The organism is Massilia sp. NBRC 108631 (genome assembly GCF_059704565.1).
Map to the genome: position 1 here is coordinate 1 of NZ_BAAKJE010000281.1, position 57671 is coordinate 57671.

The 57671-nt window shown below is 66.8% G+C and carries 38 protein-coding genes (1 of these 38 running past the window's edge); 7 read left to right on the forward strand and 31 right to left on the reverse strand.

The window, feature by feature from the left end; all coding sequences use genetic code 11:
• Positions 1-956 (forward strand): ABC transporter substrate-binding protein (locus AC6H42_RS30730; RefSeq protein WP_497549704.1); only part of this gene is annotated, 956 nt, incomplete at its 5' end.
• A gap of 81 nt (positions 957-1037) precedes the next feature.
• On the opposite strand, the gene AC6H42_RS30735 is transcribed toward AC6H42_RS30730, so the two are convergent.
• From AC6H42_RS30735 to AC6H42_RS30760, 6 genes are all read right to left on the reverse strand, one after another.
• A complete protein-coding gene (locus AC6H42_RS30735; RefSeq protein WP_497549705.1) occupies positions 1038-2228 on the reverse strand; it encodes a XylR family transcriptional regulator in 1191 nt (396 codons plus the stop codon).
• A gap of 35 nt (positions 2229-2263) precedes the next feature.
• A complete protein-coding gene (locus AC6H42_RS30740) occupies positions 2264-4483 on the reverse strand; it encodes a beta propeller repeat protein (protein WP_057153792.1) in 2220 nt (739 codons plus the stop codon).
• A 224-nt stretch (positions 4484-4707) separates the two neighbouring features.
• Positions 4708-5922, reverse strand: a complete 1215-nt coding sequence (locus AC6H42_RS30745; RefSeq protein ID WP_497549706.1) for an AraC family transcriptional regulator — start codon at positions 5920-5922, stop codon at positions 4708-4710.
• Positions 5923-6026: 104 nt separating this feature from the next.
• A complete protein-coding gene (locus tag AC6H42_RS30750; protein ID WP_057153791.1) occupies positions 6027-7235 on the reverse strand; it encodes a cation:proton antiporter in 1209 nt (402 codons plus the stop codon).
• A gap of 22 nt (positions 7236-7257) precedes the next feature.
• Positions 7258-9501, reverse strand: coding sequence for a glycoside hydrolase family 3 C-terminal domain-containing protein (locus AC6H42_RS30755; RefSeq protein ID WP_497549707.1), 2244 nt, complete (start codon positions 9499-9501; stop codon positions 7258-7260).
• Between the two features lie 134 nt (positions 9502-9635).
• Positions 9636-11048, reverse strand: coding sequence for a glycoside hydrolase family 5 protein (locus tag AC6H42_RS30760; RefSeq protein WP_497549708.1), 1413 nt, complete (start codon positions 11046-11048; stop codon positions 9636-9638).
• Positions 11049-11310: 262 nt separating this feature from the next.
• On the opposite strand from AC6H42_RS30760, the gene AC6H42_RS30765 reads away from it, so the two are divergent.
• A complete protein-coding gene (locus AC6H42_RS30765) occupies positions 11311-13446 on the forward strand; it encodes a beta-galactosidase (RefSeq protein WP_497549709.1) in 2136 nt (711 codons plus the stop codon).
• 62 nt (positions 13447-13508) lie between these two features.
• On the opposite strand, the gene AC6H42_RS30770 is transcribed toward AC6H42_RS30765, so the two are convergent.
• The 5 genes from AC6H42_RS30770 to AC6H42_RS30790 form a co-directional block, all read right to left on the reverse strand.
• Complete coding sequence (locus AC6H42_RS30770; RefSeq protein WP_497549710.1) at positions 13509-14915, reverse strand: alpha-L-fucosidase; 1407 nt, start codon at positions 14913-14915, stop codon at positions 13509-13511.
• Positions 14912-16897, reverse strand: coding sequence for a glycoside hydrolase family 97 protein (locus AC6H42_RS30775; protein WP_497549711.1), 1986 nt, complete (start codon positions 16895-16897; stop codon positions 14912-14914). Before AC6H42_RS30775 ends, AC6H42_RS30770 begins: the two co-directional genes overlap by 4 nt.
• The gene (locus AC6H42_RS30780) at positions 16888-17511 is read right to left on the reverse strand and encodes a PEP-CTERM sorting domain-containing protein (RefSeq protein ID WP_082551579.1); all 624 of its coding nucleotides are present in this window, start codon (positions 17509-17511) and stop codon (positions 16888-16890) included. Before AC6H42_RS30780 ends, AC6H42_RS30775 begins: the two co-directional genes overlap by 10 nt.
• A 51-nt stretch (positions 17512-17562) precedes the next feature.
• Positions 17563-20049 carry a cellulose binding domain-containing protein gene (locus AC6H42_RS30785; protein ID WP_497549712.1) on the reverse strand — a complete coding sequence of 829 codons (2487 nt, stop codon included), beginning with the start codon at positions 20047-20049 and terminating at the stop codon, positions 17563-17565.
• Positions 20050-20283: 234 nt separating this feature from the next.
• Entirely contained in the window at positions 20284-20613 is a 330-nt protein-coding gene (locus AC6H42_RS30790; protein WP_497549713.1) for an L-rhamnose mutarotase, read from the reverse strand.
• Between the two features lie 379 nt (positions 20614-20992).
• Here AC6H42_RS30790 and AC6H42_RS30795 point away from each other — a divergent pair, with 379 nt between their 5' ends.
• A complete protein-coding gene (locus AC6H42_RS30795) occupies positions 20993-23506 on the forward strand; it encodes a glycoside hydrolase family 95 protein (protein WP_497549714.1) in 2514 nt (837 codons plus the stop codon).
• On the opposite strand, the gene AC6H42_RS30800 is transcribed toward AC6H42_RS30795, so the two are convergent.
• Both AC6H42_RS30800 and AC6H42_RS30805 read right to left on the reverse strand, forming a co-directional pair.
• The gene (locus tag AC6H42_RS30800) at positions 23485-23856 is read right to left on the reverse strand and encodes a DsrE family protein (protein WP_057153782.1); all 372 of its coding nucleotides are present in this window, start codon (positions 23854-23856) and stop codon (positions 23485-23487) included. The two genes, AC6H42_RS30795 and AC6H42_RS30800, sit on opposite strands and share 22 nt — an antisense overlap.
• Positions 23857-23955: 99 nt before the next feature.
• Complete coding sequence (locus AC6H42_RS30805; protein WP_057153781.1) at positions 23956-24891, reverse strand: LysR family transcriptional regulator; 936 nt, start codon at positions 24889-24891, stop codon at positions 23956-23958.
• 105 nt (positions 24892-24996) lie between these two features.
• Here AC6H42_RS30805 and AC6H42_RS30810 point away from each other — a divergent pair, with 105 nt between their 5' ends.
• Complete coding sequence (locus AC6H42_RS30810; protein ID WP_057153780.1) at positions 24997-25926, forward strand: pyridoxamine 5'-phosphate oxidase family protein; 930 nt, start codon at positions 24997-24999, stop codon at positions 25924-25926.
• A 10-nt stretch (positions 25927-25936) separates the two neighbouring features.
• Entirely contained in the window at positions 25937-26887 is a 951-nt protein-coding gene (locus tag AC6H42_RS30815; RefSeq protein ID WP_497549715.1) for a PDR/VanB family oxidoreductase, read from the forward strand.
• Positions 26888-26916: 29 nt separating this feature from the next.
• Here the strand turns inward: AC6H42_RS30815 and AC6H42_RS30820 are convergent, their stop codons facing one another.
• The 15 genes from AC6H42_RS30820 to AC6H42_RS30890 all read right to left on the reverse strand — a co-directional run bounded on the left by AC6H42_RS30820 (position 26917) and on the right by AC6H42_RS30890 (position 49737).
• Entirely contained in the window at positions 26917-28341 is a 1425-nt protein-coding gene (locus AC6H42_RS30820; RefSeq protein WP_057153778.1) for a glycoside hydrolase family 88/105 protein, read from the reverse strand.
• Positions 28342-28470: 129 nt separating this feature from the next.
• On the reverse strand, positions 28471-29631 hold the full coding sequence (locus tag AC6H42_RS30825; RefSeq protein ID WP_497549716.1) for a helix-turn-helix domain-containing protein: 1161 nt from the start codon (positions 29629-29631) through the stop codon (positions 28471-28473).
• Positions 29632-29713: 82 nt separating this feature from the next.
• Positions 29714-32536, reverse strand: a complete 2823-nt coding sequence (locus tag AC6H42_RS30830; protein ID WP_497549717.1) for a GDSL-type esterase/lipase family protein — start codon at positions 32534-32536, stop codon at positions 29714-29716.
• Between the two features lie 180 nt (positions 32537-32716).
• Positions 32717-33796, reverse strand: coding sequence for a redoxin family protein (locus AC6H42_RS30835; RefSeq protein WP_082551577.1), 1080 nt, complete (start codon positions 33794-33796; stop codon positions 32717-32719).
• Positions 33797-33932: 136 nt separating this feature from the next.
• Entirely contained in the window at positions 33933-34505 is a 573-nt protein-coding gene (locus tag AC6H42_RS30840) for a PEP-CTERM sorting domain-containing protein (RefSeq protein ID WP_082551576.1), read from the reverse strand.
• Between the two features lie 16 nt (positions 34506-34521).
• Positions 34522-36870: a family 43 glycosylhydrolase gene (locus AC6H42_RS30845; protein WP_082551575.1), complete on the reverse strand. Its 2349-nt coding sequence runs from the start codon at positions 36868-36870 to the stop codon at positions 34522-34524.
• 142 nt (positions 36871-37012) lie between these two features.
• Positions 37013-38485 (reverse strand): leucyl aminopeptidase, encoded by a 1473-nt coding sequence (locus AC6H42_RS30850; RefSeq protein WP_497549718.1) that lies wholly within the window; start codon positions 38483-38485, stop codon positions 37013-37015.
• A 20-nt stretch (positions 38486-38505) separates the two neighbouring features.
• The gene (gene kynA, locus AC6H42_RS30855) at positions 38506-39345 is read right to left on the reverse strand and encodes a tryptophan 2,3-dioxygenase (protein ID WP_497549719.1); all 840 of its coding nucleotides are present in this window, start codon (positions 39343-39345) and stop codon (positions 38506-38508) included.
• Complete coding sequence (kynU, locus tag AC6H42_RS30860) at positions 39342-40610, reverse strand: kynureninase (protein WP_497549720.1); 1269 nt, start codon at positions 40608-40610, stop codon at positions 39342-39344. Before kynU ends, kynA begins: the two co-directional genes overlap by 4 nt.
• Positions 40607-41593 carry an N-acetyl-D-Glu racemase DgcA gene (gene dgcA / locus AC6H42_RS30865; RefSeq protein WP_057153772.1) on the reverse strand — a complete coding sequence of 329 codons (987 nt, stop codon included), beginning with the start codon at positions 41591-41593 and terminating at the stop codon, positions 40607-40609. The genes kynU and dgcA overlap by 4 nt, the downstream gene beginning before the upstream one ends.
• On the reverse strand, positions 41583-42611 hold the full coding sequence (locus tag AC6H42_RS30870) for an N-acetyltransferase DgcN family protein (protein WP_057153771.1): 1029 nt from the start codon (positions 42609-42611) through the stop codon (positions 41583-41585). The genes dgcA and AC6H42_RS30870 overlap by 11 nt, the downstream gene beginning before the upstream one ends.
• Before the next feature lie 26 nt (positions 42612-42637).
• Positions 42638-44134, reverse strand: coding sequence for a M81 family metallopeptidase (locus AC6H42_RS30875; RefSeq protein ID WP_497549721.1), 1497 nt, complete (start codon positions 44132-44134; stop codon positions 42638-42640).
• 11 nt (positions 44135-44145) lie between these two features.
• Positions 44146-45807, reverse strand: a complete 1662-nt coding sequence (locus tag AC6H42_RS30880) for a serine hydrolase domain-containing protein (RefSeq protein ID WP_057153769.1) — start codon at positions 45805-45807, stop codon at positions 44146-44148.
• Between the two features lie 19 nt (positions 45808-45826).
• Positions 45827-47191, reverse strand: a complete 1365-nt coding sequence (locus AC6H42_RS30885) for an MFS transporter (protein ID WP_497549722.1) — start codon at positions 47189-47191, stop codon at positions 45827-45829.
• Positions 47192-47295: 104 nt separating this feature from the next.
• A complete protein-coding gene (locus tag AC6H42_RS30890) occupies positions 47296-49737 on the reverse strand; it encodes a TonB-dependent receptor (protein WP_497549723.1) in 2442 nt (813 codons plus the stop codon).
• Positions 49738-49942: 205 nt separating this feature from the next.
• Here AC6H42_RS30890 and AC6H42_RS30895 point away from each other — a divergent pair, with 205 nt between their 5' ends.
• Both AC6H42_RS30895 and AC6H42_RS30900 read left to right on the forward strand, forming a co-directional pair.
• Positions 49943-50518 carry an RNA polymerase sigma factor gene (locus tag AC6H42_RS30895; RefSeq protein WP_057153767.1) on the forward strand — a complete coding sequence of 192 codons (576 nt, stop codon included), beginning with the start codon at positions 49943-49945 and terminating at the stop codon, positions 50516-50518.
• A complete protein-coding gene (locus tag AC6H42_RS30900; protein WP_057153766.1) occupies positions 50515-51522 on the forward strand; it encodes a FecR family protein in 1008 nt (335 codons plus the stop codon). The genes AC6H42_RS30895 and AC6H42_RS30900 overlap by 4 nt, the downstream gene beginning before the upstream one ends.
• A gap of 24 nt (positions 51523-51546) precedes the next feature.
• Here AC6H42_RS30900 and AC6H42_RS30905 read toward each other — a convergent pair whose 3' ends face one another.
• The 3 genes from AC6H42_RS30905 to acnB form a co-directional block, all read right to left on the reverse strand.
• Positions 51547-54699: a glycoside hydrolase family 2 protein gene (locus tag AC6H42_RS30905; protein ID WP_497549724.1), complete on the reverse strand. Its 3153-nt coding sequence runs from the start codon at positions 54697-54699 to the stop codon at positions 51547-51549.
• Positions 54700-54707: 8 nt separating this feature from the next.
• A complete protein-coding gene (locus AC6H42_RS30910; protein WP_497549725.1) occupies positions 54708-56435 on the reverse strand; it encodes a PQQ-dependent sugar dehydrogenase in 1728 nt (575 codons plus the stop codon).
• A 128-nt stretch (positions 56436-56563) separates the two neighbouring features.
• On the reverse strand, positions 56564-57671 hold the 3' portion of the coding sequence (acnB, locus tag AC6H42_RS30915) for a bifunctional aconitate hydratase 2/2-methylisocitrate dehydratase (protein ID WP_057153763.1). 1478 nt of this gene lie beyond the right edge of the window; only the last 1108 of its 2586 coding nucleotides appear in the window; the start codon falls outside the window, past its right edge — the gene reads right to left on this strand; the stop codon is at positions 56564-56566.

Sequence of the window (57671 nt, forward strand, 5' to 3'; positions counted from 1 at the left end):
TCTGGGGGGCGCCCAGCGGCCCGGCCGCTGCCGCCGCGGCAGCCAAGGCTGCGGTTGCGGCCGCATCAGCCGCACCGCTGGTGATCGGCTTCTCCCAGGCGGGAAACGACAGCGCATGGCGCAACGCCAACAGCGCGTCCATCAAGACCGCCGCCGCCCTGGAAGGCATTACCCTCAAGTTCGCCGACGCCGGGGATAGCCGGGAAAGCCAGATCGCGGCGATGCGCTCCTTCATTGCTCAAAAAGTCGACCTGATCGCCTTCTCGCCGGTGGCGGAATCGGGCTGGGACATGGTGCTGCGCGAAGCGCAAGCGGCCGGCATCCCGGTGCTGGTGGCCGGCCAGGCCGTGGAAGCGGGCGGCCTGGGCCTGTACGCAGCCTTCATCGGCTCGGACTTTGCCGAACAGGGCCGGCGCGCAGGACGCTGGCTGGCCGCGCGCGCAGCCGCCGCGCCGGACGCCGCCTTCAACATCGTGGAACTGCAGGGCGCTCCGGGTTCGCCCGCCACCCTCGCCCGCAGCAAAGGCTTCGCGCAGGCGATTGCCGCCCGGCCCAGACTCAAGCTGCTGCATGCGCAGGGCGGCGCAGCGTCGCGCGCGCAAGGCCGGCAGGCCATGGCGGCCTGGCTGAAAGCCGAAGGCAGGAATATCCATGTGGTGTATGCGCATAGCGACCAGTTGGCGATGGGCGCCATCGACGCCATCGGAGAAGCAGGCCTGAAGCCGGGGCGCGACGTGCTGGTGATGGCCATAGGCGGCTCGCGGGCGGCGTTCGAGGCCATGGTGGCCGGCAAGCTCAATGTGGCGGTCGAATGCAGTCCGCTGATCGGCCCCCAGCTGATGCAGCTGGCCCGCGACGTGCTTGCCGGCAGGCGCGTGCCCAGGTGGGTGACCACGGCCGAGTCGGTGTTCCCTGCGGATGCGGCAGCCGGCGAGCTGGCGCGGCGCCGGTATTGAAGCCGGGCCGGCGGCGGCGCCGGCGCGGACACCGGTACCGGCGTCAGGCCTCGCGCCGCGCCGGCGCGGATCCCGGTACCTTCAAGCCGCCGCTGCGCTCTCGCCCAATGCGCGGTCGCGGTAGGCGCGCGGAGTGCAGCCCAGTTCGCGCTTGAACACCAGGTGCATATACTGGGTGGACGTGAAACCGCAGCCCAGGGCCACGTCGGCAATACTGCGTTCGCCTTCTTCCAGGCCCGCCTTGGCCGCGTCCAGCTTGAAGCGCAAAATCACGTCGTGCACACTGCAGCCCAGCTCCTGGCGGAAGTAAGCCTCCAGCGACGACCGCGACACGCCCACATATTCGGCCACCTGGTGCGTCTTGATGCCCTGGCAGGCGTACTGGCGAATGAAATGGCGCGCCCGCATCACGTGCGGATGCTTGACCGGCTGGTGCTGGCTGGAGGCGAATACGTTGATGCCGGCCGGCGGTACCTGGATGCGGGTGTCGGCCAGGCGCACGCCGTGCAGCATCTGGTCCAGCAGGTGGGCCGCCGTGCGGCCCATTTCCTGCGCGCCCTGGATCACGGAGCTGAGCGGGATACGGGTCAGCATGCGCACCAGCGGATCGTTGTCGATGCCGATCAGCGCCACCTGCTCCGGCACCTCGATGCCGGCGATGGTGCAAGCCTGCAGCAGCTGGCGTGCGCGCGCGTCGGTCACACCGATGATGCCGATAGGCTTGGGCAGGCTGCGCAGCCAGGCGATCTGGCCCTGCACCGCCTCGTCCCACGACGAGGCGCTGGTTTCGCAGCCGCGGAAGATCTCCGCTTCCATCTGGTCTTCCTGCATCAGGCTGAGAAAGGCGTTCTCGCGCTCCTGCGCCCAGCGGTTTTCCTTGGCCTTGGGCAGGCTGAACATGGCGAAGCGGTGCAAGCCGACATCGATCAGGTGGTCGCGCGCCAGCTTGATGAGCTTGAAGTTATCGGTCGCCACGTAGGGCACGCCGCACGGGTAGTCGGCCTGCTCGGCATAGGAGCCGCCCACCGCCACCACCGGCACGCGGCAGCGCGACAGGGCCACCGCCACCGCCGGATCGTCGAAGTCGGCGATGATGCCGTCGCCCTGCCAGGACTCGATCCCCGCCAGGCGCAGGCGGAAGTCCTCTTCCAGAAACAGGTCCCAGGTTGCGCGCGTGCTGCCCAGGTAAGCGGCGATGCCGGCGGTGACTTCACGGTCGAAACTCTTGTTTGCGTTGAACAGCAGAGCAATGCGGTGCGCTTTCGTTTTCATGGTCTTTGTCTCCGGTCTGAATTGCTATTCTTTTTTTATAAAGCTGAACCCGTCCCTGTTGCGGTGACGGGCACGTCCCCGGCCGTGCCGGCTGTCCTGCCGTACACAATGCCCCGGCCCGCCGTCGTCATGTAGACGGTGCCGTAGGTGTTCATGTCGCCGGCCACCAGCTGGCCGTTGCCGGGGCCGCCGTACTGGTGGGCGTCGTCGTTGATCCGCACCCAGCTGGCGCCCTTGTCGGTCGAGCGCAGCATGCCGCGCACGCCGCCCACCGTGCCCCACATATAGAGCGTGGGATAGCTGGCTCCCGGCGCGGCCTTGCCCACGCCGACCGCCCCGCACGCGCTCACGCCGGCGATCTTGCGGAAGCGCGCACCGCTGTCGGTGGTGTGCGCCAGTCCGGCGCCGGCCAGGCAGGCCCAGACGTCGCCCTCGACGCCGGGCGTGGCGGCGAGGATTTTCGAGCCCCCGGCAGCCAGGCGGGCCTGCGGTGCGAAGGAGGCGCCGCCGTCCCTGCTCACCAGCAGGCGGCCGCTGGCGCTGTCGTAGGCGTAGAATTTTTGCGGGTTGACCGCGTCCGCCACCGGGCGCGCTTCGCGCACGTCCAGCCCAGCCACCGCGCTCCAGCCGGCGCCCGCTCCGCCCGCGCGGCTGATCGCGCCGACCGTGGCGCGGAATGTGGCGGAGGCGTGCGACGGGCTATGCAGCAGCACGCTGCCGTCGGCCGACAGGGCCAGCTGGCCGAAGCCGCCGCTGATGGCGTGGGCCAGCGCCGGCGCCTTGGACCAGGTGGCGCCGCCATCATTGGAGGAGTAGATGGCCTTGCCGGCACGCGCCAAGGCGCGGCCGTCCGCGCTGGCAACCAGGCTGGTGGTAGTGCCCATCTCCGGGCTGTGGCGGGCGCCGTAATGCGCCGGGCTGCGGTGCACAAAGCCATCGTAGTCGCCAATCGCCGTGGCCAACCGGCCGCCGGGCAGGCCGATCACCGAGAATGGCACCGTTTCCTCCATGCCGGCGGTTTCAAACCGCCAGGTGGCCGTGGCCGCATCGATGCCGGTGGTGCGGAATATGCCGTTGCCGGACACGACCCAGGCGGCCTGGCTGTCAAAGGGATCGAACTGCACGTCGCCGGTCCAGTGGATGGAGCTGCCGGCGATCCAGTTCCTGCCGCGCGCGTCCAGGGCAAAGCCGCGTCCCACCACGTCGGTCCAGCTGCGGCCGGCGTCGCGCGTGGTGTAGATGCGGTCGCCCTGCGCGCTGGCCCTGCCCTTGCCTTGCGGCTGCCAGACATTGATGGTGGCCAGTACCAGGCGCCGGGGATCGGCCTGGTCGATGCTGATGCCGCCGAACGGGCCCTTGCTGCCGGCCGGCGTGATGTCGGTCCACCTGCCGGTCCCGCCACCGGCGGCGCTGTCGTACTCCCACACCTGGCCGCGGTCCATGGCTTCGGCGCCGGACGGATGCGGGCCGGCGCCGTTGGCGTAGGTGATATACAGCTTGCCGTCCGGCGCCAGCGCTGCGCGCTGCGGCAGCAGGCCGGCGGGACCGCCCTTGACCGGTTCGAAACTGGCGCCGCCGTCGCGGCTGGCGTACAGGTTGGGACCGGCCGATTCGGCGCGCGAGACGGCAACGAACAGCCGCCTGCCCGGGGCGGCGAGCACGAAATTGACACCGTTGCCATTCGGCGTGGCGGTGACCGGCAGCGCGTCCAGGCGCTTCCAGGTCGCACCGGCGTCGGCGCTCTTGAACAGGCCATCGGCGCGCGTGCCGGCGTACAGCACCTTGCTGTCGTCCGCGTCAACCTGCAGCCGTTCGCCGTTCTGGCGCCCGATGCCATTGCCGTGCGCCTTGAAATGTCTGGTGACATCGGTGATGTCGAAAGTCTTGCCGTAATTGCGGGACCGCAGGATGGCGGATTTTCCGCCATTTAAATAGGCTGTGCCCACCATGAGATACACGTTGGCGGCGTTTTTCGGATCCACCGCCACCGATTCAACGCCCAGATAACCGACATTTTCTTCCGCCACCCAATCCAGCAGCGGCACCCAGCGTTCGGCGCGCGCATCCCAGCGATAGGCGCCGCCGACATCGGTGCGCGCATAAACAATGCCGCGCTCAATTTTGCTTGGAATTACCCCTGAAACAAAGCCGCCGCCGCCCATGGCGACCGAATTCCATTGATAGGTCTCCGCATGCGCAGAAAAAAACGGCAATAATACGGCGGACAGCAGCCCGCACAGCGCTTTCAGATACAAAGGTCTCCTCCTCTATTGCTTTTTATAACCCAGGCAATAACAGGCCCGCTGCCGGGCGCTTTATGGCAGCGCCTCGGTCAGTAAGGTGGCGAACGCCAAACTACAGCCCAAGCATATTGACTGGGCTGCAGCAGCAATAACGCCTGCAGAAGGATTTCTATCACCGTGCAGAAATTGCGATTAGTTCTGCAGGGAGTGCAAGGAGTGAAAAACGCGCTGGAGCGCTAGTGTGGCGCGTCCGCCGCAGGGGCGGAAGGCAAGGCCGCGCATGCGGCAGGTTGGTCTTGCTGAGTAGCAATGGAGCGGAAGGCTTTCGGCGTGCAGCCGTATTCTTCCTTGAACAATTTATTAAAATACGACACGTTGGCGTAACCGACAGAATAAGCGATTTCGGCCACCGCCGCACTGCTTTTCTCGGCCAGCAGCCTGGCCGCTTCCGTCAATCTCAATTTATTCAGGTAACTGGTGAAGGTCATGCCCAGTTCCGTTCTCAGCACCTCGTTGACCTTATTGCGGTTGGCGCCCGTTCCGATAACAACGCATTCCAGGTCCAACTCGGTATTGGTGTAATTGGTGGCGATAAAACGCAATACCGAAGCTTTTTCCTTATCCTTGTAAGGTTCCAGAGTCAATTGCCGGTACGCCATCAGCGGCAAATCTTTTTTCAGCCGGGAGTCCAGGCTGGCAATCAGCGCGCGCGCATGGGCGCGGAAAAACCAGATACCGAACGCGCTCCATCCAGCCAGCAGAATCGCCGCCAGCGCGGCGATATAGCGATAATCCCGCCCCCGCAGCGTCAATTCAGTGATTTCCACGTGGGATACAATGTCGCGAGGACTGTTGACGCTGCTGCCGAACACCAGCCTGCCCACCTTGTCCAAGGCATACCCCTGGTGCGTCAGGTCGAGCTTCATGGTGTAGAACCACCAGTCGGGAATGGTCAGCCGGGTCATGTCGACGGACACCGGCACGCCATGCCGGTTGCAGGAAAAGTAGGTTGCCGGCGAGCGGTAGGTCAGGAATTCACCCTTGGTGGACACCTTCTCGTCGAACGTTGACAGGGCGAACACCATCGAGTTGGAGGGCGTGCATTTCGCCAGGAAGGTGATGGTGGAATACTTCGACCAGTCCACCAACGCCGGCTGCCCCTTGCCGTTGTCCAGCACAAGGCTGGCCGACGAAAAAGGATAGGTCGCGACGCCGGTCACCTTGAGGTCGAACCGCAGTGCGCCGTCCCTGGCCTCGTCTATGCGGACGGTCGATGTGCCGCCCTGCGCGTCATCCGAGTGGCCGACATATTTCCAGTGCAGGCCGCCTGGCTGCGGCGCCAGCACGGTCACGGTCAGGTAGCTCTGATAGATGAAAAATGCCGCAAGCAGCGCGTCCGCAAGCAACAGGAGAATCAGCGCCTGCAGCGCCTTCTTATAGAACTCTTGCATGATGGTGCAGTGTGTTGAGATGTCTCAATGCCACACCTCTAGCGGGTGGGCTTGCCTGCATCATAGCAGCACAACCGGGCACCGGTGCGTTCTATCGGCAGGCGCTAGGAACTGGCTTGCTGCAGCAGGCCGGAGCCGGCCGCGCGGTGCAGCTTGGGATGAACCATGGGCACCGTCAGCATGGTGCTGGCGCAGGCCATCAGCAGCAGCGCGGTGAAGGTTTCGCCGCTGATGATCTGCTTGTCCAGCAGGATATTGGCGAAGATGATCTCGATCAGCCCCTTGGTCTGCAGCAGCCAGCCGATAATCGAGGCCTCGCCCTGCTTCCAGCCCAGCATCTTCCCGGCCAGGCGGGCGCCCGCCAGCTTGCCGCCCACGGAGGCCAGCAGCATCAGCCCGGCCGCGAAGAACACCGGATAACTGCCGATGTCCCACTGGGTGCGCAAGCCGGTGCTGAGGAAGAACACCGGCATCAGCGCCAGCAGGATGTGCTTGAACAGCATGTCCAGCTTGCGCTGTTCGAACCAGTGCGCGTCCATCACCACGCCGGCCAGGAAAGCGCCCACCATGTAGTGCAGGCCGGCCCAGTCGGCGCCGAAGCCGCAGGCGGCCAGCCAGATCAGCGACACATACCAGCGGTCGCTCTCCTCCAGCTTGACCATCAGGCGGCGGAACAGCACGGTGAGCACGGCGAAAGCGAGCAGGAAGCCGGCCTGGCGCCCTACCCGCTCCCAATCCAGCATGATCACCGCCAGCACGCCCCAGATCGCCACGTCGTCCAGGCTGGCGTAGCGCAGGATGCGCTGGCCCATGGGCTGGCGCAGCATCTCCAGTTTTTCCATCAGCAGCACCAGCACCGGCAGCGCGGTGACCGCGCACGCCATGCCGATGCCAAGCATGAACTGCCAGTCCTTGCCCTTCGGGCCGATCCAGCCCTGGTAGCCGAGCAGCAGCAGCGCGGCGCCGCAGCCGAACAGCAGCGGCACGCCGAGCGCGAAGGCGGCGGTGGCGCCACTCTCGCGGCGGTATTGCCAGACCTTCTTCAAGTCCAGCTCCATGCCGGCCAGCATCACGAACAGCATGACCGCCCACCACGCGATGCCGTTCAGCGATTGCATGACGGCGGGAGTGAACACGAACCGGTGATATTCCGGGAAGGCCGCCCCCAGCACGCCCGGGCCGAGCAGCACGCCGCCAATAATCTGCACCACCGCCAGCGGGGCGACATAGTCGGTTTTGCCGAGCCGCCACACCAGGTAAGGCACGCTGAAGATCAGCAGCATGGCCAGCAAGAATATTTCTGTCGTGTTCATTGCGCGCTCCCAGGGGTTGTGGCTATTTCAGCGGCTTGCCGTTCACGTCGTAGACGGCGGCTTCCAGGTGCACCACCTTGCTGACGGCCTTGCTGTCGGCGGCTGCGGCGGCGTCTGCCGCGAGGATGACCTTGTAGTCGCCCTTGGCCACTTTCCAGGTCCTGCTGGCCGAGTCGAACATGGCCAGCAGGCGCGGATCGACGCTGACGGCGCCCTGCACGCTGGCGCCCGGCTTGACATCGACCTTCTGGAAGCCGGCCAGGCGCCTGGGCGCTTCCCAGCGCGTGTTGAGCGGCGCCACGTAGACCTGGGCCACTTCCTTGCCGGCCAGCTTGCCGGTGTTCTTCACGGTGAACGACGCGTGCAGCACGCCGTTCTTGACACCGGCCTCCAGGCCGGACATGGCAAACTCGGTATAGGACAGGCCGTGGCCAAACGGGAACAGCGGCTTCAGGCCCTTCAGGTCGAACCACTTGTAGCCGACCGCCGCGCCTTCGTGATAGTTAACCTCGAAGCGCTTGTCGGCCACTTCGGGATAGCCGTCCAGCGCCGGCCGGGGCAGCTGCGACTCGGACGCCGGGAAGGTGGCGGGCAAATGGCCGGACGGATTGGCTTCGCCGAACAGCACGCCGGCAATCGCCTCGCCGCCGTTGCTGCCCGGATACCACGCTTCCAGCACCGAGGACACCTTGGGCAGCCACGGCATGGTCACGGGGCCGCCGGTTTCCAGCACCACCACCGTTTTGGCGTTGGCCGCCGCCACCGCGGCAATCAGCTCGTCCTGCTTGTTGGGCAGCGACAGGTTGGGCATGTCGAAGCCTTCGCCGGTCCACTGGGTGGCGAACACCAGCACCACGTCGCTTTCCCGCGCCAGCCTGGCCGCCGCTGCGGGATCGGTGCCGTCGCTGTAGGCCACCACCGCCTTGGGCAGGCGCGCCTGGATGGCTTTCAGCGGCGAGGACGGGTAGATCATCACCGGGCCCGGCCAGGTCTTGGGCGTGAGCTCAGGCGCGGCGTTGCCGCCGGCCGGATACACCAGCGAGGAACCGCCGCCCGCCATCACGCCCCGGTCCGCATAGCCGCCGATCACGGCGACCCGCTTGACGGCCGGGTTCAGCGGCAGCAGGTTGGCGCCGTTCTTCAGCAGCACCATGCCCTCCTGCGCGTCCTTCAGCGACACGGCGGCGTTGGCCTTGAAGTCGATGCCGTCCAGGGCCGGCTTCACCGGGTGGTCCACTACGCCGTGTTCGAACATGGCGTGCAGGATGCGGCGCACCATGTCGTCCAGGCGCGCTTGCGGCACCCAGCCGTTGAGCACAGCTTCCTTGAGCGGCGGGCCGAAGTAGTCGGCCAGGTCGAACGGCATGCCGGACTGCTGGTCCAGCCCGGCATTGGCGGCCGGTATGGTGCTGTGCACCGCACCCCAGTCCGACATCACCCAGCCCTTGAAGCCCCAGTCCTTCTTCAGCACCTCGTTCAGCAGGTAGTTGTTCTCGCAGCCGTACTCGCCATTGATGCGGTTGTAGGCGCACATGACCGAACCGGGATTGCCGTCCTCGTAGGCGATCTGCAAGGCCAGCAGGTCCGACATGCGGTTGGCCTGGTCGTCGATCTTCACGTTGAGCGTGGTGCGTCCGGTTTCCTGGTCGTTCAGCGCGAAATGCTTCAGCGTGGACACCACGCGCCTGGACTGGATGCCCTTGATCTGCGCGCCCACCATCTTGCCGGCCAGCAGAGGGTCCTCGCCGCCGTACTCGAAATTGCGGCCGTTGCGTGGATCGCGCATCAGGTTCACGCCGCCGGCCAGCAGCACGTTGAAGCCGTAGGCGCGCGCCTCCGCGCCTATCATGGCGCCGCCCTCGTAGGCGGTTTTCATGTCCCAGGTGGCGGCCGTGTTCAGGCCGGACGGCAGCGCCGTCGCGGTGCGCACATTCGGTCCGCCCTGGCTGGCCACGCCCAGGCCGGCGTCGGTTTCGCGCAGGTGCGGAATGCCGAGACGCGGCACGCCGTAGATGAAGCCGGCCGATTGGATGTGCGCCTCCTCGGGACGCTTGGTCTTCTTGTTCTCCATATCGTTGCCGAGGTAGCCGTAGACCAGCTTCAGCTTCTCGTCCAGGCTCATGGCGCCCACCGCCAGGGTGGCGCGCTGCGCCGGGTCCAGGCGCGCGTTCATCCACGGCTGGCCGCCTGCGTCCGCAGCCAGCGCGCAGCCGTAGCACATGGCCACTGCGGCCGCCAAGATACTGATCTGCTTCTTGAATCTCATGTTTGCTTCCATTGATGTGAATATCGGGTAAAAAAGCGGGCGGCCGAAGCCGCCCTAAAACTGCTGTTTAGGCAGTCGGACACAACGGACTACGAAAAAAAACCTGTGCAGCGGCGCCCTGGCGCCGCCCTGCCTCACCTGGCCGCGTTGACGATGGCCGCCGTCACGTCCGGGAATGCCTGCGTGCCGGCCGCGCGGTTGAACAGGCCGGACTGATGGTTGGCGGTGTAGCCGTTATCCCAGTACATCGGCACCACGCCGCGCGTGAAGGCGGCCCGCGTGATGTACTGGTCCCAGTACTTGCGGTAGGCGCCGGCCGGGTCGTATTCGGTGCGCAGGATGGCCGAGTACTCGCCCAGGATCACCGGCACGCCCCTGTCGATGAAGGCGGTCTTGATCTTCTGGAACTGGGCGTCGGTATAGGACTCGTTGGCCCAGCCCGAGGGATTGGCAGCCTGGCCCCACTTCCAGGAAGTGCTGTTGGCGTCCAGCGCGAAGTCGAACGGGTCGTAATAGTGCACTTCCATCATCATGCGGTTGGCCACCCAGTCGCTCGGCATCGCGGCATTGCAATTGACCGCATGGTCGATGTTGGTGTTGTAGGCCTGCACCACCAGGTGGCGGCTGGCGTTGTTGCCGCCGGTGGCGCGCACGGCCGTGATGAAAGCCTGGTTGAAGCCCTTCTGCACCGAGCAGTACTCGGCCGTCGGCGGATTGTAGTTCCCGTCGACCATCACCTCGTTGGTGCCGGCGAACAGCAGGGTGTCGTCGTGGTTCTTGAAGTTGTTGGCGATCTGGGTCCAGAACTTGGCCAGCCTGGCGTTGGCCGCGCCCTGCTGGGCGTAGGTCGGCTGCATCCAGCCGCCGTCCCAGTGGATGTTGATCATGGCGGCCAGGCCGGCGTTGTGGGCGTAGTTCACCACCTCCGTGACGCGGTCCATCCACTGCGGGCTGATGTTGTCGTTCGCGTCCGCATATTGCTTCCACGACACCGGGATGCGCACGCTCCTGAAGCCGGCGGCCTTGATGCCGTCGAACAGCGCCTGGTTCGCCGCCGGATTGCCCCAGTAGGTTTCGTTGAAACTGGTGCTGCCCCAGACGTAAGCGCCGCCGATCGCCTCCAGCGAATTGCCCAGGTTCCAGCCCGGCGACATCTGCCCGGACAGCTGCATGCTGGTCAGGTTGCGCATCACGCCTACGCGCACGGCCTTGGCGGCGCCGGAGTTGTAGCTGCCGCCGCCGGCGCTGAACTTGACCCAATACCAGTAGGCGGTGCCGGGGGCCGCGCTGTTGTCGGTATAGCTGGTCGCACTCTTGTTCAGGACTGCGACGCGGCTGCGGCCGTTGGCGCCGGTGTCGGTATCGCGGTAGATCTGCACGCCGCTGACCGCGCCGCCCACGGTCCAGTTCAACTGGACGCCGCTGCCGGTGCCGGCCGCCGTCAGGCACACCGTCGCACCGCCGCCGCTGCCGCAGTTCTGCGCCTGCGCAAACGGCGCCGCGCAGACCGCAACGGCAATCAAGGCCTTGGATAACACAGCGTTCATCTCTTCCACCTCTGGTAGGGGTTAGGCGCGGCGGGTTGGATGCCGCGTCTCCTGCGGCCCCGGCAGCTACCGGTGCAACTATTGTGGAAGCAGCGCCCATGCGCCGCAATTGCAAAATTCGTCAACGGCCAATATGAAATTGCGCAGACGCGGCCGGCGACAAATCATACGCAGCACTGGACATTTTCATAATTGCGCGGACCCGCCGCGCGTGGCCACAATAGGCTGGCCCTTACCACGTCAACCATCAGAAAGAAATCGAATGCTGAAACGAACAGTACTGTCGTGCGCCTTGTCGTTTGCGCTGGCCGCCGCGGCGTGCGCGCCGGCAGCGGCGCAAACCGCAACCGCCGCGCCGCCGGAATTCCCCACCATCCTGTACGGCGCAGCCTACTACCACGAGTACATGCCCTACGAGCGGCTGGACAAGGACGTGGCGATGATGAAGGCGGCCGGCTTCAACGTGGTGCGCCTGGGGGAGTCCACCTGGAGCTTGTGGGAACCGGAGGACGGCCGCTTCGAATACGCGTGGATGGACCGCGTGATCGACGCCATGGGCAAGGCCGGCATCAAGGTCATCATGGGCACGCCGACCTACTCGATCCCAGCCTGGATGGCCAGGCAAAACCCGGAAATCCTGGCCCGCAAGTTCAACGGCGTACAGAACACCTACGGCATGCGCCAGAACATGAACACCGATTCGGCCGCCTACCGCTTCTACGCCGAACGCCTGATACGCAAGATCGCCGCCCGCTACAAGGACAACCCCTACGTCATCGGCTGGCAGGTGGACAATGAAACCGGCACCTACGGCGCCGCCAACGACGACGTGTTCATCCGCTTCCAGCACTATCTCGAGAAAAAATTCGGCACGCCGGAAAACCTCAGCAAGGCCTGGTTCCTGAACTACTGGGGCCAGAACCTGCACAGCTGGGGGGACCTGCCGCGCCCGGACGGCGCCCAGAGCACCGGCTACAAGCTGGAATGGTCGCGCTGGGGGCAGATGCGGGTGACCGACTTCCTGAGCTGGCAGGCGCAGCTGATACGCGAATCGGCGTCGCCACGCCAGTTCGTCACGCACGATTTCGCAGGCTCCATGCATGCCGACGTGAACGAAGTGGCCGTCACGCGCGCACTGGACATGCCGTCCGTGAACGTCTACCACTGGGGCCAGCGCGAGTACTACAGCGGCGCCGGCCAGACGCTCGACGCCGACTTCACGCGCTCGCTCAAGCGCGGCAACTTCCTGGTCACCGAAACCAATGCGCAGAGCACCGACTGGAGCTCCTCGTTCCAGTATCCGCCCTACGACGGCCAGTTCCGCCAGGACGTCTACACCCACCTGGCCAACGGCGCCAACATGGTCGAATACTGGCACTGGGCCTCGGTGCACGCCAACCAGGAGACCTACTGGAAAGGCGTACTGTCGCACGACCTGGAGCCGAACCGGGCGTACGCCGAAATGAGCCGCACCGGCCGCGAGCTGCAGAAGATCGGCCCGCGCCTGGTGAACCTGAAGATCCGCAACGACGTGGCCATCCTGTGGAGCCGCGATTCGCTCAACGCCCTCAACGACATGCCGTTCGCGAAGGAATCCCAATGGGGCGGCTCGGGCACCAAGGCGGACTACGGCTCGCAGGTGCGCCAGATCCACCGCCAGCTGTACGACATGAACGTGGGCACCGACTTCGTGTTCGACGACACGCAGGACTTCTCTTCCTACAAGCTGCTGGTGGTGCCATCGCTGTACGTGGCGGACGAGGCGCTGCTGCGGCGCATCACCGAATACGTGCGCCAGGGCGGCCACGTGGTGATGACCTTCAAGAGCGGCTTCGCCAACGAGAACGCGGCCGTGCGCTGGACCATGGCGCCGGGACCGCTGAGGGAAGCGCTGGGCTTCCACTACCAGGAATTCTCCAACCTGGCGCAGCCGCTGGCCCTGAAGGGCGATCCATTCCAGGCCGGCGCGGACAACAAGGTGCAGCACTGGGCCGAGTTCCTGGAACTGGACACGGCCAGGGCGCTGGCCTGGTATGACCACCCCTTCTTCGGCCGCTGGCCGGCCATCACGTCTAACCAGTTCGGCGCGGGCAAGGTGGTGTATGAGGGCACTTATCTGTCGGACAAGCTGCAGCGGGCGGTGCTGCGGTCCTCGCTGCAGGAGCTGGGCGTGGCGGGACCGGACCAGCAGCTGCCGGCCAGCGTGAAGACGCGCACCGGCACCAACGGTTACCAGCGCGCGGTGCACTACTATTTCAACTACTCCGGTGCGGAAGTGAGCTTCAACTATGCGCGCAAGCCCGGCGCCAGCCTGTTGGGCGGCGGCCGCGTGGCCGCCGGGGAAAAGCTGACGCTGGCGCCGTGGGACGTCGCCATCATCGAAGAGGACGCCAAGTAAGCCGCTCCTCCACGCCCGCGCACCCGCAGGACGCCGCAAGGCGCCGGCCGGTGCGCAAGCATTCAGTCGGCCACGCGCACCGGAACGATGGCTTCGGCCGGCGAGTCCAGCTCGAGGGCGATGACGGTGTCGATGTCGCTGCGCGCCGCAGGCGGCACAGACAGCTCGATGCCGCGCCCGGTTTGGGTCAACACCGCCTTGCCGCCCCCCAGAACCGAGGCGCCAACGATCTTCGCCGGAATCGGCGGCAAGGCCAGCTTGTCCTTCGGCCAGCTCAGCACATGCACATACACCGTCTTGCCGCGGTGCGTGGAGGCGCCGTATTCCCCCGGCAGGAACGGGCCGCCGCGGGTTTCGTAGATGCTCTCGCCATGCTTGCCGAGCCAGGCGCCGATTTCCCGCAGGCGCTGCACCTGCGGCGGATCGATGCGGCCGTCGGCGCGCGGGCCGACGTTCAGCAGCAGGTTGCCGTCGCGCCCCGCCACCTTGGCCAGCAGCTGGATGTAGTGCTTGAGCGGCTTTACTTGCGCGTCGCTCTGGTAGCCCCACGCGCCGGCGATGGTGGTGCACAGCTCCCATGGACGCTGGTTGTCGAAATCGCCCAGCGCGCCGTCGCCCTCACGGGAAGCGAAATCCTCCGGCATGTCGGCGCGTCCGTTCATCAGCACTTGCGGCTGCAGGCGGCGTATTGTCGAATACACCTTGTCGTGCTGCCAGCTGAAGCCGCCCTTGTACTGCTGGCCGCGCGGACGCGCCACCCACTTGGGATGGGCGCCGGCATCCTTCCAGTCGGCGCCGAAGTTCAGCCAGTTGGCCTCGCCCCCGTCAAACCACAGCACGTCGATCTTGCCGTAGCCGGCCATCAGCTTCTCGACCTGGCGGTGATACTGCTCGCGCATGGCTTCCGCACTGTCGCGCTGCAGGTCGGGGAAAAAATAGCCCGGAAAGCGCCAGTCCATCGGCGAGTAGTACAGGCCAACGCCCAGCCCCGCCTTGCGCACCGCCTTCACGTAGTCGGCCACCAGATCGCGGCGCGCGCCGGTGCTGACGCTGGTGAACGGGTTGGCGCCGTCGTCGAACAGGGCGAAACCGTCATGGTGACGCGCCGTCAACACCACGTATTTCATGCCGGCGGCCTTGGCGGTTTCGGCCCAGGTATCGAAATTCACGTCGCCGGGTTTGAACTGGTCGGCCAGCCTGGCATACTCCCCGACAGGAATCTGTTCGTTCCACTGCACCCATTCGCCACGGCCGGGAACGGAATACAAGCCCCAGTGGATGAACATGCCGAAGCGCGCCCCGCGCCACCACTTGACGCGCGCCGCAGGGTCTTCGCCCTCGAGCCGCTGTATGGGCCGTTCGGGCGCATACCAGGCCTGTGCCGGCGCATCGCCGGCTGGCAGCGACAGTGCGGCAGCCAGCAGCGCACCCGATACCGTGGCGCTCTTGAAGAAATGCAAGGCCGTCATGGCAGGCGCTCCAGCACCACGGCAGCGCCCCCGGCAAGCGCCAGATGCAGCGTGAGCGTGTCGCCAGCCGTGACGCCGAGTTCGCGGCGCCGCAGCTCGTTGGGCGTGCCGCCATCCTCCCATACCGTGGCGCGGTAACGCCCGGCAGGCAGGAAGCGCAAGGGCACGCTGCCGGTTTTGCGCCCCTCGCCGTCGCCGGCCGCCGTCATCGCGCCGACGTACCAGGTGCTCCCCTGGCGCCGCGCCAGCACGATGTCACGCCCCGGCTCGCCCGCCAGGAAGCGCGTCTCGTCCCAGGCGGTCGGCACGCGCCGGATGAAATCGAAGCCGGCGGCGTCGCGGTACGTTTCCGGATCGTCGGACACCATCTGCAGCGGGCTGTCGTACACCACATACATCGCCAGCGCCTGGGCACGGGTACTCTGCGTCATCGGCATCACCTCGCGCACCTGGAAGCCGGCCGGCGTTGCGTTGCGGAAGCCGCCCGGCGTGTAGTCCATCGGACCGGCCAGCATGCGCGTGTACGGCAGCGTCAGGTTGTGCTGCGGCGTGATGCGGGCATCCATCTTGTTCCACTCGGCGCCCAGCACGCCTTCCTGCGTGATGAAGTTGGGCCAGGTGCGCTGCAAGCCGGCCGGGACGTAGGCGCCATGCAGATTGAGCAGCAGGCGGCGCCTGGCGGCGGCTTCCGCAATGCGGTGGTAGAAGCCGACCATATCCTGGTCGTCGCGGTTCATGAAGTCGACCTTCACGCCCTTGATTCCCCAGCGTGCGTAGGTGTCGAACACTTCGTCCATGCGCGGGGCCACGTGTTCCCAGTGCGCCCACAACAGCAGCCCCACGCCCTTCTCCGCCGCGTAGCGCGCCAGCGCCGGCATGTCGATGCCGTCTTCGGCGCGGGTGATGTCCGTGGCGGGCAGCGCCTCCCAGCAGTTGGGTCCCGAGCCCTTGGCCCAGCCGGCGTCGATCAGGTAGTAGGGAAAGCCGGATGCGGCGGCGAAATCGATGAAACGGCGATAGGCCGCCATGTCCGGCTTCATGCCGGCCAACGGCCCGGACCACCAGTCCCATGCCGCCTTGCCGGGTTTGACCCAGCTGAAGTCGCCCGTCGGCGCGGGGTTCAGGTTGCCGATCAGGTTGGAGGCGATCATGTCGCCGGACCGGTCGCCCAGCATGACCACGCGCCAGGCCGTCTGCAGCCCGGCCGCTGACTGGAATGCCGGCGCGGGCCGCTGCGGCACGGCTGACAGCCGCACCCGCAGGGCGTCGCCCTCGCGCCACAGCGACGAGCCGGTGTAGCCGTCCAGGTAAGCTTGCGTAATCGCGTACGAGGTCCGGCCCGATGGCGTGGCGCAGACCACCGGCACATCGTAGGCGACGCCGTTGCTCAGCTGCGAGATCTGCTTGCGCTCGAACGGCAGCTCGTGCGCGCCCTCCAGCAGCGTGACCAGGCAGGCGGGATCGCCGGCCGGCACGAAAGCGGTGCGCTCGCCGCGCAGGCGCACCGGATTGGCATCGGCGATGCGGTAGCGGAATGCCACGCCGTCGTCGTAGGCGCGCACGTCGATGAGCAGCCGGCGCCCGGCCGGTGCGCTTTCGCGGAACACCAGGGTGGCGCCGTTGTAGTGGTCGCGTGCGGCGGCAGCCTTGGTGGCCACCAGGGGGATGGTGCGATCGACCGCTGTTCTATCCTGCTTTTCCAGCGCCAGCGGGCCGAGGTCCGCAGCGCCGTCGAAGTCGAGGCCCAGCGGAGAAGGCGCGATCACGGCTTCTCCGCCGCGCGAGACCGAGAACCGGCCGGCGTCGCGCGCGATCGCGATGGCGGTGCGGCCGTCCGGCGAAGTGACCACCACCGGCGCGGCCCCCACCGGCGCTGCGGCAGCAGGTGCGGTAGCCGATCCAGCCACAAATATCGCAGCGAATGCCGCCACGCCCCGCAGTGCCACGCCGCTTGCCGCCAGCATGCCCTTATTCAGGCGCATGGTCCGCCCCCGCGCCGCGCCGCCACGTTCTCGCGGCGCCGCGCGGCCCATCCCATGGCCGCCGCGCCAAGGCCCAGCAGCGCCATGCTGCCCGGTTCGGGCACCGTTGCAGCGCGGCTGAAGGCAAGGTCGTCCATGACGAACCAGCCCTTGTCGCGCGCGATGTCGAGCCGCGCGACGTTGCCGAAATTAGCCGCGACCATTGCGTAAGTGGAGGAAATGGCGATGTTGCCGGTGCTGCCGATCAGCTGGTTGGCGCTATCGTATGCGGTGATGTTGACCCAGCTGGCCTTGGCGCCATTGGTGTTCGGCGTGGCGAACCAGGCGCCGGCAAACGCGAACGGCGTCGCGCTGCTGATGCTGAGATGGTTCGTGCCGAAGCCGTTCAAAACGAATTCCGTACCGGAGTGCGCGCCGTTGTCGTAACCCGCCACGGCGGTGTCGCCCAGATACCAGCTGGCGCTCCACACCAAGCCGGCGTACGGATTGTTTTTCGACAGGCTGGCCAGTTTCCCGCCCGCGTCCAGATCGTCGAAGTCAATCACGGCGGCGTGGGCCGTGGAAGCCAGCAGCAGGCCGGCGCCGGCCATCAGGCCGGGTATCAAGCTTTTCATGGTGTCCTCTTGTGTGTTGTGAGGAAGCGCCAGCAGCGCCTCCGGCCGGTATCAGTTGCAGCCGTCGCCGCTTACAGTTGGCACCGTCGCAGCGTTGTAATTGCCGACGACCATGCCGACGCTGGCTGTCGCACCGGGCGCGATGACGGTGTTCCAGCTTTCCGAGGACGCGGCCGTGAAGCTCGGCGAGGTGCCCGAGACGGCGCCGTTCCACCATGAATCCACCGTCGAGTTCTCGCTGTAGGTCCAGTTGACCGACCAGCCGTTGACGGACACGGAGCGGTTGTTGGTAATGCGCACATCGGCGATATGACCGCCCTGCCAGGATGCGGTGATCACGTACTCGCATTTGTTGGGCGGCTGCTGCGGCCCGCTGTTCGGGTCGGTCGGCGTGACCACGACGTCGCCGTCCGCCGCCACCACGCCATAGGCCACGCCGCGCCCCATCGCGTTCATGTACACGGCGCCGTAATTGTTCATATCGCCGGCAATCACCGGGGCCGCGCCGATTCCGCCAAACTGGTGCGCGTCGTCGTTCACGCGCACCCAGGTCGCGCCCCGGTCTGTGGAACGCAGCATGCCGCGCGTGCCGCCCACGGTACCCCACACGTAGAGCGCGGGATAGCCGGCGCCCGGCGCAGCCTTGCCCACGCCGGCCGTGGCGCAGTTGCTGACGGCGGCGATCTTGCTGAAGGTTGCGCCGCCGTCGGTGGTGTGCGCCAGCCCGCCGGGCAGGCATACCCACAGGTCGCCCTCGATCCCCGGCGTGGCCGTGATGAACTTCGAACCACCCAGCCCCGGACTGCCCTGCGGCGCAAAGGAAGCGCCGCCGTCGGTGCTCGCCAGCATGCGCCCGGTGCCGCTGTCATAGGCGTAGAACCTGAGCGGGTTGACCGTGTCCGCGACGGGGCGCGCGCCGGCCAGGTTCAGGCCGGCCACCGTAGTCCAGCTGGCGCCATAGTTGGCGGAGCGGTAGGTGGTGGATGAACCGTCGGGATTGTGCAGCACCACCTGGCCGTCGGCAGACAGCGCAAGCTGGCCGGCGCTGCCATTGCTGGCGGACGCCTTGGTCCAGCTGGCGCCGGTATCGGTGGAGTAGTAGAGCTGGTTGCCGGTCCGCGCCAGCACGCGGCCGTCGGCGCTGGCGGCCAGGCTGGTGGTGGTGCCCATCGCCGGGTTGTGGCGCGCGCCGTATTGCGACGGGTCGCTATGGATAAAGCCGTCGTAGTCGCCGATTGCGGTCGCCAGTTGCCCGTTCGGCAGGCTGATCACCGAGAACGCGCCGCTCTCCTCCACGCCTGCCACGGCGAAATGCCAGGTGGTGGCCGGCGCGTCGATATCGGTGGTGCGGAACACGCCGTTGCCGGAGACGACCCAGGCTGTCCTGGTGTCGAAGGGATCGAACACCACGTCGGAAGCCCAGTGGATGGAGCTGCCCGTAATCCAGGCAGCGCCTTTCGGGTCGATGGTAAACGGGCGCGCCATTACATTGGACCAGGTACGCCCCGCATCGCGGGAGGTGTAAATCTGGTCGCCATAGCCGCTGCCTTGCGGATACCAGACGTTGGTGGTGGACACCACCAGGTGCAGCGGGTCGGCCGGATCCATGCTGATGCCGCCGAATGGGCCAGTCATGCCGGCCGGCGTGATGTTGCTCCAGTTGCCGCCTGCCGCGTCGTATTCCCACACCTGGCCCTGGTTCATGGCCTCCAGCGCGGTGGGATGGGGGCCGGCGCCGTTCGCGTAAGTGATATACAGCTTGCCTTCGGGTGAGATGACGGCACGCTGCGGCATCAAGCCAGCGGGACCGCCTTCCACCGGCTCGAAGCTTGCGCCGCCGTCATAGCTGAAATACAGGTTGGGCCGGTTCGGCTCCAGGCGAGACACGCCGATGAAGATGCGCTGCGCAGGACCGCCGTCGGCGCTGGCCGGATCCAGCAGCACGAAGCCGATGCCGTTGTCGTTCGGCGTGGAGGTGACCGGCAACGACGCCACACGGTTCCAGGTCGTGCCCGCGTCGCTACTCCTGAACAGGCCGTTGCGGCGGGTGCCCGCATACAGCACGTTGCTGTCGCCCGGGTCGACTTGCAGCCGCTCGCCGTTGCCCCGTCCCATGCCGTTGCCATGCACCTTGAACTGCGGCGTGGTGTCGAGCACCTCGAAGTTGCGGCCATAGTCGCGCGAACGCAGGATGGCGCTCTTGCCGCCGTTGAGGTAATCCGTGCCGGCCATCAGGTAGACATTGGCGGCATTCCTGGGATCGACCGCCACCGATTCCACGCCCATCAAGCCGGAGCGTTCCTCGCCTATCCAGTCCTGCAGCGCGGTCCAGCGCTCGCGCTGCGGATCCCAGCGGTAGGCGCCGCCCACGTCGGTGCGCATATAGACAACGCCGCGCTCGGATTTACTCGGAATCACGCCGGTGACATAGCCGGCCCCGCCCATGGCGACGGCGTCCCATTTATACGTTTCCGCCCGGGCGGACAGCGACATCAGCAGTGCTGCCGACAGCAGCGCACCGATCGGTTTCAAAAGCATGCTCCCTCTCCTTTTTTTATACTGCCGAACGGCAGGCCGCTTCGCTGGCGCGCCGCCTTCCGGGCGCAGGCCGGCGGGAACGCCGCTGTAACGAATCGTATGCTTGGGTCACCGGCGGGATTCGCTAAAGTGGACTCTCCCGATTGTGCGGGGGGCGCACAGGCAGCGCAATTACGAAAACGGCCAATCGCCGGAACGAAATTTCCGTTGGCCGATCCCGGAATACCCGCTGCTTCAGTCCATGTGGAACACGGGACGCATCATGGCCCAGTGTTCGCCTTCGGCGCGGCTGGCCAGCGGCGCCTGGCACGGTGCGCAGAAGGTCCACCAGCGCCGGGTGTCGGGGTCGGCCGCCACGCTGCGCATGTCGGCGTCGAAATCGCTGCCGTGGTACTCCCAGTAGCCGAACAGCAAATTCTCCGGCTCGCGCAGGAAGATCGTGTAGTTGCGCACGTTCGCCGCCGCCAGCGTGGCCAGTACCTGTGGCCACACTGCGGCATGCAAGGCCCGGTATTCATCGATTCTGGCGGGATCTATTCCGATCACCATGCCCATGCGTTCCATGATCCATCCTCGTTCCAAGTGATAAAAAAGATGCCGCCGCATGATCGGCCAGGTCGTCCGGGGTGGCCACTCCCCGGCGGCCCGGATCCGCCGGCGCCGCTGCCGGCCGGTACTTGAACCATTACCGGGCGAACGGAGAAAAAGTTTGAGTGCACTTAATATATACAATACAATCACGCTTAGTCAAGCAAGCTGCCAACCGCACGGCGGCGCTTTTCCGCCCACACTTAGGACGAAACAATGAGTTGGAATTCACCGCCGCGATTTGGCGCTGCCCACCCCCGCCCCTTCCGCCACAGCCGGCTGATGCCACCGCAGGCCTGGCCGGCACGCAGTAGCAGTCCACGGCGGAGCCACTGACATGTACAGGACTGTTGCGATGATCTCCATACGCACCGCGTTGGCGCTGGCCGCCATCCTGGCCGCCAGCGCCAGCGCCAACTCCCTATCCACCGCCCCGGACGCGCTGACCCTGCACTACGACAAACCGGCGGCCGTATGGACCGACGCCCTCCCCGTCGGCAACGGCAGGCTGGGCGCCATGGTGTTCGGCCGCCCCGAGCAGGAGCTGCTGCAGCTGAACGAAGCGACGCTGTGGAGCGGCGGGCCGGTGGGCAGCAACGTCAATCCGGGGGCGTTCGAAGCGCTGGGCCAGGTGCGCCAGGCGCTGGCCGGCGGCGACTACGCCGCCGCCTATGCGCTGACGCACAAGATACAGGGCCGCTACACGGAAAGCTATATGCCGCTGGGCGACCTGCTGATCCAGCAAGACCTGAAGGGCGCCACCGCCGCCGGCTACAGGCGTGACCTGAACATCCGCGACGGCATCGCCACCACCAGCTTCACCGCCAACGGCGTTCGCTATCGGCGCGAAGTGTTCGCCTCCGCCCCGGACCAGGTGATCGTGGTGCGCATCTCGGCCGACCGGCCGCGCGCGCTCAACCTCGCATTGGAAACCCGCAGCCAGCTGCGCGCCGAGGCCACTGCTGCGGACAATATGCTGACGCTGCGCGGCAAGGCGCCAGCCCGCGTCGACCCCAGCTACATCAATTACAACGCGGAACCCGTGGCGCAGGACGATCCGTCCGGCTGCAAGGGCATGCGCTATGAACTGATGGTCAAGCCGGTCGCCACCGACGGCACACTGGCCACGCAAGGCAAGCGCCTGCAGGTGGGCGACGCGTCGGAAGTGGTGCTGCTGCTGTCGGCCGCGACCAGCTTCGCCGGCTTCGACCGGTGTCCGGACAGCGCCGGCAAGGACCAGCACGCGCTGGCCGCCGGCCACCTGGAGCGCGCCGCGCAGCGCGGCTACGCGGCCTTGCGCGCAGCGCACATCGCCGACTTCCACAGTTACTTCGACCGCGTGTCGCTGACGCTGGGCCAGTACCGGGGCAAGGACCAGGGCAAGGGCCAAGCCGCAGCCGACCGCAGCGCCATCCCCACCGACCGCCGCCTGGCCGAGCACACTGCCGGACAGTCCGATCCCGCCCTGGAGGCGCTGTACGTGCAATTCGGCCGCTACCTGCTGATCTCCTCCTCCCGCACCAAGGACGCCCCCGCCAACCTGCAGGGCATCTGGAACCAGCACGTGCGTCCGCCATGGAGCAGCAACTACACCACCAACATCAACGTGCAGATGAACTACTGGCCTGTGGAAAGCGCCAACCTGAGCGAACTGTTCTCGCCCATGAATGACCTGATCCGCAACCTGTCCGTCACCGGCAGCGAAACGGCGGCGTCGTTCTACCACGCCCCGGGCTGGGTGGTGCACCACAATTCGGACATCTGGGCCGCCAGCAACCCGGTTGGCGATTTCGGCAAAGGCGATCCCAAATGGGCAAACTGGTCGATGGGCAGCGCGTGGCTGACGCGCCATCTGTGGGAACACTACCAGTTCACCGGCGACCGCGAGTTCCTGAAGCAATCCTATCCGGTGATGAAGGACGCGGCCCGCTTCCTGCTGGCCTGGCTGCAGCCCGATGCGCAAGGCCGCCTGGTGACGGCGCCATCGACCTCCCCGGAAAACGCGTTCCGCTACGGCGACGGGAAAACCGGCATCGTCAGCGTGGCCTCCACCATGGACATGTCGATCGCCCGCGACCTGTTTGCCAACCTGGATGCGGCCGGGAAGGTGCTGAACACCGACCACGCGTTCCGCAAGGAAGTGAAGACGGCCGGGCAAAAGCTGTTCCCGTTCCAGATAGGCGCGAAGGGCCAGCTGCTCGAGTGGTACCAGGACTTCGACGAGGTGGAGCCGCATCACCGCCATGTGTCGCACCTGTACGCGCTGCACCCGGCGCGCATCATTTCGCCGCTGGCCACGCCGGAGCTGGCCAAGGCCGCGCGCCGCGCGCTGGAACTGCGCGGCGATGAAGGCACCGGCTGGAGCCTGGCGTGGAAGGTCAACTTCTGGGCCCGCCTGCTGGACGGCGACCGCTCCTACAAGCTGTTCCGCGACCTGCTGCGGCTGACCAGGGAGGGCGATTCGCATGGCGGCGCCTACGCCAACATGTTCGACGCCCATCCTCCGTTCCAGATCGACGGCAACTTCGCCGGCACGGCCGGGGCCATCGAGATGCTGCTGCAAAGCCAGAACGACGAACTGCACCTGCTGCCCGCGCTGCCGGCGGCCTGGCGGGACGGCGAAGTCAAAGGGCTGGTCGGGCGCGGCAACTTCGTGGTGGACCTGGGCTGGAAAGACGGCAGCCTGCAGGAGGCCCGCATCGAGGCCCGCCGGGGCGGCCGCTGCGTGATCCGCACGGCGGCGCCGGTGACCGTGGATGGCGTCAAGGCGCGCAGCCGGCGCAGCGCAATCGGCTACACGCTGGCGTTCGACGCGGCCAAGGGAAAATCCTACCGCGTGCGCCCTGCTCAGAAAGTGAAGACGGTGTAGCCGTCCGCCGCGATCTGCGCGATGCTGGGCAGGCCGGACGTGCCGGGCACGCTGTTGTCGGTGATCAGGTCGAAGCCCGCCTTCTCCACTTCCTCGCGGGCGCCGAACACGTCGGCGCAGCCGCAGGAAATGCCGACCACCTTGTCTTCCACTGCCTTGTAGAGCGCGTGGATCGGGTGGCTTTCCGCCGCCAGCACGCCAGGCCAGCGGGTGCCGGTGCCCTGGAAGTAGATGCCGACGTCACTGCCCTTGTGCTTGAAATCGTAGGCGGCGGCCAGGCCGTTGAACATGCGTCCCAGAGCCTCTTCGCCGGCTTTGGGATCGGACAGGATGATGATGGCTGCTTTCATGGTGGTTCCCCTCGTTGGTTGGTCAGACTGGCCCGCCGCACAGTGCAGCGGATGAGGCCATTCTAGGCACTTGGAACAGCGAGAGAAACAGCGCCGGAGTCAATTGATTATTTCGCCAGAGGGAACAGTAGCTGGCGTGTTCAAATGCGGATGCGCCCGCAAGTGGGCCGCCAGCAGGTCGATGAAGTTGCGCACTTTCGACGAGCCGAACTTGCTTTCCCGGTGCAGCACGTGCACCGGCCACGGCGCCTCTTCATACTCGGCCAGGATGATTTTCAGGCGCCCGTCCTGCAGCTCGCCGGCGATCTGGTAGGACAGCAGGCGGCAGATGCCCAGCCCACCCACGGCGGCGTCGATGGCTGAATCGTTGCTTGTCACCATCAGGCGCGGCTTCATGCGCACCATGGTGGGATCGTCCACCGCGCCGAATTTCCACTCCACCCGCGGCGAAATGCCGCTGGCGGCAATAATGGTATGGCGCAGCAGGTCGGCCGGATGCTGGGGCACGCCGTTTTTGGCCAGGTATTCGGGCGCCGCGCACAGCACGCGCCGCACCTGCCCTACCCGCAGCGCCTTCAGGCTCGAATCCGGCAGGTGGCCGATGCGCACCGCGACATCGATGCCCTCGTCAACCAGATTGACCACCCGGTCCAGGAAATAAGCCGACACCTCCACCTCCGGGTAGCGTTCCAGGAAATGGACGATGCAGGGCATGATGAAAGACTTGCCGAACAGCACCGACGCCGTCACCGACAGATTGCCCTTGGGCGCCGAATTGACGCCGGCGGCGGCCTCGTTGGCCTCGGCGATGCTGGCCAGGATGTTGCGGCTGTCGTCCATATAGCGCCGCCCCGCTTCCGTCATCCTGACGTTGCGCGTGGTGCGCAGCAGCAGCTTGACGCCCAGTTGCTCCTCCAGGGCCGACACGGCGCGGGTAATCGCCGCCGGCGACAGGTCCAGGCGCCGCGCGGCGGCCGCGAAGCTCTCCTCCTCCCCCACGGCGACAAACACATTCATCAAGTGGACTTGATCCATTCATTACTCCAGGCGAAATGGTGATTTGCGTACGGCGCCCATTCTTGTTTGCCGAATTATTTCGCACAATAGCATCAACAGCAATCATACCGATGGGAGAGCGTCATGAACGAGCACAATTTCTTTCACGCCGGCGAACGCGCGGTGCAGCAAAGCGCAGGCGAGACCGCCATCGCCGACCGCAATATCGCGGTGCTGACGGACACCGTCATCGGCGGCGCCCGTCCCTTCATCGCCAAGCAGTTCATGGCGGTGCTGGCCAGCGTCGGCGCGGACGGCAAGGTATGGTCCTCGCTGGTGTTCGGCAAGCCGGGCTTCCTGCACACCGACAGCGGCCGCGCCATCGTGATCGACGTGGCGGAGAAGGAGCGCGACCAGGCCGACCCGCTGTGGGCCAACCTGGCAACCGGTTCCGACCTCGGCATGCTGTTCATCGAACTCGGTTCGCGGCGCCGCTACCGCGTCAACGGCACGGTGCAGCACCTCGATGCGCACGGCGCCGAAGTGGCGATCCGCGAGGCCTATCCGAACTGTCCCAAGTACATCCAGCGCCGCCACCTGCGCCAGGCCGGCGAGCCGGCGCTGCCGGTACAGGCGGCGCATGGCACGGTGCTGCGCGGCACGGTGGCGGACATCGTCCAGCAGGCCGACACCGTCTTCGTGGCCAGCCATAACACGGCCAGCGGGGCCGACGCCTCGCACCGCGGCGGCACGCCCGGCTTCGTGAAGGTGGTGGACGACACCACGCTGCGCATCCCGGACTACCACGGCAACAGCCTGTTCAACACGCTGGGCAACATCACTGCCGATCCGCGCGCCGGCCTGTGCATCCCGGACTTCGTGCACGGCCAGCTGCTGCAGCTGACCGGCACGGCCACGGTGCAATGGGACCAGGACGATCCGCACAACGAAACCGGCGGCACCCGCCGCTACTGGGAATTCAAAGTGGGGCAATGGATACTGCGCGACACGCCACAGCCGCTGGAATGGGAGTATCTGGACGCCTCCCCGTTCAACCCGCCGGCGCATGCCTGAGGCCTGGGTCATGAGCCATGTCATCGCCAGCGTGGCCGCCCTCGGCGCGGCCGTCAAGGAGTTCCATATCCGGCGCCAGGACGGCGCGCCGCTGCCGGACTGGCAGCCCGGCGCGCACATCGTGCTGCGCTTCGCCGCTGCCGACGGCACCGTTTTCGAGAACCACTATTCGCTGGTCGGCGTAGCGGGACCGGCCGATACTTACCGCATCGCCGTGCAGCGCGAAGCGCACGGCAAGGGCGGTTCGCGCTGCCTGCACGACGAATTCGGCGCCGGCAGCACGCTCGAAGTGAGCGGCCCGTTCAACAGTTTTCCACTGAGCGCTGCGCAGGAGAGTGCGCGCGTGGTGCTGATCGCCGGCGGCATCGGCATCACGCCCCTGGTATCGATGGCGCATGCGCTGGGCATGCCGTTCGAACTGCACTATCTGGCGCGCAGCGCGGACCGGCTGGTCCTGATGGAGGAGCTGCGCGCCATCCCGCACGCCGCCATCGTTCCGCACCTGTCGCAGGAAGACGGCCGCGCCGACCTTGCAGCCCTGCTCGGCCCCTACCGCGCGGGCGGCACATTCTACGCCTGCGGCCCGGTGGCGCTGCTGCAAAGCCTTGCCGAAACGGGCTCGCAGCTCGGATGGCCGGCCGGCGCGATGCGCTTCGAGAGCTTCGGCCCCCGTGCGCAGACGGAGGACGCCCCGCTCACGGTGGAACTGGCGCTGTCGCAGATGACGGTGGAAGTGCAGCCAGGCACGTCAATATTGGACGCGCTGATTGCGGCGGATGTATTCGTTTCCTACGAATGCAAGCGCGGCGAGTGCGGCAGCTGCTACGCCCCTGTCCTGCAGGGCCGGCCGCAGCACCGCGACGTGTGCCTGACACCGGCCATGCGAAGCGCAGGCATGTGCACCTGCGTCTCATGGGCCGGCCAGCCCGGCCAATCCAGCAGGCTGGTGCTGGAACTGTGACCGGCCGCTACGGACTGCGGCCGCCCGCCCTACTGACGCGCCCCCTGGTACATCAAGCCGCTGTCATTGAGGCCGAACTTGAACTTCTTGTTCATCTCGATGATCTCGGCGCCGGCCAGCAGTGCCGGGCCGTAGCCGTGCGCCGCCTTCACGCTGGTGGGCCGGTAAGCGTAGAACGCCGGGTCGAACGCCATGCCGGTGCCGACGCAGATGCCTTCGATCTGGCCGTTGGCGGTGACCTTGCTGGCCACCGCGTTCCAGGCCAGGTTGGCCATCGGGCCATACATTTGCGCATCCACATAGCCGCGGTTCACGGCGCGCGCAATGGCATAAGTGTAGATGGCGGTGGCAGAGGTTTCCTGGTAGGTGTCCGGGCGGTCGATCAGCTGGTGCCAGAACCCGTCCCGGGTCTGGTACGACGCCAGGCCCTTGATGTGGGCGCGCAGCTGCTCGAGCACCGCCTTGTAGTGCTTGTGGTTCTTCGGCAGCACTTCCAGGATCTCCACCATGGACATTACCGCCCAGCCGTTGGCGCGCGCCCAGTGCATCTCTGGATGGTCGCGCAGGCCTTCCACATAGCCGTGCATATAGATGCCCAGCTGCGGATTGAACATGCGCTTGGAGAACTGCAGCACCTGCTTGCCGGCGTCGTCGAAGTGCTTGCGGTCGCCGGAGACGGCACCCAGGTAGGCCATGGTCGGCACGCCCATGAACATGTCGTCCAGCCACAGCGTGTCCGGCAGCGGGCGCATTTTCACGCCGCCCTTGCCGTCCGGGCCGCCGCGCGCCAGGGTGCCGTCCTTCAGGCGGTATTCCTGCTTGGTGACGAAGTCGCCGCAGATGCCTATCATCTGGCCGTAATCGACCGGCGAGCCGCCCAGCTTGGCCTTCATGAAGCTGTGGCACAGCGCGCCCGCGTCGTCCAGCGCGTGCGGATTGAGGAAGCTCTTGATCGGCGCGTGCGCGTTCTTCGGGTCGGCTTTCACCGCCGGGTAGTAGGCCTTGGTCAGCTGCGACAGCAGCTGGTGGCGCTTGACGGTGTAGTCGGTGTAGCGCTGGTCGCCGGTGGCTGCGCCGGCGGCCAGCATGCCCAGGTAGGTCACGCCCCACTCGTAGCTGGTCAGGCGGAAGTCGCCCGGCTTGAGCACCGTATCAGGGTCGGCGCGCGACAGGTCGGTGACCGCCGCGCCGCTGCTCTTGCTGATCAGTTCAGCGGGCGTCGTGCTGTCCAGGTAGGCGAACACGCGGTCCAGCACCGCCTTCACTTCGGCGGTTTCCATGGCGCGGTAAGGAGTCGGGTAGGTCACCGCCAGCGCATGCAGCATGGCGTCGGCCGGGGCCGGACCTTTTTCCTGGGCCACGGGCGCTTCCTGGGCCGATACGTTGAGCGCCACCGGGAACAGGCCGGCGGCCAGCGCACCGGTCACACAGCGGCGCAGCGTCGAAGCATTCATCTGATACGTCTCCTTGTCGAATAATAAGTGCCTTGCATGGGCACTAGGATATTCGACAAAGAATGATCGCAGCGATCAATATCGTGACTAAAAGGCCGGCCGACCGCTCAGGCGCCTGCAGCGGCTCGGCTAGGCCGCGGGCGTGGCGAGGGAGCGGAAGGCTTTCGGCGTGCAGCCGTATTCTTCCTTGAACAGCTTGTTGAAATAGGACACGTTGGCGTAGCCGACCGAATAGGCGATCTCCGCCACCGCCGCGCCGTTCTTCTCGGCCAGCAGCCGCGCCGCTTCCGTCAACCGCAGCTTGTTCAGGTAGCTCGTAAATGTCATGCCGAGTTCCGCTTTCAGCACTTCATTGACCTTGTTGCGGTTGGCGCCGGTTTCATTTGCCACGCGCTCGAGATCCAGTGCGGTATCGGTATAGTTGGTGGCAATGAAGCGCAATACGGACGCCTTCTCCTTGTCCCTGTAAGGTTCCAGCGTCAACTGGCGGTATGCCACCAGCGGCAGGTCCTTTTTCATCTTGTGATCCAGGCTGGCGACCAGCGCGCGCGCATGCCCCCGGACAAACCACAGGCCGAATCCCAGCCAGCTTGCAAGGATGATGGCGGCCAGCGCCGCCAGATAGCGGTAATCGCGGCCGCGCAAGGTCAGGCCGCTGATTTCAAGATAGGAATCGACGTTGCGCGCGCTGTGGGCGCTGGTGCCGAAAACGATTTTCGCCACCTTGTCCAGCGTGTAACCCTGGTGCGACAGGTCGAGCTTCATCTGCTCGAACCACCAGTCCGGCAGCGTCAGCCGCGCCAGGTCCAGCGACACCGGCACGCCCCGCTCGTTGCAGGGGAAATAGGTGCCCGGCGAGCGGTAGGTCTCGAACTTGCCGGGCCGCGAGATTGCCTCGTCAAAGGTGGAAATAACCAGCGTCATCGAGCCGGCCGGCGCGCACTTGGCCAGGAAGGTGATGGTGCTGTATGCCGACCAGTCCGCGTGGGCCTGCCGGCCCTGCCTGTCGTCCAGCACAAGCTCGGTTGAAACGTAGGGATAGGGAGCGGCGTCGGTCAGCCGGAAGTTAAAGCGCAGGCGCTCGCGCGTCGAACTGTGGAGCCGCACGCTCGATGTGCCATGCGTGGACACGTCGGAATAGGTCCGGTAATGCCAGCTGGGGCCGCTCCCCTGCGCCGGCAGCAGGGAATACGAGGGGTAGCTCCGGTACACGAACAGGCACGCCAGCAGCATATCCGCCACCACCAGCAGAAGGAGCGCCAGCAACGCCTTCTTGTAGAAATCTTGCATTTCAACACTAAAAAGTTACATTCTCCCTTGCATCATAACAGCCGGCAGCAGCCGCTTGGGGCGAATCCGGCCGCGCGCAGGCTCAACGCGCCGGACGGAAAATCAGCCGGGCAAAGTGATGCAGGTTTTCGGCCCAGCTGTCCCGGTCATGTCCAAAACCGTCCACATTCCAGACATGCGGCACGCCGTGCTCGCGCAGGTAGCGGCGGACTTGCTGCGACACGCCGATCAACCCGTCCTGGCTGCCGCACGACAGATACAGCAGTTGCAGCTGGCGGCGCGCAGCGGCCGGGTCGGGCAGCAAGACCGCTGCGGGGCGCGTGTTGGGCGCGGAGGAAAAGCCGCCCACCCAGGCAAACGTGTCCAGATGGCCGAGGCCGAAGTTCAGCGCCTGGCCGCCGCCCATCGACAGCCCGGCGATGGCGCGCTGGCCGCGCCCGGCCAGGGTCGGGTAGGCCTTGTCGATGGCCGGTATCAGCGATTCCAGCAAGTCGCGCTCGAATGCCGCAAACGCCGCCACGTGTCCGGGCGAGAAGGTGCGTTCGGCCGGCGGCGGCCGGTCGTCGGCCAGCGCCCGGCCGTTGGGCATGACGACGATCATCGGCACGGCCTCGCCGCCGGCGATCAGCCGGTCGAGCACCGCGTTGGCGCGCACGTAGCCGCGCCATTCATCCTGGCTGCCGCCTATGCCGTGCAACAGGTACAGCACCGGGTAGCGGCGCTGGGCCGAGTAACCGGCTGGCAGGTAGACGCTGGCCTTGCGCTGCGTACCCGTCACCACCGACTGGTAGGCAAATTCCTGCAACGTTCCTTGCGCGGCGCCGGGCTGCGGATCGGCGAAGCCGGGCGGCGGCGGCGGCAAGGCCCGCACGTCGTCCGGCGCGGACAAGGCGGCGCCTGCGGCCGGCTCAGCCTTCAACAAGCGCTCGATATCGGGCCGGATCGCGCTGGCAAAGACCTGGTAACCCTGTTCCGACATGTGCAGGAAATCCGGCTGGAGCTGCGCCGACAGCTTGCCGTCTGCGCCGAAGAAGCGCGCGCCGTAGTCGTGGAAGAATACGTTCTTGCCGTCGTCCAGTGTCTTGACCATCTGGTTGAGCGCCGCCACGTGGCGGCGTTCGGGCGCGTCCGGCAGTGCGCCTTCCGGCAGCACTGCATTGAGCAGGATGCGCGCGCCCGGATACTGCTGGCGCAGCCGCGCCACCACGGCCTGGATGCCGGTGAACACCTGCTCCGGCCGTTCGCCGCACAGATTGATGTTGTTCACGCCTATCATCAACACCACCAGCCGGGGCGTGAGCGCGGCAATGGCCGGGTTCCGCAGGCGCCACAGGAGGTTGCCCGTGTGGTCGCCGCCGATGCCGAAGTTGGCGGCCTTGAGGCGTCCGAAGTTCGCGTCCCACTGCGCTTTTGGCCACATCTCGGTAAGCGAGTCGCCGACGAACATCACCTCGATATCGCCCTGCGCGGCGCGCGCGGCCTGTTCCTCGTGCATCCGGCGCCAGCGTGCCATCGACATCCATGGATAGTCGACGGTGCGCGGCGCGGCATTGGTGGCGCATGCGACAGCCTCCCTGGCCGCTTCGGGTGCGTCCGCCAGCAGTTTTTCCAGGTGCGGACCCAGCTCCCTTGCCCAGATTTCGTAGCCCTTCTCGCCGGGATGCAGCATGTCGGGCATCAGCTCGCGCGGCAGCGAGCCGTCCGGGTTCAGCATCGCGGCGTTGAGGTTGGCAAAGAAAACCTGCCGTCCGTCGGCATAGCCGGCAATGAGTTTGTTCACCCGCTCGTTGAGGCGGCGCAGCGATCCCGATGGCTGCTCGTCGCGCGGGAAAATGGCCAGCAGCAGCACCTTGGTGTCCGGCAGGCGGCGGCGCAGCTCGTCAACGATGGCCTTGATGCCGGCGGCGGTGGCCTCGGGTTCGTCCTGCCGGTCGCCCGCGTTGTTGGTGCCGATCATGAGCACCGCAACCTTGGGCGCTATGCCGTCGATTTCGCCGTGCCGCAGGCGCCACAGCACGTTTTCCGTGTGGTCGCCGCCGAAGCCCAGCGCCAGCGCGTTGTATTGCTCATAGTAGCGCTTCCACACCGGCAGCCCGGCCTTTTCCCAGCCCTCGGTGATGGAGTCGCCAATGAAGACGATGCCGGGATTCTTGCCTGCTTCCTTGAGCTTGCGCAGCTCGGCCAGTTTCTGCTCATGGCGCGCCTCCCATTTGCCCAGCGCCCAGGCGTGGGTCAGCGGCGCGGGCGTGACGGCGACGGTGCGGTAGTCCGGGCATTCGGCATTGGGCTTGCCCTTCCGAACCAGCTTGACATTGGCCACGGCCACTTCGCCGGCGCCGTTGCCTTCCAGCGCGAACGGCATCGGCACCTGGCTGAAGTCGTCCTTTTCGCGGGCAAAGCAGGACAGCGAGAACGACAGGCGCTGCCAGCCCTTGCCCTGCAGCGCGCGGCCCGGCAGGACGTAGGGCACCTTGCGGTTGCATTCCGGGCCGCAGCGCATGGCGACGTACATGCCGCCATTGGACAGCTCGCGCACATTGATATCGAATTCCAGCGTGCCGGCGGCCAGGTAGGGGCGCAGGTCGAGCGGCGCGCCGCCATCCAGGCGCAGGCTGGCAAACCAGGCGTCCTTCCAGCGCAAGGTCAGTGCGCCTCGCTTCCCTGCGGCTGGCCCGGCGCTGGCGCCCACCATGCCGTTGGGGGCGTAGGAGTCTGCGGGCTTGGCCAGGGTCAGCGAGCCGCCCCGCAGTACCTGCTCGGGGCTTTCGAAGCCGGCCACGGTTACCTGCCACGACGGCACAGGCTTGCCCGCGTAAAGGGAAATGGCCGGTGCGCCGGCGGCCTGCGAGCAAAGTGCCCACGCCGCCAGCAAGACGGCCGGGATGAATTGTGCGCCTGGGTTCATCAACGCCATTCGTGAGAAAAAGTGAACCCGATTGTGCCGGCGGCCAGCTTGCGGCGCAATTACAAAATCGCCCAAGCGGAGGAATAAAATTCCACACCACGGTTTCGTTCCCGCCTTTGAGCAATTTCACCATGGCAGCCGGTAAACCGCCGATCTGGGCGCGTGTCGAATTAAAGCTGCTTAGCCGAAGGTGAAGGCGTAAGCTTCGGCGCCCTTGTCGAGGAAGCGGATCTCGAAGCGGCGCTGGCGCACCTTGCCGGACTGGCGCACCAGCTGGTACAGGCGGGTGGCATTGATCACGCCGTTGCCTTCCGCGTCGATATCGGCGCCGTGGTCCGCACCCGGCGGCTGGCCGTCCAGCGTCACCTTGATGCGCACGCTGCCGCCGGCCTTGCCTGGCCCGAGCACCAGGTGCAGGTCGCGCGCGCTGAAGCGGTGCGCCACGCCCGCATCCGGCTGGCCGGCCATCGCGCTCTCGGCGCCCACCGTCCACTGCCCGGACAAGCCCCATTCATTCAGGCGCAGCGCGCCCACGGTGTACTGCTGCGGACGGTCCTCCCGCAGGCGTTCGGGCGAACTGAAATTGGCCGCCTGACGGTAGCCGATATAGGCTTCGCCGGAACGGATGTTGCCGAGATCGGGCGCCGCCTGCTCGGCAGTGGCGGGGGGATTCACCAGGCCCATATCGACCGCGCTGCCGCGTGCTTCGGCCAGCAGCGACTGGATGGCGCGTTCCATTTTGTCGAAATCGCCTTCGCCGAACTGCTTGTAGCGGATCTTGCCGCTGGCGTCGACCAGGTAATAGGCCGGCCAGTAGCGATTGCCCCATGCCTGCCAGATGGCCTGGTTGCTGTCCACGGCGATCGGGAAATCGATCTGGAAGCGGCCCACGGCGGCGTTCACATTGGTCAGGTCCTGCTCGAACTTGAATTCCGGCGTGTGCACGCCCACCACCGCCAGCCCGTGCTCGCGGTATTTGCTGGCCCAGGCGCGCACGTAGGGCACGGTACGGATGCAGTTAATGCAGGAGTAGGTCCAGAAATCGACCAGCACCACTTTGCCGCGCAGCTGCCTGGAAGTAAGCGGAGCCGAATTGAGCCAGGTGACCGCGCCGTCGAAGCCGGGCGCCGTGCCTTCCACCGGCAGGTTGCTGCGGAATGGAGCGGAAGCTGCGGCCGGTGCGGCCGAGGCGCCGCCCACCGCTGCTGCCATCACGATGCCGGCCAAGCTGCCGGCCAGCGCCAAAGAAATGCGTTTCATCTGTCTGCCTCGTCTGAAGTGATTGTCGATGCAGACATTACACCTTGCAGCTGTATCGTGCAGATGTCCAGCGCATGTCAAAACGCGCTCCCAGCGTATCCAGGCGCGGGCCGGATACACTGGGATACAAAGCGCTCTACTGCCGGCGGGAGCGGCGGCGCGCCAGCACCAGCCCCATCGCGGCCGCGCCGAACAGCGCCAGCGACGGCGGCTCGGGCACGGCCATGTCGTCCATGGCCCACTGGGTGCCGCTGCTGTTGTAGATGACCAGCGTATCGATCCCGCCCCAGTTCAGCTGCACCCACAAGGGCGTGACAGTGTCGATGACGAAGGACGTTGCCGTCGCGTGCAGCAGCTGGCCATTCAGGTAGCCCTCGAATGCGAGTTCCTGCTCGAACCAGGCGGACGTGAAGAAGGCGCCGGCGAAGTCGAACGTGCCCGCCCCCGCCTTCGAAATCGCCACCGTGCCGCCATCGCGGTTGTAGGCCGCGTTGGCCTGCGAAACCGTACCCGCTTCGTAGCCGCTGCCGGGAAACGCATCCGAACGGATCGCGCCCATGTTCTCCCAGACCAGGCCCTGGTAGCCGGCTGCAATCGCTTCCGTGAAGTCGCCGGACAGATCGTCGAAGCTGATTACGCCGGCGGAAGCCGTGGCACACGTTGTTCCGAACAGCAAGGACAGCAGCATCTTTTTCAGCATGTCAGTCATGTTGTTTCTCCCTGGTTCAGCGCGCGAGGCTGGAAATTTCGGCGTCGGTCAATGCCGAGCCGTAGATGCGCAGATCGTCCATCGCGCCTTTGTACGGCACGTCCCACCAGTTCACGCCCAGCGCGAATACGCCGCTGGTGGTGGTGAACACGTTCGGGAAATTCACGCCGCCGAAACGCTTGGCGCCATTGACGTACACGCTGACGGCGCCGTTGTTGACGGTGAGCGCCACATGCGACCACTGCCCCGTTGGGATAGTCATGCCCAGGCCGGCGTCGTACCACGCCGTGCCGGACCACAGCATGGTCGCGCCGCCGACACCGTCATGCCCCCTAGGCAAGAGGCTGATCCACGAATCGCCGTTGCGGGCGCCGAAGAAGGTGGTGGTGAAGGCGGTCAACTGCGCCGGCTTGAGCCACATGGCCACCGTGTAGCTGTTGGTCGAGATCAGGCCATTGGGCAGGCGCACGCCGCTGGCGCCGTTGAAGACGGCCGCGCTGCCCTTCATGCCGGCCTCGTAAGCCATGCTGCCGCCTGCGGCGTCGATCTTGCTGCCGATGACACTGCCGGCGCCGAACGTGCCGGTCGAATCGGCAAGGCTGCCGTCGAAAGCATAGTGGGCCAGCATGCCGCCGATCTTGCGGACCGTGACAGTGAAGGTCTTGACGACAGTCGAGGTGCCCTTGGTGATGGTGGCCGTCAGCGTGAGTGTGACGTCGCTGGCCGGGCTGGTGACCACGCCCGTATTGCTCAATACGGCCGGATTCGACGATGTCCAGCGGATAACCGCGTCGCGCGCGGCAAGCGTCGGCAGGGTCAGGTTGCCGGTTACCGCGCTGGTGTTGCCGAGACTAAGTTCGTTGTAGACGGCCGCGGTCACCTGCGCATCGGTGCGGGGAATCAGGCGGCTGCCCATGATGGAAACGCCTTCGCGCGAGGTGGCGGAGAACGTCATCACATAGCTCTTCGAGGTTTCGTCCCACTGGCTGAGGAACACGCCTTTGAACGGCGACGAGCCCGGCAGGTTGATCTCGATGCGGTTGGTGCCCGTCAGGGTCCAGGTGCCGGAAGCGGCGCCGCTGACGGTGCCGTTCGTATTCAGGGTGATCAGCCGCGACTTCTTGATGGTGGCGGAAATGTCCTTGGCGTGATTGACGAACATATAGTCGCCAAGCACGAATTCGCGGCGCACCGCCGTGAGGGTTTCGTTGGTGTTGCGGTACGGCGCCACCACCGGCCAGCCATCGGCGTTCATGAACATCTGGTGCACGCGGATCTCGTGCTGTTCGCCGCGTTCGGGGAAGCGGCTGTGGAAGATCAGGAAATGCTTGCCGGTGGCCGCGTCGTAATAAGCCGAATTGTGGCCGGCCGAGACATAGCCGGTGCCGATGCCTGTGCCGGCGTCGCCTATCCTGCGCTCGAACAGGAAGTTGCCCATGATTTTCACGCCGTAGGGAGCAATCGAGGCGTCGTCGAACAACGGCCTGGCGGGATCGGACTTGACGCTGGCCATGCTGACGCCCTGGGCGTCGACGTACGGGCCGTCCGGCGAGGCGGAGCGCGCCACGCGCATATTGTAGCCGCCGCCGGCATCCAGTCCGCCGAATGAAGTGAACAGGTAGTAGTACTGCGTGGCGGGGCTGTACATCACGTACGCGCCTTCGATGCGGGCGTGGTTGCCGCCTATCAGGCGCTTGCCGTAGCCCTGGTTCGGCAGCGGCATGCCGTTGGCTGGATTCATCTGCATGATGAAGATGCCGCCGGAGTAGGAACCATAGGTCATCCAGAGCCGGCCGCCGTTATCGAAGAACACGTTCGGATCGACCGTGTTGGGGTGCTTCAGCGCGTCGTAAATGGTGCCGTCATGGCTGGCCTGGCCCCACATGCCGGACTTCAGGATCACGCCCTTGTTCACGTACGGACCTTCGATATTGTCCGCGACGGCAATGCCCAGGGCCGAGCGCGGGGAATCGCCTTTGCAGGCGTTGTAGTACATGTAGTACTTGCCGTCGGCCAGGCGGATAACGTCCGGCGCCCACAGCGTGCTGGTCTGCGCCCAGCTGAATGTCTCGGCCAGTTCGGTGTACACGTTGCTGGCGCCGTTCAGGAACAGCTTGTTGGTGGCGCTGACGGAATCGGTGATCTGCTGCCAGCGCATCAGATCGGTGGATTTGGCCGACGCCAGGTGGGAGCCGAACACATAGTAGGTGCCGCCGGACTTGATCACCGAAGGATCATGGACGGCGGCGTTCTGGAACGTGACGGGCGGGGGCGCTGCCTGCGCGGCGGCGTTGGTCGCGTGGGTGGACAGCAAGGAAGTGGCCATCAGGGCGCACGCGCCCCATAGCGATAAGGTCTTGGTCAATTTTTGTCTCCGATATTTTTATCGTTTTTTTAAGCCGTGTTCGGCCGATTGCACGATATCGCAGACAAAAATTCGCGTCCAATGACGTTTTCAGCCGCCTTGATATCCAAACGGATATCAAGGCCGCCTGTTGGCCCGCCCTTCAGCCGCGCGCACGCGCCAGCAGGAATGCCACCAGCAACGGCACCGGGCGGCCGCTGGCGCCTTTGGTCCCGCTCCCGCCCCAGGCGCTTCCGGCGATATCGAGATGCGCCCAGCTATAGGCGCGCGTGAAATTCTCCAGGAAGCAGGCCGCCGTGATGCTGCCCGCGCCGGGGCTGCCGAGGTTGGCCAGGTCGGCGTACTCGGACTTGATCTGCTCCTGGTAGGCCTCGCCCAGCGGCATGCGCCAGGCCAGGTCGCCGCTGGCGCGCCCGGCCGACAGCAGCTCGCCGGCCAGCGCGTCGTGCGCCGCGTCGTGCCGGGTGAACAGGCCGGAATGGTGGTGGCCCAGCGCCGACACGCAAGCGCCCGTCAGCGTGGCGATATCGACCACGGCGGCAGGCTTGAAGCGCTCCGCGTAGGCAAGCGCGTCGCACAGCACCATGCGCCCTTCCGCGTCGGTGTTCTGCACTTCCACGGTCAGGCCGCTCATCGAGGCGACGATGTCGCCGGGTTTGACGGCACGCCCGGAAGGCATGTTCTCGCACGCCGCCACCAGGCCGATCACGTTCAAGGGCAGGCCCATTTCTGCGATGGCGCGAAAGGCGCCCAGCACTGCGGCGCCGCCGCACATGTCGTACTTCATCTCCTCCATGCCGGCGCCGGGCTTGATCGAAATGCCGCCCGAGTCGAAGGTGATGCCCTTGCCCACCAGGACCACCGGCGCCTGCCGGGGCTTGCCGCCCATGTGCTTCAGGATAATGAAGCGCGGCGGCACGTCGCTGCCGTCGGCCACCGCCAGCAGGCAGCGCATGTCCAGCTGTTCGATCTGCTTGCGGTCGAGCACCTGCACGCCGGTGCCCCACTCGCGGCCCAGCTTGCGGGCTGCTTCGGCCAGGTAGGCTGGCGTGCAGATGTTAGCTGGCAGGTTGCCCAGTTCCTTGCACAGATCGACGCCGTTGGCGGTGGCCAGCGCCTCGGCCAGCGCGGCCTTGGCCTCGCCATCCGGCCGCGCGGCCAGCACGATGCGCTTCACCCCGGCGGACGTGGCTTGCTTGCGGCTCTTTAGCCCATCGCGGCGGAACACGCTGTCGCGCGCGGCAGCCACCACGCAGCCGATGGCCCACGCCTGGCCGCGCCCCGCCACCTCATCGAGCGGCAGCGCAACCGTTGCCTGCGCCGCCCCCAGCGGCGCGAACGCCGCCAGCATGGCCCGCACCGCCGCGCCGAAAGCGCCTTCCGTTAACGCGCCCTGCGCGCCCAATCCGACCAGCAGCACGCGCGCCACGCCGCCCACGCCACGCAGCAGCAGCGTGGAACCGGGCTTGCCGCTGATGTCGCCCGAGCGCATCGCTTGCGTGATAGCGCCCTCGCCGTCCAGCTGCTTCGCTTGCGCCGACAGGCGGCCCTGCTCGAAGACGCCCACCGCGATGCAGCCGCTGCGCGTGTCCTGCTCCTTGATTCTGAATTCCATGCCTTCTTTCGTCTTCATTTTCATAGTTGGGTGCGCAGCGCGAACAGTTCCGGGAACAGCACCGTGTCCAGCATCTTGCGCAGGTAGCTGGCGCCCGCCGTACCGCCGGTGCCGGCCTTGAAACCGATAATGCGTTCCACCGTGTTCACGTGGCGGAAGCGCCAGAGCCGGAACGCGGTCTCGAGGTCGACCAGCTTTTCAGCCAACTCGTACAGTGCCCAGTGCCGCGACGGCTCGCGGTATACCTCCAGCCACGCCGCTCGCACCGAGCTGTCTGCCTCGGTGGCCCGGGACCAGCGGCCATCCAGCCGCTGCGGTGCAATGGAAAAGCCGCTGCGCGCCAGCAGATGAACCGCTTCGTCGTACAGCGAGGGGGCGTTCAGCTCTTCCTCCAGCCGCGCGTGGCGGTCCGGCACGCTGGCATGCACCGCCAGCATGGCTGCATTCTTGTTCCCGAGGATGAACTCGATCTCGCGGTACTGGAACGACTGGAAGCCCGACGACGCGCCGAGATAAGGGCGCAGCGCCGTGTACTCCGGCGGCGTCATGGTGGCCAGCACGTCCCAGGCGTGCACCAGCTGGTCCATGATGCGCGCCACCCGCGCCAGCATCTTGCAAGCGGGCGCCACTGCGCCCTGCCGCACCGCGGCACGGACGGCGTGCAGTTCATGTAGCATCAGCTTCATCCAAAGTTCGCTGGCCTGGTGCTGGACGATGAAGAGCATCTCGTCGTGCGCGGGCGACAGCGGGTGCTGCGCCGTGAGGATGCTGTCCAGCGCGAGGTAGTCGCCGTAGCTCATCGACTTGCTGAAATCCATGCGCGCCCCGTGCCACTGCTCATTGCCGCTCCGCGCCGTCATGTCACCGCTCCGCGTTCGGCCGCGACATCGTAGTCCTGCCGCGCCAGGATCTGGCGCAGGATCTCCACCGCGTCCCACACATCGGCAAAGCCGGTGTACAAGGGCGCAAAGCCGAAGCGCATGATGGCGGGCTCCCGGTAGTCGCCGATCACGCCGCACGCAATCAACGCGGCCATCACCGCGTAGCCGTGCGGGTGCGTGAAACTGACATGGCTGCCGCGTCGCGCATGCTCGCGCGGCGTGACCAGCTCCAGCCCGCGGCCGGCGCAGCGCGTTTCCACCAGGCCGATGAACAGATCCGTCAGCGCCAGCGACTTGGCGCGCAGCGCCTCCATGGTGGTGAGCGCGAACACGTCCAGCCCGCACTCGACCAGCGCCAGCGACACCATGGGCTGCGTGCCGCACAGCGCGCGGCCGATGCCTGCGGCGGGCGCAAAATCGGGCGCCATGTCGAACGGCGCGGCGTGTCCCCACCAGCCCGACAGCGGCTGCATGAAACCGGCCTGGTGGCGCCGGGGCACCCAGATGAATGCCGGCGCACCCGGACCGCCGTTGAGGTACTTGTAGCCGCAGCCGACCGCGAAATCGGCGCCGTCCGCCGCCACCGCCAGCGGCACGGCGCCGGCCGAATGCGCCAGATCCCAGATGATCAGCGCGCCCCGCGCATGGGCCTGCGCACTGACGGCGGCCATGTCGTGCTGGTAGCCGGTGCGGTAGTTCACGTGGGTCAGCATCACCACCGCCGTGTCGGCATCGATTGCGGCTGGCAGCTCGGCGGCCGAATCGACCAGCCTCACCGTGTAGCCGCGCGCCAGCCAGGACGACAGGCCCTGGGCGATATAGATGTCGGTCGGGAAGTTGCCGCGTTCAGTGACGATGACGCGCCGCCCGCCGTGCGACGGGTGATGGGCCTGCAAATGCAGCGCGGCGGCCAGCGCCTTGAACAAGTTGATGGAGGTGGTGTCGGTCACCGCCACTTCGCCGCCTGCGGCACCGATCAGCGGCGCGATCCGGTCGCCCAGGCGCTTCGGCAGTGCGAACCAGCCGGCCGTGTTCCAGCTGCGTATCAGCCCCTGCCCCCATTCCTGGGCGATCACTTGCCGCGCGCGCGCCATGGCTGCGGCGGGCGCCGCCCCCAGCGAGTTGCCGTCGAGGTAAATCACGCCTTCGGGCAGCTCGAAATGCGCGCGCAAGGGGGCGAGCGCATCCTGCGCATCGAGCGCGATGCAGTCCTTGCGGGTCATGCCTGCGCTGTCAAATGTCATCCCCACAGGTCCGGCTCCGCAGCGCTCAGCAACGCAGCCTGGTAGCGCATGGCTGCGGCCCGGTCTTCCCGCAGCAGCAGCGGTCCATCCAGGTCGACGTAGGTGCATTCCTGTGCCACCAGGTGGGCAGGCGCCATGGCCAGCGAAGTGCCCCCCATATTGCCCACCATGAGCTCGAAGCCCAGTTCCCTGGCGCGGCGCGCCAGCGCCAGCGCCTCGGTCAGGCCACCGCACTTGTCGAGCTTGATGTTGACGTACTGATAGCGGCCGACCAGGGCGTCCAGCGAGCCGCGGTCGGTGCAGGACTCGTCCGCCGCCAGCGGGATAGGCGACTGCAGTCCATCGAGCTGCGCGTCGCTGCCGCGCGGCACCGGCTGTTCGATCAATTCCACGCCGCGGGCCTGCAATTCAGGCAGGATCTGCTCCAGCAGCTGGCGGTTCCAGGCCTGGTTGGCGTCGATCACCAGCCGGGCGTGCGGATGCTCCTCGCGCGCGAAGCGCACCATGTCGATGTGGCGGGTGGCGTCGGCCTTCAGCTTCAGCAAGGGGAAGTGGCGCGCGGCGCGGATCTTGCGGCGCACATCCGCTTCCGTTCCGAGTCCAATCGTGTAGGCGGTCAGCACGGGCGCCGCATGAACGCGTCCGGCCAGCTGCCAGGCCCGCTGGCCCGCCTGCCGCGCGCGCAGGTCCCACAACGCGCAGTCGAGCGCGTTGCGCGCGCCGCCGGCCGGCAGCCATTGCGCCAGCTCCGCATGCGACACGTCGGCCCGCAGCAGCGGCGCCACCGCACCGATCTGCGCGGCGATCGACTGCGGCGTCTCGCCGTCGTAGGGCACTCCGGCGGCCTCGCCCCGGCCGACGGTGCCATGCGCGTCGCGCAGGCTCACCACCAGCACGTCGATGGCCGTCATCGTCTCACGGGAGATTTCAAACGGTTCCTGCAAGGGCCAGCTTTCCAGCGTGATGGTGCATTCAATTGTCATGGCAAGTCTCCTGTTGATGTGTGATGGCGGCGGCGAGCGCTTCGACGCCGCCTCGGATGGGGTCGACCACGGGCAGGCCCAGCTCGGCCTCGATGCGGTCCCGGTAGGCGCGCCAGGCGGCCTCGCCCAGCGACGAGGAATTGACGCTGATGCCGATGCAGCGGACGGCGGGATTGGTCAGCCGGCCGGCCTGCAGATACATTTCAATGGCGTTCTCCAGGCGCGGGGTCTGATAGCCGGGCAGCGCGTCGAGGTGGGTGCGGCTGGGATCGTGGCACAGCACCAGCGCGTCCGGCTGCGAGCCATGCAGCAGGCCCAGGCTGACGCCCGCATAGGCGGGGTGGAACAGCGAGCCCTGCCCTTCGATCACGTCCCAGTGGCCGGCGTGGTTGTCGGGCGAAAGCTGCTCGGCCACGCCGGCGATGAAGTCGGCCACCACCGCATCGATGGCGACACCGCCGCCGGAGATCATGATGCCGGTCTGTCCGGTGGCGCGGAAGGTGGCGGCTACGCCGCGCGCCTGTAGCGAGCGGGCCAGCGCCAGCGCGGTGTACTTCTTGCCGAGCGCGCAATCGGTGCCCACCGTGAGCAGGCGCCGGCCCGGGCGCTTGCGGCCGGTGCCGGTGACGCGCGGCCAGTCGCCGTGGCGCACATCGTGCAGCTGCACGCCTGCCGCAGCGGCGGCGGCCACCAGCTCGGGTATGCCGCTGAGGCGCGTATGCAGGCCGCTGACAATGTCCAGGCCTGCAGCGGCGGCCTCGATCAGGGTCGGCAGCCAGTGCGGCGGCAACTGGCCGCCTGCGGGTGCAATGCCGATCAGCAGCGAACCGGCTCCGGCGGCGACGGCCTGCGCCACGCTCAGCGCGGGCTTGCCGGTAGTGACGGTGGCGCCGGCAAAGCGCAGTTCGCCAACCACGTCGGCCGGGCACCATTCGGCCACGCCGAGAGCGGTCTTGGCGGTGACGGGTGAGGTGGCGTCGCCGAGGAAAAGCAGGTAGGGTTTACGTAGCAATAGCATGGGAAAGTCCGTTCCGGTCAATGGGTTTAGCGCCAGGCCGCGTGCGGTTGGGCCACGCGCGGCCAGTAGTCGAGGTTGCGCACCCGGTACGGCAGGGCCGCGAAATCGGGCGCGATGGCGCCGGGGGTGGAGGCGTACAGCACCGTGCTGGCGATGGGCGCGAACTCGGCGTGGAAGTGGACGGCGGATTTCACCACCACCAGCTTCTTGTCCTCCAGGCTCAGGCCGACACCGGTGAAGGCTTCGGGCGAGAAGATCTGGCCGCGCAGCGACGCCAGCAGGATGTGCACCCGGTTCGGCCCTTCCACCCAGACGCAGGTGCCCAGCCCCACCCGCCCGCCCACGGCCGACGCGCTCTGGCTATGGCCTTCGACGACCGCGCGCACGGTCACGTGCAGGTCCAGCGGCTGGCCCGAGGCGGGACCGCACTTGCCGCCGATGCGCAGATCCATGGTTGCGCCCACGCCGGCGTCCTTGCAGATCTGGATCGCACCGAGGTCCCAGAAGGCGCCGATGGCGACGTTGCCGATGCCGCGTTCGATCAGCCGCCGCAGCACGAAGGTGGCGTCGCCGGGCGCGCCGCCGCCGGGGTTGTCGGCCACGTCGGCCAGCACCACGGGACCGGGATTCTGCGCCGTGGCCTGCTCCAGGGCCAGGTTCAGGGCCTGGTTCAATGCGGCGTCGAGCTGCAGCACCTGCACGCCGGCCAGTTCACGCAGGTTCCAGAACTCGTGCGCCAGTTGCGCGGCCAGATTTTCTGCCAGCGCCGTGTCGTTGTCGGTGACGACCCACAGCCTGGCGCTGGAATCGGCCACGTCGCCCCACGGGAAGCCGTGGCCCAGCGACACCGACAGCACGCCGTCCCGCCCCTCGAAGGATTGCATGCGCTGCACGAAACCCTTCATCGGCTCGCGCGTGGTCTGCCACGCGCCTACCATCTTGCAGTCGAATACAGCGGTGACCGGCCGCACCCGCCCGGCGTGCGTGTCGGCCAGGATGCGGTACAGCTCCCGCGCGCGCTCGGCGATATCGGTGTGCGGATACTCCTTGAAGGCGATGATGACGTCCGCCGAGGCGCGCATCAGTTCCGTGAAATGGCAGTGCAAGTCCAGCTCTGCGCCCACCGGTACGCCGGGGCCGACGATTTCGCGCACGCGCGCCAGCAGGTCCCCTTCGCAATCGTCATAGCCGTCCGCCGCCATCGCGCCATGCAGCATCAGCTGCACCGCGTCGACCGGCAGGGCCGCGCGCAGGTCTTCCAGCAGCATTTCGCGCAGCTCCTCGTACACTGCGCGCACGGTGCGGCCGGAGGGCTCGGCAAGCGTGCACAGGCCTTCAACGACCTGGTGGCCGTCGGCTTCCATCATCGAACGGCAGGCGTGCATGATGGCGCCGGTGCCGTCCGGATCCTCGCGGCTGCCGTCGCCCCTGAAAATGCCGCATTCCTCGAAGCCGCCACGGCCGGTCGGCGTGGTGGCGAAGGTATTGGTCTCGGTGGCCAACTGGGCAATAAAGAATTTCATCGCGCCTCCCTTCAGTCGGCCAGGCGCTCGAAGCGCAGGTTGCGGGTGCGGTGCGTGTTGATGCGGAACGCCTTGACCGCGCCGTCCGACCGTTCGGCGCTGAGCACACCGCGCAAGGGCGGGTATTCACCGCCGAAGCGCAGGCCGAACACCAGGTCCGAAAACGCTTCCAGCACCATGACGTCGCAGCCGTGCGCGCCGAACACTTCCAGTTTCAGCTGGGCGCCGTCGAAGCGCATCAGCGCATCGGCTCCCAGGTCCGGCGCGTGGTAGCGGCCCAGCAAGGCCAGGCCCACTTCGGCCAGGGCCGGCGGCGTGGCAGGCAGGCGCTCGTAGCGCTCGGCACGGCCGCCCTCGCTGAGCGTGAGCGTGGGCGGCGCCTGCTGGCCTTCCATCGCCAGCGCGGCGGCCGGCACTTCCAGCGGCCCCAGCGCCAACTCCTCGAAACCGATGCGCAAGCTGGCATCGTGTTCCGTCATCGGCACCGGCAGGCTGTCCAGGAAGCTCAGGCCCAGCTTCCCTTCCGGCGCTTCGGTAAAGCCGCATACCAGCCCGGAGGCGCCGGAATGGTAGCGCGTCCCCAGCATAGGCTGGAAACGCGCGGCGGCAGCCTTTTCGCGCGCGGCGGCAGGCAAGGCGTCGCCCAGCATGGTGTCGATGATGCTGTAGCCCAGGTCCATGGGATTGGCCTGCGCGCCGTTGGTCATGATGATGATGTCGAGCGCGTGACTGGGCACGGTGATCATCTGGCAGGTGCCGCCGACCACGCCGCCGGCATGGTGGATCACCTCCACGCCCCGGTAGCCGTGCAGCATCAGGCCCAGCCCATAAGGCACGGACAGCCCGTTATTCAGCGTGGCGCGGGTGGTCATCTGGCGCCAGCTGGCCTCGCTGCCCACCGTCTTGCTGGTTGAACGCAGATGCGCGAGCCAGGTCAGCATATCGTCCAGCGTGGAGATCATGGCGCCCTCGCCGCGCAATTCCTCGGTCGGGAAAATCCCGAGGCGCCAGCCGCCGCCCTGCTCGGGCGGGCGCGGCACGTGCAGCGTGGCCATGCCGCGATGGATCTCGAAATCGCTGGGAGACGAGATCGTGTCCACCATCCCCAGCGGCGTGAAGATGCGCTCCTTCAGGAACTGCTCAAAGGGCATGCCGGCCACCTTCTCTATCACCAGGGACAGCAGGTGGTAGCCGCCGTTGCAGTACAAGATCTTTTCTCCCGGCGCGAAATTTACCGCCGTCTGGCGCAACTGCGCGGCCAGGGCCGCACCCTGCGGCTTGATGGCCATGCCGTCGCCGATCGAGGCCAGGTCCAGGAAGCAGCGGTAGCCGCTGGTGTGCGTCATGAGCTGGCGCAGGGTGGGTTCGCCACGCAGCGGCGGCAGCGCAGGGAAATATTCGCGCACGCCGGCATCCACGTTCAGCTTGCCTTCCTCGGCCAGCAGCAGCGCTGCCAGGCAGGTGAAGTGCTTGCTGGTCGAGCCGATGCGCATGCGGGTCCAGGCGGTGTTGGCCACACCCAGCTCCACGCTGGCCAGGCCGAAGCCGCGCCGGTACAGGCGCCGGCCGTGCTGCGCCACGCCGACCACCAGGCCGGGCGCGTCGCTGCGGTTGTGGGGCTGGAACAGCGCGTCCAGCGTACCGGTCTTGTCTATCATGTTTGCCTCGTTCATGGTCTCTCCAGTAAAGCGGTCAAGCCCCGCGCAGCGCGAGGTCGGGGTGGATGGTTGCAACGGTGTTCACAAAGGGCTTTTCGGCCATGCGCATGACCAGTGCGGCCAGTGCAAAGGCGGCCGCGCCGACGGCTGCCATGGCGGTCATCAGCCCCTGGGGGTCCGCCCGCAGCAGGTCGGATAGCGCGCCCACCAACAGCGGGCTGAGTGCCGAGAGGCCCACGGTCACGCCGCTGCCGATGGCGATCAGCCTTGAGCGCAGCGCCGCCGGTGTCATGTCCTGTAGCAGGGTCGGCACCAGCACGCTGCCGGCGATCAGCGCTGCCACCTGCGCGCCGAACAGCCAGTACAGGCCGTCGGCGCTGCGCGCGGCCGGCATCAGCAACGAAGCCAGCGCGGCCAGCGCGGCGCCGATGGTGACTACCCGCACCGGCGTGGCCAGCCCGGCCCGGCCGCGCAGCATCCGCACACCGGCCGCGCCCAGCACCGCGCCGCCCACCGTACCCAGCAAATAGGCCACGCCGATCCCCTGCCCCACCTGGCCGGTGGTGGCGCCGAACATGCGCGAGGCCACGATGGGCGCCCAGTTGGCGCTCGCCGCGATTCCCAGCGCCATCAGGCCGGAGCCGCCGAACACGCAAGCCATGGTCCGGCCATGGGCGCGGATATAGGCGGGCACGGCGGGCTTGGCCTGTTCGGATGGCGCATGGGCGGCGGCGCGCTGCGGATGCAGCCGTATCAGCAGCACCGCCAGCGCTACCAGGGGGCCGGGCAGCGCCACGGCAAGAAAGGCCAGGCGCCAGGACTCCAGCGCCTGCAGGATGGGCGGCAACAGCGGACGCACGCCGTCCAGCGCGTCCACCAGCGCGCCGCTGAGCGCCATCCCCAGGCCCGAGCCGAGGATGGCAGCCAGCGTGTACACGCCGTTGGCCAGCACGCGGCGGCGCTCCGGCACGATCTCCGGTATCAGCCCGTAGACGATGGGCGCCAGCCCGGCTTCGCCGATGCCCAGGCCGATGGCCGCGACGAACAGCGAAGTGAAATCCTGCGCCATGCCGCAGGCTGCGGTGGCGGCGCCCCACACCAGGACGCAGGCGGCCAGCAGCGTGCGGCGGCCGTAGCGGTCGGCCAGCCAGCCCAACGGCACGGCGGCCGCACCGGCGAACAGGGTGATGCCGACACCCTGCACCAAGCCCAGCCTGGTGTCCGACAGGCCCAGGCTCTGGCGCATCGGCTCTGCCAACAGCACCAGGATCTGCCGGTCCAGCGCGCTGAAAATGGTGGCGATTACCAGCACCAGCAGCCCGTAGCCGGCCAGCAGGCCGCCCGCGGACGAGGTGGTGGACTGCGGCGGCGCAGCGAAATGCAAGACGTGATTGTCCATGAGCGTAGCCCCTAGAAGAAAAAGAGAATGTGGATCCGGCGGCGGAACGCCGCCGGCAGCGTGCGGATGTGCCGGCAACTGCGCCGGCTAGCCGCGCGGGTGGCTTAGAACGGCACTGTCACCGTGGCGCCCAGCGTGCGCGCCTTGGCCAATGACACCCAGACCGGGCCGCCCAGTGCCTGCACTGTACTGTCCGCTCCCAACTGGGCACGCTTGTCGAACAGGTTGCGCGCAAACAGGGCGATGCTGTAGCGTTTAAAATCGATCCCGGCTTGCAGATCGGTCAGCGCATAGGCCGGCAGCCGATACAGCGGCATCGCTACGCTGCCCGGAAAGCCGCCGTTGCGCGCGCCGACGTAGCGTTGCGCCACCCCGGCGTAGCTGGCGAAACCGGCCAGCTCAAAGGCGTAATTGGCGCTCAGGCTGGCCGACAGGCGGGCGCTGGCCGGCATGCGCGCGCCGGCCAGCGCGCCCAGGCCGGGCGCATCGTCGGTCAGCACGGCGTCCAGGTAGGCGGCGTTGCCGGCCAGGGTCCAATGGGCATCCGGCCGGTAGCCCAGCATTAGTTCGGCGCCACGCACGCGCGCCGCGCCGGCATTGACGATTGCCGACACGCCGTTGATCGGCCGGTACTGCTGCAGATTCCTCCAGTCCAGCTTGAACAGCGCCGCCTCGACTGAAAGGCGCTTGCCGAGCAAATCGGCCTTGTAGCCAAGCTCATGGCTGGTCAAGGTGTCCGGCTGGAACGCCGGCAGGCCGTTCAGTGCACCGGTGTGCGGATCCCTCAGCACCGAGTTCGGTCCGCCGGGCCGGTAGCCGGTGGCGGCGCGCACATAGACCGAGCTGGCTGGCGTCAGGCCGTAGCGCGCGGTCAGCAGCCAGGTGCGGCTGGTGTCGGCGGAACGGGCGTCGATGACTTGCGCACCGCCGGCGAGCAGCCCGTCGGAGCGCTGCACATATTGCTGCTCGTTGCGCGCCACCCTCAGGCCGCCCGTCACGGACAGGTTCTTGGCGAATTTCCAGGTCAGATCGCCATACAGCGCCGCTTCCCGATAGCTGGCGGGCACTTCCGCCGTCAGCAGATCGGATCCCGGCGCCCCGCTGGCCAGGGTACTGGTCACGCGCTGCCGGTTGTTGCTTTTCTCCTGGTTGTAATAGAAGCCGGCCAGCCATTCGAGCTGCTTGTCGGGCCTGGACGTCAGGCGCAGCTCTTGCGTAGACTTGTCCAGCGCCACCCTGACCAGCGCGGGGGTGCTGCCCAGGTCCATGCCGAAATCGGCCAGCAGCGGAATATAGCCAGCGCTGGCGTCGGTGGCAGCGCTGGAGCGCACGCGCTGGCGCGAGGTGATGGAATTGAGCCGCGCCCAGCCGAAGTCGTATTCGATATCGGCCGCCAGCAGGCCAATCTTCACGCTATAGGGTTCGGCGGCATACAGGCGCCGGATGGTCTCGCCCTCGATGGGGCGGCCGGTGGCGGCGCTGTAGTCGACAAACTCGTAACCTTCACGGCTGATGTTCTGGGCGGTTCCGGTCAGCCGCACCCTGAGCCGGCTGGTGGGCGTAAGCAGCAGGGCGAGCCGGGCGCCGCGCGTGTTGCCACGGTCGATGTTCTGCCGGCTGGGCGAACCTACGCTGTCGATGCTGCCGCCCGCGTGGTCGGTGAAGGCCGACATGCGCAGGCCCGCGACGTCCTCTTTCAGCGGCACGTTGACCACCGCGCTCAGTGTGTGGTTGACGCCCCCGCCCCGCGTGCCGGAAACGCTCAACGCGGCTTTGCCGGAAAACTCGAAGGTATCCGGGTCGTTGGTCACGTACTTGAGCAGGCCGCCCATCGCGCTGGCGCCGTAGAGCGTGCCCTGCGGACCGCGCAGCAGTTCAATGTGGCTCAGGTCCAGCAAGGCCATGTCCAGCGCCATTTGCGCGCCATTGGCGACAGCGGTGCTGGAGCCGAACGCCACGTCGTCGATGTACACGCCGACCGTCGCTATGGTCTGGGTTCCGGTGCTCACGCCCCGGATGGCCAGGGTTCCGATGCCGGGCCCGCCGGTGCTTTTGACATCGACGCCAGCCTCGTTGCCCAGGTAGTCCTGCAAGGACTTGGCGCCGGAGCGGCTCAGCTTCTCGGTCGACAGCCGGCTGACCTGCATCGGCACTTCGCGCGCCGGTTCGCGGCGCCGGGTGGCGCTGACGACCACCGTGTCCATGGCGGGCGGCTCGGTCTGCGCGCGTTTTTCCGGCCTGGGCGGCGGCGGCGCATCGACAAATATCACCAGGGCGCCCGATACGTCGCGCCGCACCGACAGCGAAGTGCCATCGAGCAGCTGCCGCAACGCTTCTTCGGACGACAACGCCCGCTTGATGCCTTTGGTGCTGCGGCCCTTGACGTCCTCAATCTTGTAGATCAGCTGCGTGCCCGACTGCGCCGCATACGCATCCAGTGCAGCCTTCAACTCGCCGCCGGCGATATCGAAATTGCGTTCCTGGGCCTGCACGCCGGCGCACAATACCACTGCGCCAGCGACGGCCAGCCGGACCAGGAGCTTCATCGTTGTTTTCGGTTTCATTGTTTTCTCTTTTTTAGGGTGTCTCCACCAAACTAAGACGAACCCCGCGCCGCAATCCGGTATGCATTTCGCTCAAAAATATATTTCGTTGCGGGATACCGGATTTTTTTCGCTGCCTCGTCTTACTATATAGGACGATGAGGGCAACGAGGATGATGGCTGAACCGCAAACTTGCGAGGGGTCGGATTGAAAGATGATGAATTAAGCGCCTGGTTTGTCGAACAGGTCCTGCCGCTGGAAGGCGTGCTCGAACGCTATTTGCGCCGCAACTGGCGCGATGCGGGCGAGATCGCCGATTTGCGGCAGGAAGTGTACGCGCGCGTCTACGACGGCTGCGCGCAGCGCCGGCCCGAATCGGCCCAGGCATTCGTGTTGTCGACAGCCCGCAATCTGCTGATCGACCGTGCACGCCGCGCGCAAATCGTTTCCATCGAAGCCTTCGCCGATATGGATACGCTGGCGCCGACCATCGATGAGCTGAGTCCCGAACGGCACCTGGCCGCGCGCAGCGAACTGCGGCTGCTGCAGCTTGCCCTGAACCTGCTGCCGGCCCGTTGCCGCGAAGTGGTCGAACTGCGCAAGATAGAAGGCTTGTCGCAGCGCGAGGTAGCCTCGCGCATGGGCATCACAGAGGACACGGTGGAACGCCAGGTGTCCAAGGGCGTGCGCGCCCTGGCTGTGGCGCTGCAGGCGGCCGCGCTGGGTGGCAGCGCCGCCGCTGCGCGCATTGCGGCGGCGCGCAAGAAAGGAACCATACAATGAAATCTGAAGCACTGAATGAAATTGAAGCACGGGCGGCCGACTGGATCGCGGAACGTGACGGCAACGACGCGGGCTTGCCGTCCGAACGCCAGCAGGCACTGGACGAATGGCTGAACGCATCCACCGCCAACCGGGTTGCCTACCTGCGCCTGGACCACGCCTGGCGCCGTGCCGACCGCCTGCGCGCGCTGCAAACACCATCCCCTGCCCTTGGCGCAGAGCCGCCCAGGCGCGCGCGCCTGGCATGGCTGGCGCGGCCGCCGGTATACCGCGCGGCCGCCGGCCTGAGCCTGGCTGTGCTGGCCCTGGTGCTGGTGACCGACCTTGGCGGCCTTGGCGGGCTGGGCGGTTTTGGACAGTCCGATACGCAGCGCTATGCCACCGCGCGCGGCCAGCGCGAATCGGTGGCCCTGGCCGACGGCTCGCACCTGACGTTGAACACCGCCACAAAATTGCGCACCGCCGTCACGCCCAAGGCGCGCGAAGTGTGGCTGGACCAGGGCGAAGCGTTCTTCGACATCGCCCATGACGCGAAACGGCCGTTCGTGGTCCATGCCGGCAAGCAGACCGTGACGGTGCTGGGCACCAAATTTTCACTGTTCCGCGAAGGCGACCGGCTGCGCGTGGCGGTACTGGAAGGACGCGTGCAGGTGAAGACCGCGCGCGCCAGCGCCACCGTGCTGGCGCGCGACGACGCCGCCGTGGCCGACGTCGCCAATGTGCTGGTGACCAGGAAGTCCAGCCAGCAGTTGAGCGCCAGCTTGAGCTGGCTGCAGGGCAAACTGGTGTTTGACCAGGTGAGCCTGGCCGACGCGGCGCGCCAGTTCAACCGCTACGGCCGCCGGCAGCTGGTGATCGAGGACGACGCTGCCGCGCGCATCGCCATCGGCGGCGTGTTCGATGCGCACAATGTGGAAGCCTTCGCGCGCCTGCTGCACGTGGGCTTCGGCCTGAACGTGCAAACGGACGGCGACCGCATTCGGGTCTCCAGCCCTGCGTCCTGACGCGGCACGCCCTGCCCGGCAAAGCTATTGATCGTAACTGTGGAAAAACGGCTTGAACACCGCCTTTGCAGGCGCCGGTGCTCCGAACCAGCGGACCAGCGCCGCCGGCCAGCGCGTCCCCAGCGGCACCAGCGTGAAGGAGCCGGCGATCTGGGGGCTGTTCTCCGCCAGGTAGGTCACCTCCGGCGCGGTGCCCTTGTTGCCAAGGCCGCCGACCAAGGCGTTGTGGCTCAGCAGCGTGCGTTCGCCGTCGCGCTCCACGGCGACGTCGCCGGGCTGCATGGCCACCGCAAAGCCGGCGCCCCGGGTTTCGCTCAGCAGCGCCAGCTCGGTGCCGCGCCGGTTGCCCTGGAAGCGCAGGTCGGCGCGGTTCAGGTGATACTGCCCAAACTCGTTGAGCATGTCCTTGCCGGGATAGCCGGCGTACGGCCCCTGCCCGATCCAGCGGAACTCTTCCACACCCGCCGGCGCCACCACGGACAGGCCGGCTTCCGACAGCAAACCTGAAGCAGCGGCAGGCCTAAATGCGTACGAGACCGTGATGGCGCCGTTGGCCGCGATGTCGAGCTGGTAGCCGCCGCGCAGCGTGTCGCGGACTGCGCCGCGTGCATGGGCAGGCGCGGCGGCCGCTTGCGCGGCGCCCGGAGCATCCGGCACCAAATCGTCAAACGGCTGCGACGGCGAACGCGCCGCAGCCGGAGCGTCCTTGCCATCCGGCGGCAGCGGATATTCGCCCGATACGGCCAGCAGCACCTTGCCGTCGCGCTTTTGCACCTTGATCACCGCGTTTTCCAGCCGCGTAAGGGTGGACTTCAGCCAGAGCCCCGACAGCTTGGCACGCAAGGCCTCCGCCATCAGCGGCTTGCGTCCGGAATGCGGATAAATCCCGTCCACCAGCACCTTGCCTTCGTGGTCGCGGATCGTCAGCGCTCCCGAGGAGCGCTGCACCGTCAGCACCCACTGCGGCAAGGTGACCTGTATGCCATCTTCGCTCTCGCTGACGGCGGGTTCGCCCTGCGCCGGCAATCCAGCGGGCCAACCGGCGCGCGGCTGCATGCCGATATGGGTGCCGGCGGCGCCGTGCAGATCGAGCTGCACAGTGCGTTCATTCACCTGCATGCCGCTTTCATCGACCGCCCGCAGCTGCAGCGCGAGCACGTCGCCCTGCGCCCCGGCCGGGATATCCAGCGGAATGCGCACAACCTCGCTGCTGCGCGCCGCAGCCGTCAAGCCCGCCATGCCACGGCCGATTTCCTTGCCGTTGCGCTGCAAGGACCAGTGCAGGCCCACGCCGCGCAGTGGCCGGAAATCATAGCGGCTTTCCACCGTAACGCTTACCTGCTGCCGTCCTGGCTTCACCTGCGCGCGCTGCTCGGGAAACCGCACCGGCGCATACACCTTGCGCATCTGCCAGTAGTCGGTCTGCGGCGTGCGGTCCGCGTAGACCACGCCGTCCGTGCCGTCCAGCCCATGCGTGTTGTAGTAGCGTGTCGGGTCCAGCCACGCGTACTGCGTCGGCCTTGCCGGATCGACCGGTGCGGCGCTGGTGCTCAGGATGCCCTGGTCCATGAAGTGCCATATCGCGCCGCCGGCCAGTACCGGGCTGTTCTGTATGGTTTCCCACTGCTCCTGCAAGCGGTCTGTAGCCAAGCCCAGCGCGTGCGCATATTCAGTAATGATGGCCGGCCGCGCGAGTGTGGCTGCGTAGTCCACCAGGCGCGCATTGCTTGGGTAGTGCGGCGCGTGAATATCCACCCAGTCCGGAATTTTCTGGTAGTTCGCAGCGAAGTAGCTGCCGATCTTCGGGTAGGTGATCGGCCGGGACGGATCGAGCTGCTTCGCCAGCCGCCCTGCTTCCAGCTCCACCTCCGTGACCGGGTTCTCGTTGCCGATGCTCCAGATCAGGACCGACGCATGGTTCTTGTCGCGCGCGATGGTCGGTTCCACCCGCGCCAGGATGTTGTCCCGGCACTCGGGCTTCACGAGGTTTTTCTCGCCGTGGCCGATCGAGACTTCATCCATCACGTAAAAGCCCATTTCGTCGGCCAGCTCCAGCAGGCGGACGTTGGGTGGATAGTGCGAGGTGCGGACGAAATTGACGTTAGCCTTTTTCATCAGCGCCAGGTCGGCGCGCATCTGCGCCTCGGTGATGGCGCGGCCATGCAGCGGATCGAGGTCATGGTGGTTTACACCGCGCAGCTTGATCGGGCGCCCGTTCAGCAGCAGCACCTTGCCATCGATGCGGACCTCGCGAAGCCCCACCCGCTCATCCACCGCATGCACGGTCTTCCCCTTGTCCGCAAGCGCGAGCTGCAGGCGGTACAGCGCGGGCGTCTCCGCCGTCCACAGCCTGGGTTTGGCCACGCGCAGCACGGCGCGGCGGCGCGCGCCATCCTTGCCCGCCGGCGTCACCAGGCGCGCAGTCGCGGCGCTTGTCCCGTCGGGCGCGATCAGCGTGGCGCGCAGCTCGCCTTCATCCTTGCTCAGCTCCACATCCAGCGAGAATTCGGCCGCGCCGTCCGGCAGCAGCCTGGTGCTGGTCGCCAGCTCCGCGATATGCGCGGCGGGTACGGAGAACAGCGTCACGTCGCGGTAAATGCCGGACAGGGACCAGTCGTCGTTCAGGTCGAATTCGTATCCCGGCGGCCTGGTTGTCACGCGTACCGCCAGCGTGTTGGCGGCTTCGCCCGGCAGCAGAAATTCGGTGACGTCGAAGGTGTGCCGGTTGAACGCACTGGCGCTCGATGCGCCGGCCTTCCTGCCGTTGATCCACAGTTCGTAGCCGAATGCCACGCCCTCGAAGCGCAGCAAGGTGCGGCGGCCCTGCCAGCTCACCGGTACGCGGAATGTGCGCCGGTACAGGCCCTGGCCCTCCTTCAGTTCGTCCGCATAGATAGGCTCGGCAAAGCCTTTCAGTTCCCAGTTGGCTGGCACCGGGATGGTGTTCCAGCGGGATGCATCGAAGCTCGCGGAGCTGAATTCGGCATCGGCGCCAGCATCCCGCCCCGCGATGTACTTGAACGACCAGTCGCCGTTCAGCGTGAGCGAATACGCGGCCTCTTTGGCGGCTTGGACGTTGGCGGCATCCGCTGCGCCTAGCCCGAGCAAGGCGGCTGCGACACCGACGGCCTGGCGTAGCGTGGTGCGGACCATGGGGCGGGACGGGAGGCGGGACATGGGTGCCTTTATTGCGCAGGATTTGTGTTGGCCGGCGCCACGCGCCAGATTTCGCCGGTGACATCGTCGACGATCAGCAGAGAACCGTCGTCCTGCACCGCCACCGAGGACGGCCGGCCCCACACTTCGCGGTCGCTGACCACGAAGCCAGTGGCGAAGTCCTGGTAGGAACCGGTTGGCACGCCGTGCTTCATGAACACGCGCACCACTTTCGAGCCGGTGCGCGTGGCGCGGTTCCAGGAGCCGTGCAGCGCCAGGAACATGTCGCCGTTGTAGTCGGCCGGGAAGCGGCTGCGCGCGCCGGCGCCGGCTTCGTACGCCACCATGCCCAACGGCGCGGAATGCGCCGTCACCAGAAGATCCGGCTTGCTGACCTTGTCCTTCAGGTCCGGGCGGATGCCTTGCAGGCGAGGCTCTTCGTTGGCGCCGATGTAGTACCACGGCCAGCCGAAGAAGGCGCCGCGCGGCACGCGCGTCAGGTAGTCGGGCGGCAGGTTGTCGCCCAGCAGGTCCCGCTCATTCACGCTGCAAAACAGGTCGCCGGTTGCCGGGTGCCGGTACATGCCCACGCAGTTGCGCAAGCCGGTGGCGTGGGTGCGGCGGTTGCCGCCGTCCGGGTCGAAGGCCAGGACCACGCCACGGTCGGTCTCGTCGCCCCAGGCGCCGCCCAGTCCGTGCTTCGCCTCCCAGTCCGGCAGCGGTTCGGGCGCACGTCGCTCTATCCGTTCGCCGATATTCGAGGCCGAGCCGATCGACACATACATGGTCTTGCTGTCGGCCGAGAAGGCGAGCGTGCGGGTGGTGTGCGATCCCGGCGCGGCCACCAGCGACGGCACCACCACTTCCGGCGCGGCGCTGGCCACCAGGTCGCCGTTCTTGTACGGGAAGCGCACGATGGAATTGACGTAGGCGACGTACAGGTATTGCGGGTTCGGCCCCACGGGCCAGAACGCAAAGCCGAACGGGCGGTTCAGGCCAGACGCGAACACGCTGACCGTGTCGGCCTGCTCGCCGGTGGAGGAGCGGAACACCTTCATCAGGCGCTTCGGCATGGAGGACATGAACAGGTCGCCGTTGGGGGCCTTGACGAGCAGGCGGCCCTTGTCCGGATCGGTGGCCCACAGGTTCACTTTGAAGCCGGGCGGAACGGCGGGCAGCGTGTCTTTCGGGCGTTGCACCGTCTGCGGATTGTTGCCCGCGCTGGGCGTGGCGAACGGCGCCGCCAGCTGGTCGGCGCGCACCTGGTGGATGCGTCCCGGCTGGTCCGCGCTCCAGTCGCCGCCGCCCTTCGCTGCCGATACTGGTGCAGCCAAGGCCCTGGCAGGCGGCGCCTGCTTGCCCGCAAGCGTTTTCAGGTAGCCGATCAGCGCCGCGCGATCGGCCTGGTCCGGCACGCTCATGGGCATCGTGGTGCCGGGCGTATGGGCGGCCGGATCGAGTATATACCGGTCAAGTTCGCTGTCGCTCCACGCGCGGCCGCTACTGCCCGCTGCGGCCAGGGCTTGGGAATAGGCATAGCCGGGCGCGCCGGCGATACGCCGCCCCAGCACGTTGAACAAGCCCGGCCCGGCAAGCGGCTGCAGGTCCGGCGTCGCGCTATGGCACATGGCGCAGTTGGAAGCGAACAGGCGGGCGCCGTCGGGTGGCGTGGCGATGGCGGCAAGCGGGGTTGCAGCGACGGCAACGGCAACTGCGGCGGAGAGCGAAACCAGCAGGCGTGAGCGGTAGTTGGCCATATTGTGCGCGCTTAGGTAGATAGGGAATTATCCCTTCAAAGGCGCCGCAATCCGGCTCACAAAAATGATTGTTTGCGCAAATGAAAAATCGCCGGCTAGCGGCGACTTTTCACTCAGTCAGGGGAGACTCAGGCTTTCACAGCATCGGCCACGTCGCGGAATTCCGCGATCTGGTCGAAGTTCATGTAACGGTAGATCTGGTCCGCGTTGTCCGCAATGACGCCGATCTGCGACATGTATTCCGCCTTGGTCGGGATGCGGCCCAGCGCCGAGCACACCGCTGCCAGCTCGGCCGAACCGAGGTAGACGTTGGTGTCGATGCCCAGGCGGTTCGGGAAGTTGCGGGTCGAGGTCGACATCACGGTGGCGCCCTTGCGGATCTGCGCCTGGTTGCCCATGCACAGCGAGCAGCCCGGCATTTCCATGCGCGCGCCGGTACGGCCCAGGGTGCCGTAGTGGCCTTCCGAGGTCAGCACTTGCGCGTCCATTTTGGTCGGCGGCGCGATCCACAGGCGGACTGGAATATCGGACTTGCCTTCCAGTACCTTGGAGGCGGCGCGGAAGTGGCCGATGTTGGTCATGCAGGAGCCGACGAACACGTCGTCGATCTTGGCGCCGGCCACGTCCGCCAGGGTCTTCACGTCGTCCGGGTCGTTCGGGCATGCCACGATAGGCTCGTGGATGTCGGCCAGGTCGATTTCGATGACGGCGGCGTACTCGGCGTCCGCGTCCGGCGACAGCAGCTCGGGCTTGGCCAGCCACGCTTCCATGGCCTGGATGCGGCGTTCCAGCGTGCGCTTGTCCAGGTAGCCGGTGGCGATCATCCACTTCATCAGGGTGATGTTCGAGTTCATGTACTCGATGATCGGCTCCTTATCCAGGTGCACGGTGCAGCCGGCGGCGGAACGCTCGGCCGAGGCGTCGGACAGTTCGAACGCTTGCTCGACCTTCAGCTTCGGCAGGCCTTCGATTTCCAGGATGCGGCCGGAGAAGATGTTCTTCTTGCCTTTCTTGTCCACGGTCAGCATGCCTTGCTGGATGGCGTACAGCGGGATCGCGTTGACCAGGTCGCGCAGGGTCACGCCAGGCTGCATTTCGCCCTTGAAGCGCACCAGCACCGATTCAGGCATATCCAGCGGCATCACGCCGGTGGCGGCGGCGAAGGCCACCAGGCCCGAACCCGCAGGGAACGAGATGCCGATCGGGAAGCGGGTGTGCGAGTCGCCGCCGGTGCCG

What these genes read in the sequence shown, in the direction of transcription:
- AC6H42_RS30755 (WP_497549707.1), bottom strand. Translation starts at nt 9,501, where the DNA reads ATGAGATTCAAGAAGCAGATCAGTATCTTGGCGGCCGCAGTGGCCATG.
- AC6H42_RS30775 (WP_497549711.1), bottom strand. Translation starts at nt 16,897, where the DNA reads ATGCGCCTGAATAAGGGCATGCTGGCGGCAAGCGGCGTGGCACTGCGG.
- AC6H42_RS30885 (WP_497549722.1), bottom strand. Translation starts at nt 47,191, where the DNA reads ATGGACAATCACGTCTTGCATTTCGCTGCGCCGCCGCAGTCCACCACC.
- AC6H42_RS30780 (WP_082551579.1), bottom strand. Translation starts at nt 17,511, where the DNA reads ATGAAAAGCTTGATACCCGGCCTGATGGCCGGCGCCGGCCTGCTGCTG.
- AC6H42_RS30750 (WP_057153791.1), bottom strand. Translation starts at nt 7,235, where the DNA reads ATGAACACGACAGAAATATTCTTGCTGGCCATGCTGCTGATCTTCAGC.
- AC6H42_RS30805 (WP_057153781.1), bottom strand. Translation starts at nt 24,891, where the DNA reads ATGGATCAAGTCCACTTGATGAATGTGTTTGTCGCCGTGGGGGAGGAG.
- AC6H42_RS30795 (WP_497549714.1), top strand. Translation starts at nt 20,993, where the DNA reads ATGATCTCCATACGCACCGCGTTGGCGCTGGCCGCCATCCTGGCCGCC.
- kynU (WP_497549720.1), bottom strand. Translation starts at nt 40,610, where the DNA reads ATGACATTTGACAGCGCAGGCATGACCCGCAAGGACTGCATCGCGCTC.
- AC6H42_RS30760 (WP_497549708.1), bottom strand. Translation starts at nt 11,048, where the DNA reads ATGAACGCTGTGTTATCCAAGGCCTTGATTGCCGTTGCGGTCTGCGCG.
- AC6H42_RS30850 (WP_497549718.1), bottom strand. Translation starts at nt 38,485, where the DNA reads ATGGAATTCAGAATCAAGGAGCAGGACACGCGCAGCGGCTGCATCGCG.
- AC6H42_RS30735 (WP_497549705.1), bottom strand. Translation starts at nt 2,228, where the DNA reads ATGAAAACGAAAGCGCACCGCATTGCTCTGCTGTTCAACGCAAACAAG.
- AC6H42_RS30880 (WP_057153769.1), bottom strand. Translation starts at nt 45,807, where the DNA reads ATGAACGAGGCAAACATGATAGACAAGACCGGTACGCTGGACGCGCTG.
- AC6H42_RS30905 (WP_497549724.1), bottom strand. Translation starts at nt 54,699, where the DNA reads ATGTCCCGCCTCCCGTCCCGCCCCATGGTCCGCACCACGCTACGCCAG.
- AC6H42_RS30765 (WP_497549709.1), top strand. Translation starts at nt 11,311, where the DNA reads ATGCTGAAACGAACAGTACTGTCGTGCGCCTTGTCGTTTGCGCTGGCC.
- AC6H42_RS30830 (WP_497549717.1), bottom strand. Translation starts at nt 32,536, where the DNA reads ATGAACCCAGGCGCACAATTCATCCCGGCCGTCTTGCTGGCGGCGTGG.
- AC6H42_RS30810 (WP_057153780.1), top strand. Translation starts at nt 24,997, where the DNA reads ATGAACGAGCACAATTTCTTTCACGCCGGCGAACGCGCGGTGCAGCAA.
- AC6H42_RS30825 (WP_497549716.1), bottom strand. Translation starts at nt 29,631, where the DNA reads ATGCAAGATTTCTACAAGAAGGCGTTGCTGGCGCTCCTTCTGCTGGTG.
- AC6H42_RS30785 (WP_497549712.1), bottom strand. Translation starts at nt 20,049, where the DNA reads ATGCTTTTGAAACCGATCGGTGCGCTGCTGTCGGCAGCACTGCTGATG.
- AC6H42_RS30890 (WP_497549723.1), bottom strand. Translation starts at nt 49,737, where the DNA reads ATGAAGCTCCTGGTCCGGCTGGCCGTCGCTGGCGCAGTGGTATTGTGC.
- AC6H42_RS30835 (WP_082551577.1), bottom strand. Translation starts at nt 33,796, where the DNA reads ATGAAACGCATTTCTTTGGCGCTGGCCGGCAGCTTGGCCGGCATCGTG.
- AC6H42_RS30840 (WP_082551576.1), bottom strand. Translation starts at nt 34,505, where the DNA reads ATGACTGACATGCTGAAAAAGATGCTGCTGTCCTTGCTGTTCGGAACA.
- AC6H42_RS30820 (WP_057153778.1), bottom strand. Translation starts at nt 28,341, where the DNA reads ATGAATGCTTCGACGCTGCGCCGCTGTGTGACCGGTGCGCTGGCCGCC.
- AC6H42_RS30875 (WP_497549721.1), bottom strand. Translation starts at nt 44,134, where the DNA reads ATGAAATTCTTTATTGCCCAGTTGGCCACCGAGACCAATACCTTCGCC.
- AC6H42_RS30900 (WP_057153766.1), top strand. Translation starts at nt 50,515, where the DNA reads ATGAAATCTGAAGCACTGAATGAAATTGAAGCACGGGCGGCCGACTGG.
- dgcA (WP_057153772.1), bottom strand. Translation starts at nt 41,593, where the DNA reads ATGACAATTGAATGCACCATCACGCTGGAAAGCTGGCCCTTGCAGGAA.
- kynA (WP_497549719.1), bottom strand. Translation starts at nt 39,345, where the DNA reads ATGACGGCGCGGAGCGGCAATGAGCAGTGGCACGGGGCGCGCATGGAT.
- AC6H42_RS30815 (WP_497549715.1), top strand. Translation starts at nt 25,937, where the DNA reads ATGAGCCATGTCATCGCCAGCGTGGCCGCCCTCGGCGCGGCCGTCAAG.
- AC6H42_RS30745 (WP_497549706.1), bottom strand. Translation starts at nt 5,922, where the DNA reads ATGCAAGAGTTCTATAAGAAGGCGCTGCAGGCGCTGATTCTCCTGTTG.
- AC6H42_RS30910 (WP_497549725.1), bottom strand. Translation starts at nt 56,435, where the DNA reads ATGGCCAACTACCGCTCACGCCTGCTGGTTTCGCTCTCCGCCGCAGTT.
- AC6H42_RS30770 (WP_497549710.1), bottom strand. Translation starts at nt 14,915, where the DNA reads ATGACGGCCTTGCATTTCTTCAAGAGCGCCACGGTATCGGGTGCGCTG.
- AC6H42_RS30870 (WP_057153771.1), bottom strand. Translation starts at nt 42,611, where the DNA reads ATGCTATTGCTACGTAAACCCTACCTGCTTTTCCTCGGCGACGCCACC.
- AC6H42_RS30790 (WP_497549713.1), bottom strand. Translation starts at nt 20,613, where the DNA reads ATGGAACGCATGGGCATGGTGATCGGAATAGATCCCGCCAGAATCGAT.
- AC6H42_RS30800 (WP_057153782.1), bottom strand. Translation starts at nt 23,856, where the DNA reads ATGAAAGCAGCCATCATCATCCTGTCCGATCCCAAAGCCGGCGAAGAG.